The following is a 57,671-nucleotide window of genomic DNA, read 5'->3' on the forward strand; positions in this document are numbered from 1 at the left end:
GCCGATGGTAGTGTGGGGTTTCCCCATGTGAGAGTAGGTCATCGCCAAGCATTTATTTAGAGAAACCCCGGTTACTACGTAGCCGGGGTTTTTTGCGTCTGGGGCTTAGGGTTTAGGCCTTTGGACGTACCGCTACCTTTTAGCGGTTGCGTTATTGACGGCTAAGAGGAGTGTTATCTTGGTTTCTGTTATTCTTGTTGTACGCGAGTTTATTTATAATGTGACTAATAAATAATGGTGCTTAAGCATTCTGGTTTTTGTTTAAGTCTGGTCATTGTATTTGCCTATCCTAAGTGGTTTCTGTTTTATGTCTGAAGAATATATCTATCTTTTAATAATTTTATTATCAGTTATCTGCTTGTTTTTAATTGTGTTTATTAGACATAAATATCAGCAGATTAAGGCAGCTCAATCTGCGGTAAAAGAACAGGAGGAAAAGGTTGCCGAGCGATATGAGGAGCAGCGTGCTTATCTTATTGAGAGCATAAAGATACTTGCTAGGGCGTATGGGAATGATGAGCGGTTAACCTGCACAGAGGCATGTATGCGGCTATGTGCTCTGTTATCTTCATTATCACCTCCACTTTTAGAGAAACCTGAGTTAGTAGTGATTAGGGAGGTTCACCGTAAAACGGAACATATACCGATTAAAGACAAATGGAAAGCACTGTCAAAACAAGAGCGTTGGGGTTTTAGTAAAGAGATGGCTAAGGTGGAAGCGGAGCATGAGAGTGATCTCTTACTGGCTGTTGAGTATCTTGTTAATTATGACTTTAATTTAATCGTTAACTGATCGTGATAGAGTTTATTCTTGTTTTTTTTATTAGTTTGTTGGTTTTATTAGGTGTAGCACTGGCGCTTGCATTTGGTAAAGCGCCGACATACAGACCGAGTCGGCAAGAAATTTTAAGCCTGCTTGTGGATGTAATGGAGAAAAGTGCTTCTACTGAGCGTTGGGAAATGTTTCTCTCTTTACCTATTAATCATGACCCTGAGCTAGAAAACGTAAGGAAAGAGTGTTCGTTGCTTGTTTTTAGTAGAGAGGGTGAACTAACAGAAGGCATCAATGGAGCATTATTGAATAAAGCCACGATGGCTGAGCTTAGGGCTATCGCCGTCCGTTTGAACCGTATTGTAAAAGCTGAGCCTATATCTAAACTGTTTTAATGACTTGGCTCCTCATGTTTAATAATGCGCTTAATTTGCCATAAAGCTTTCCATATATCTCTATAATTATTCTTATGTAAAGCATCATGTAATCTATGGCCTGCTGCTTCCAATTCTGGTATTTCATATAGTCCTGCAAGGCCTAACAGTTGATGGCAGTGGCTCTTCATTAATTTCAAATTATTGCTTTGGAATCCAGACATTAGTCTTTCTATTTGTTTGTTTAGTTCCTCTGTTAGAAGCGCATTATCTATATTGTATTTTTCTAATTCTAAGGACTCTTTCGCAGGTGTTGTAGATTGGGGTGGTAAGCTCTTAGAGGCAAGGAATTTTTCGATGGTGTGACAGAGTTCATGATCATTAATAGGTTTGAGTAATACATGGTTAACACCCGCATTCATTAATTTCTGGTGTTCGCTAGTAATGACGTTTGCTGTCAGCGCGACAATAGGGACGGTGTTATTGACTAAACGTATCTGTCTTGTTGCTTCTATGCCATCCATGACCGGCATATGTACATCCATTAATATGAGGTCAGGATTGTATTTTGTTGTTTGCTGAATAGCTTGCTCACCGGTTATGGCTTCAATTACATTGACCTTTGATTGCTCTAATATTTTACGTACAAGCAAACGGTTAAAGTCATTATCTTCAGCAACCAATATAGTGCACTCATCTTGGACGCATAGTTCTTGGTTTTTCTCTTGCTCTAGTAATTTATGTGGTTCAGGGAAGAGCGCATTCAGTAGTAACTGGGTTCTCGGGGGCTTTCTAAGTTGTATCACTTTATGTGAGAGTGCCAGCGGGAGTGGATGACCACAGAGCAGTATTAACCTGCCATTAAAAGACTGTAGCAATGTTTGGATATTATCTAGACTCGCTTTTGAGACTTCTTTTGTATTTAGCCCCCAAATAATAGTGTCTTTATCCGATAGGTTGCGCAGTTTCAGCAGCTCTTCCTCACAAGTCACTTCTGTTATATCGGCATTTAATTGAGCGAGTTGTTGTTGAACTCCGCGTCTTACTAATGGCATTCTGTCGAAAAGTATAACTCTGCCTAGTTGATATGCGGGCGCATCTTGTTGATGAGGGCTGATCGTGAATGGGATAGTTAACCGGATGCTGGTACCTTTGCCCTCTTGGCTAGATAGCGTGATGTTACCTTTCATTAATTCCGTGAGTCGTTTTGAGATGACTAAGCCAAGACCAGACCCACCAAAACGTCTTGTAATAGATGTATCTGCCTGGCTAAAAGCTTGAAATAAACCATCAATACAATCGTTAGGTATGCCTACCCCGGTATCTTCAACTGTTATTTTAAGCTCTGTTTTAATGGTGTTGTTTTTGTTTTGCTCGACATGAATACATATATAGCCGCTGTCCGTGAATTTGACCGCGTTACTGACAAGGTTCGATATGATTTGTTTTAGTCTTACTGGATCGCCGATAAGGAGTTTGGGTGTTTCTGGAGCTATATCAATGACGAACTCAAGCCCTTTTTCATGGGCTGCTGCTGTTTGCATCTCTAAGACGTCAAGTATGCACGCTTCGAAATCAAAGGCTATTTGCTCTAGCTCTACGGCATTGGATTCTAGTTTGGAGTAATCCAGTATATCGTCAATTATTGATAGTAATAAACTGGATGTTAAGTTGATAATTCGAGTGTATTCTTGTTGCTCTAGGCTCAATTCGGTTTGATCTAGTAGACGCGCAAAGCCTGATACGGAAGTGAGCGGGGTTCGTAGCTCGTGACTCATACGGGCTAAAAATTCATCTTTAGCAATGTTTGCGCTGTCTGCATTTTTTCGTGCTTTATCTAGAGCTTGGTTTTGTTTTTCAAGGTGCACTAAGGTGGAACGTAGTCTTTTTGTTGCTTTATCAACCCTACTTTCTAAGGTTTGATTGGATTCCTGTACTCTTTGTGCAAGCCTGTTTATACCTTGTGCTAGGGAGCGCAGTTCCCCTGTGCTGGATAAGCTTGCTCGTGTTTCAAGGTGGCCGTGTTGTAACATTTCTATAACATGGGTAAGGCCGAGAATTGGGTTGGTTATACGCTGCCCAAATCGAGAAGCTATAAATACAGTGACTAATAAACCGATAAACGCCAGAATAATTCCTTTAATTAAAATTTCTAGCTGCCTTGCTTGTGTCGGTTTTTCGGACAGAATAATCACAACCCAGCCGATAAATTCGGGTTCTTGCTCTTCAATAAGAAAATCGGGTGTGTCAATTATATCAACCCCTGTCGCCACAACAGGGTGTAGGAAGTAGACTTGATTGTCTTTACGTAAGGGGTAACCGGCATTTTTATTTAACTGTGCGCCTTGTTTATTGCCTCTAACTAATGTTTCAAATGTAGGGGTAAGAAACACTATATCATCAACTTCATTGGTTTTAGTCGCAGATCTAATTAAGCCCTGTAATATTTCAGTGTTACCAACTAATAACCCAAATTCTGCAGATGTTGCCATCATCTGAGCCATTGTTTGGCCTTTATCAATCAAAGCACTTTGTGCGTCATCTAAGCGGGTATTGATAAAGTATCCCCCTAGTAAAAGGGTGATCATAGTTAACGGCAGAAGTGTGATAATTAAAACACGCTGCCTTATACCGAATGAATACCTTCTCATTTCTCAAGCTCTATCAATTGCTTGGTGAGTTCTTCTTCTGATGGGATCGTTAAGTGTAATGATTTCGCTGCTGTTGGATTGGTGGATACATGGAAATAGTGAGGATATGCGGGCTTTGGCAAGATACTTTTGTTGGCATTGTTATTAACTAACTCAGCGGTTTGTTTGCCTAAGTCTGCAGGTGATGAATACACAGCGGCTAAGGCCCCAGCTTCGACATATTTTTTGGAAAAGCCAATTAGAGGTACGTGTTGCTTAAAAGATATATATAAAATCCATTTCGCGGTTGTTCTATTAAAAACTGATTTATCAGGGAGCGATAAAAAAATATCAGCGCTTTTTATTAGTGGTTGTAATTTGTGTATGGGGTTATCTGTTTCTTGCAACGTTTCATATTTTAGTTCTAGCTGGTGCAAGTTGGTGGCTGCTTTTAGTAGGTCCAAGTCATTAGCTGAGTGAGGACCTAAAGCGGTTGCAATAGATTTAGCATCAGGGGTAATCAGTTTGGCTAAGGCTAATTGTCGAGAGTAGGGTTGGTCTAAGTATACGGCTGTAACCGTCCCCTTTTTTATCCGTGGGTGGTTTTTGTATTTGAGTAGTAGTGAATTGTAGGTTTGTCTTGGGATAAAGCTAATAATGAGATTCTTGTTGTCAGGAACCAGCTGAAATAGCTTATCACCGGCGTTTGCGCCTAATGCGATTACTTGTTGATAATTTTTATGGTCATAATTATTCAGTGAGAGCTCGCGTGCTGTAATCACTTTAGATGGGCTTTTTAGTTCAGATACTAGAGTATCAGCCACATCTTGATAGCTGGGAAGTTGCCGGCTTAGAACGATTAAATTATCGGCATTTGAGCAAGGGATAAAAAAAACACAAGACAAAACAAAGCCTATCAGTGGCGTGAACCATTGATGAAAGATGGGCTTTTGAGTATATCTATGGTTCATCTACAGTCCGTTGTAGTAAATAAAAAGTTATTAAAAGTCTAATTGAAGCTGGATATAGGCTCTGCGGTCAAAAATATTATATTCGTAAAAATCCTCATAAGGATCATCGAAAAGGTTCTGAACAATGAGACGTGTGTTTAACACGGTGTTTTTTAATCTAAATGAATCACTAAGTATTAAATCAGTTCGGCGATATTGCTCTCTGTGACTACCTTCAAGCCAATTTACTTTAGACATGTAGTATTGGGCCGCACTAATGGATAAGGTGTTAGTCGCTTTCCACTCCGTAAGTAGGGCTGCGGTATGCATCGGGGTTCTATCATCTAAAGAGTCTATATCTCTGCCGTAACCGCGGTCACGTTCTCCTTTTGTATTAATATAGCTATAGTTTGTTAGCACTGAGAAGTTGGGGTGAGGCTGGAGTTTGAATTGAAACTCTGCACCTATGTTTTTCCACTTTGCTGAGTTAGTTAACATTCGATAGCCATCATCAACGTCATCCACTCCTAATGCATTTATATAGTAGCTGTTAAATGCGTTATCGATCTTTTCAGTGAATACACGTATGTCTAAGAAGCTGCCGGTTTCTTTCCATTGATGAAAGTAGCCTAGTTCATAGGAAGTTAATTCTTCTGGCTCTAAATCAGGGTTGGGAATAGCAACTAGATCATAATACCCCCCACTATTATTAAGTAAGGCCGACAGGCCATTTTTTTCCAGTAAGGAGGGGGTTCTATAGGCTTTGGTGGCAGAGACACGTATGGTCGAACTGGGTGTTAGAGAATAATTTGCGGCAAGTCTGGGTGAAAAATGCGCAGCCGCAATGCTTGTTGATTCAAACATGCCTCCAGCGTTAAAGGCGAGTTGTTGAAGTGGTTTCCATTGTACATTGCCAAACAGACGCCATTTATCTTCGGTAACCGTTCCTTGATTCACGAGGAGTGTGTCACTTTTTGCTGATTCGCTTCTGTAGCCTAAGCCCCAAATAGTGGAAATATTAGAATTTGGATTGTAACGGTGCTCGAGCTCTAAGTCATAAAGGTGCATTGTTCCATGTTCACTACCTAGTGGTTGCTGTGTCCCTGCAATACTTCCCAAATTATTAATGTTTAAATTAATTAATTGTTGCGCACTTTGGATATCAATTTTTTCTATATGGGAAATAGCAGATGCTGCGCTGGTAAATTCTTCTTCTAAGTCTAGATAGTTATGAGTAAAGCGGATTCCTAACTCATTTTCAGCGTCTAGAATATGATTCCAGCGTATATGTTGGAAGTTAGACTCATGTTCACGTGGTGAAAAGTTATTATCTATATTGTCGGCTTGGCCTAAATAAATAAACCCGCTACTAACACCCATATTGAAATCTATAGTATCTGCAAAAGAGGGGGTGTATGTGCCTGATAAATTAACGACACGATTGAGGAAACCATCGTCATAAATATTGTAGCCATCGTTTTCTTCAAAATGAGTCGATAGCCTATATGCGATGGAATCAGAGGTTTCACTGTGCGAAAAACCGTATTGTTGACTGTTTAGTGCACCTTGGGTCGTGCTTAGCTTGTTGTTTTGATCTGATATTGGGCTCTTAGTTACTATATTAATCGCACCTAAAAAAGCATTAGAGCCATAAGCTGGGGCATTAGAGCCACGAACGACTTCAATATAATCTATATCTTGCACGGTTATACCGATGGTTTCCCAAGCAACAGTAGATAGCAGTGGTAGATAGACAGAATGCCCATTGATCATCACTTCCATGCGGCCTGGATGGTCATCAGACATGCCGTGATAGGTTGCAGCAGAGCGGTTAGCGGTTACATTGTAACTTTGCATACCTGGGACCATGCGCAGCACATCAGTAATCTTCAGTGCACCCATCGCACGTATATCTTTTTGCGACAATATAGTAATGGAGGCGGGAGCTTCAGTTAGTTTTTGAGTTTGTCTTGTTGCAGAAAAAACTTGCGGGATATCAATGAAGATATCCTCTTCTGTAAATTCAGGAAGTGGAGTGTTTTCTTTGGCCTCAGCTCCAGCTACTAAAATGAAAACAGGTAGTATAATGCTGAGTAGGTTTTTTACTGTCCACGTTTGAGTCATTGTTATTTTCTTTTGTCCCATAGAAGCCGTTATCAGGCACTCGATGTTTCATGGTGCCTAAATGCCTGTTTTGTTTTTATATTTTTCGGCCGACATAAATAATAATTATACCCATGATGATCGCTTCAAAGATAAAACCGTTGTTTTCTAGTATCCAAGCCATATATCTAATGTCTTTGCGAAGCCTGTAGTCAGGACATATTACCGTATAATCTATCTGAGAGTAACTTCTTGAAAGTATAAGATAGATAGGGGGTGTTTTCACTGTATTGAGTGTTATTGATGTGTTGGAAGCCTGAGAAATCTAGAACTCTCTGTTTTGAACATTCCCCGTCAATGACGACTAGATAGCAGTCTATATCGTCGTTAAATCGATATAAGGTTAGCGCACATTAGGCAATAATGAGCCTTTGTTTGCCTGTAAAGTATACAGACGTTGCTGTTTAGCTCACAGGTAATGCAAAGGCAAAAGAAGGCTAATCTAAGGATAATAAAGTTTGCAGCTTATCAGCAGTTGATCTCATATTGTCGATGTTTTTACGCATGGCGGCGAGACTCGTACGGGCATCAGGTGCATGTACTGCTAAACCGGCAATAACATTGTTACGTTGATCGAAAATTGGCACCGCTAATGCTACTAATCCGACAATATCTTCACCAATGTTCTCTGCATATCCCTGCTTTTTTATCTTATGACATTCGGCAAGTAGTAATTCGGGGTCGGTAATAGTTTTGGGTGTATAGGCCTCTAATGTCATATTCTGTAGAGTTGCGTTGAGTATCGATTCAGGAAGGTAAGCCAAGAGTAATTTACCAATAGCTGTGCAGTGAGACTTGACGCGACTCCCAGGATTGAGCTGTACCCGCAGAGGCCAGTCACATTCGACACGATCAATATAAATCACTTCATTTTGTTCGAGAATGCCAATGTTAACGGTTTCTTGGAAAGTGTCGCCCAGTTCTTTGAGCATCGCATGGGTTGAAAGTGATTGATTTAACGATACGATGGTCGAGATACCTAGTTGTCGCATACGGTGGCCTAAACGAAACTTTTCGGGGTGAACATCTCGCTCTAATAAACCTAAACCTTCTAGTTGTTTGATAATACGGTGAACAGATTGTTTTGGTAGGTTTACATCGCTCACGACGTCAGCTAAACGAAGGGGTTTTCTATGTTGCCCAAAACACTCTAATACAGTAAACGCACGGTCAATAGCAGAGCTCAAGTGAATACCCTCTTTATAGACATAACTTATAACAGATGAATAATAAATTGAATTAGCTGACCTGTTGCCAGTAACCCAGATATTAACATTAAAACTAAAGTGCAAAAACGGAATTGTGTTGCATTTAAACGGTTGAATAATTTCTGCCCAATATACATTCCACTAAACATGGCAATACAAAGCACGGCCAATGTTTTGATATTAAGCAAGAGTGCGGGCACTTGAGTTAACATGGGAATGAGGGCCAAGGTGCCAGCAAAAAGAAAAAATACAGACATAATTTGTCTTTTTTGACGTTTTTCTAAGGTTGTATCGGCATGGAGTACCGCTAATATAGGGGGGCCAGAAACGCCTGCTAAGCCATGCATAAAGCCGGAAATAAAACCAACGGTTACCCATTGTTTAACTGATAAAGTGGCATTAAAGGACACGCCTTTTGCGATTAAAAATAAAGCGCAAAAGATACACAGTGTCACTATAAGCTGAACCGCAATCGGGGGCGTGATGATTAAAAAAGCGACCCCTGGTAATAAACCAGTTAATGAAAAGAGTAAAAGTTTCATAGCATAATCCCACTCTTTCTTCGTCAGGTTAGAAAATGCAATGGGTATAGCGCTAGCTGTTTGAAACAACATAGTTATAGCAACTGCGCTAACGGGTTCTAAAAAAAACGACAGAATAGGTATTGCAATAAGTGCAAAGCCAAACCCTGTTGCCGTTCTGACGATAGAGGCAAGAAAGATAGTCGCAGCTAATAGAATGATCAAACTGTCAAACATGTTGACCTTTCGTTTCTGCTTGCGTCGCAGTTATGCACGGAAGGAGCTGTGCAGCGGCGGCTAACAAATGCTGATCTTGGCCTCTTTTGGCAATGAGCTGTACGTTTGTTGGGAAGCCTTGCTCAAAACCAATAGGTAAGTTAATTGCTGGCATACCAAGTAGCGTCCAAAGCCGTTGGGTATCACGGGAACCTGTACCATCGCCTAACTTGGGAGGTAGGCCGGTTACCGACGGGAACACAATAATGTCATGATCGTTTAGCCACGTATCAACTAGCGTTTCCATCTGTGTCCGTGCCTTTAAACTTTGTTGATAGGCTTGTTTTGTAATGCCTTTTCCTTTTGTTAAAAAGCTTTGCAGGTATTCGCTAGTATCCTTGTTATTGAGCAGCGTATCTCCCCAATGCTGATACATTTCGTAGCATAAAATAGAGTGGGTCACTTGTTCCTCTTGTGAAGTAATGGATTGGTCAAGGGAGACTTCGCAGTACTCTATAGCTTGGCTTTTTAGTTGTTTTTTGATGTGTGTTATACGTGCTTGCCAGGCATATTCATCGTCCATAGCAAACCAAGGTTTTAAAAGTAGCACTTTAAAGGGTAGTGCTTTTTTGTCGGTGAATGTGTTGGGATAAAGCTGATTCAGAGTGGTAGTTAAACGATCTAGTGAGTCGGCAAAATAACCGAGATGATCAAGGGTCGTACTAAGGTTGAGAACGCCAGTTAATGAACCAATACTCTTGCTGGGCTTAAAGCCAACGGCACCACAGTAAGCCGCTGGGCGGATAATAGAACCAATGGTTTGCGTACCTAAAGCGAAGGGGAGTAGTCCCGCGCCTACGGCTGCTGCTGAGCCACTGGATGAGCCGCCGGGTGTATGGCCACTGTGCCATGGGTTAACGGTACTGGTTTCTTTGGCGATGGCCATTTCAGTTGAACGGGTAATACCAACTAATTGTGCACCGAGTTGCTGTAGTTGTTGCACAATGTCAGCATCGTGCATGGGGATGCGTCCGGTAAATGCCTGACAACCTAAGTTACACACATAGCCTTGCGCGTCGATAACTTCTTTTACCGCAAAGCACATGCCTTTTAAGGGTAATGTGGAGAGCGCATTATGAGTGGGTGCTTCACTTAATGCGACAGGTTGGGTTTCGATGGTTGAAAATGCATCGATAGAAGATGACTGGATTCGGTTAATAACCGCTTGAGTGTACTGTTTAATCCCTATTTCTGAATCATTGTTTACTTCTAATGGTTGGCAAGTCGCAGATGACGCATCATTCGGATTAAATAAATGATTATTAGTATGTGACATAGTGAATTAATCCGCCGTAAGTGATTTTGGTTTAGCACCGTAATTTTTAGCTATTTCGTCGGTGAGTTGACTTAAAATTTGAGCTTCTAACTCTCTAAACTCTAATGACTTTTTATCTCGCGGATACGGCAGCTTAATCTCAATATCTAATTTTATTTTTCCCGGACGGTTAGTGATAACTACAATACGGTTAGCTAGAACTAAGGCTTCTTGGACTGAGTGGGTAATTAAGACGACGGTTTTTTCGTATTCTTTCCATATAGCTAATAGCTCGTCTTGCAGCATGCTTCGTGTTAATGCATCTAGCGCGCCAAAGGGCTCATCCATTAAAATAATAGAGGGGTTAGTGCAAAATACGCGAGCTAAAGCGACGCGCTGCTTCATGCCGCCCGATAACGCCATAATGCTGGCATTGGCAAATTCCTGTAGACCGACTAATTCTAAAAAAGAGTGAACAATTTTTTTGCGCTCTTCGGCAGGAACTTGCATTTGTTTTAAGCCGAACTCAACATTTTCACTCACGCTCAACCAAGGGAAAAGCGCATATTGCTGGAAGACCATGCCGCGATCGATACTGGGTTGGGTGATTTTCTCGCCGTCAACCCAAACACTTCCAGCGGTTGCGCTTTCAAAGCCTGCAATAATATTGAGTAGGGTGCTTTTACCGCAGCCTGATGGGCCGATAACCGCAACAAACTCGCCTGCTTTAATATCTAAGTTAACGGGTTTTAGTGCCTCTATACCTTCACCTTCGGCGTTATAAAACATTTTGCTAACATTCTGAATTAAAATGCCTTTACTGCTGCTTTTTTGTGCGATTTGATTGTTACTCATGACTGCCCCCAGTTTACTTTTTTACCAATGAGTCGAAAGATTGAATCGATAAGTACACCTAAGACACCAATCACGACCATGCCTGCAAGGACTAAATCTGAGCGCAAAATTTCCATACCATCCGAAATCAAAAAGCCTAAGCCGTTTTGTGCGGCAACCAGTTCAGCGGCAATAATAGCGGCCCAACCTGTGCCAAATGCGATACGCATACCTACTAAAATGGTTGGCATCGCTGCGGGTAAAATAACCTTGATAAATAACTTAAACGAACTATCGCAGCCTAATATTTTCCCTGCTCGGATCATGACCGGGTCGACTGCTTTTACGCCTGATACGGTGTTCAGTAACATAGGGAAAAAGGTCGCAACAAAAATGATAAATATTTTTCCTGATTCGCCAATACCAAACCATAAAATGGCTAATGGTATCCAAGCTAACGGAGATATAGGTCGAAAGAGCTCGACGACTGGGTCAAATACTTTTTCAAAGCGTGCGTTGGTACCTTGTATAAGGCCAAGAGGAATAGCGATGAGTGCAGCTAAACACCAAGCGGATACCACACGCGATAAACTAGCGCTGATATGAATAAACAGTTCACCCGACTGAATCAGCTCCCATAAGGTATTAGCTGTTTTAAAAGGGCTGGGTAAAATCGCCGGGCTAGGTTGTAGCAGGAAAACGACTATTTGCCATACAGTAATAATAGCTAAGCCCGCGATGAAGTAGGGTAAAGCACCCTGTAATGGTTTAATGCGTTTGAGCATGGATCTTCTCCGTAAATGAATGTGCTGGCGAGAGGTCTCTAGTTACACCGTGGCGTAACCGGAGACCTAGATTGGCCATTACTTCATCGCATTCTTTGCAAAGGTTTCATTGAATTTTGGAGTATCATTTGCTTCTAAAATACCGGCGTTTTGTAAGAACGTAGTAAATTTTTCAACGGTTGATGCATCAGGGCTGATGTCTGTGCTGTAAACTGATATCTGCTGATTAATAGAAAACGAGATGACGTCTTTCGGGAAACCAATCTCTTTTTGCCAGTAGTCTATAGCGGTTTCGGGCTCGCTTTTGATCAACTCAATGGCTTGGACTATAGAGCTCATCAAGTCTTGTACTAACTCGGGGTTATTGTCGATAAAGTCTGTGCGGCCGTAAAAACCATTACCAATGTAATGATCTGATTTTAAAGGTAATATTTCTTCTGCTTTAATTAGTACTTTAGCTTCACCTGAAGCCAGAGCTTTTGATACATGCGGATCCCAAGTGATACCTGCATCTACATCCTTTTGTGTCACTAGTTGACCGACATTAGACCCTTTGGTTTTGAATAGCTCTATATCGTTAATGTCTAAGCCAGCATCGCTGAGTGCCTTGATCAAAAGAGGGAACTGCTGTGAACCCTTACCAGGGTAAGCTACTTTTTTACCTTTTAGGTCGGCAACGCTAGTAATGGTAGAATCTGAAGGAACAAGGATGGCTGTTTGCTCAAGAATGGTAATTGCCAACAATTGTGCAGGCAATCTCGCTGAGGCAATAATCGCTGGCCCCATACCGGCAGAAGCTAAGTCAATTGCGCCAGTCGCAAGTGCTTGGTTTTCAGGCGCACCATACGAAAAGCTATGAAACACAAAATTCACGTCATACTTTTCTTCGATAGGTTGTAAGTAGCCTGCAGCTTTAGCAATATAAATTGGTTGGGTAGCAGGTTGAACGCCAATGTTTACGTCGGTAGTGGCTTGAGCCATTGTTGAAGCGAGCAAGCTGGCTGCAACAAATAACCCTCGTTTGTGTCTGATAATGCTTAATAACTTCATAGTGACCTCATTTTTTGGGACGTGGTGTCACTTTTTATGAATGCATGCTTTGGGCCAGTTTGTTCAAAAAACAAACAATCCTTTTTATATCAATGGGTTATAATTTTATTTTATTTTTGGGTGTTTTTCATTTGGAGCGTTTTTGTTTGTTGATCGAGCAGTCGCGGTCAAGGGAGCACTTTAAAAGAGCACGCGCGCACCGTTTTGAGTTGAGGTGCCATAGGTAATGACAGAAAAAGGTAAACCGACTGAGTGGCTAGCCTGTGTAGTCTCAATGGCTACAAATATGCGTTTTTGAAAAGAGAAAAGTCATGTTAGGGAAGTTGCAAATAATTTGAACCACCCGCTTTAAATATCTGAAAAGCAGAATTTAGATACAAAAAAGCCTCGTCATAACGAGGCTTCTAAGTAATGGTACCAGCGGCCGGACTCGAACCGGCACGTCCTTGCGGGCAAGGGATTTTGAATCAATCTTAACCTTCTGTATGTGAAGGGATTCTGTTGGATTTTCTGTGATTTATTTTCCCCTATAAATGCTCTTTCTAGGATTTAAATTGAGCTTCTTGTAGATACTTGAGACCAAGATCCGCACAGGCTTAATTCGACCAAGAGTCATCAGTTAGGATTAAAGATTCTAGTTCTGTCATTACAGTCTTAGTTATCAGCTGATCCTGCTCAGAAAGATTTGGTCCTGATGAGAGTCGCTGTAGCGCGTTTAGCCATTCGCCGGTTTCAATTATTGAATCCCCATATGCTGGGAAGTAATAGTCATCATATTCGTCACAATCGACGATCATGTACTCTTTTTCATCGGAGAAATATGTCTTCGGATTTTCTACAGACAGTAAAACCGATTTCACCTCATCAAAGTTTGATTCAGTAACATCAGCTTGGGTAGCTGCTTTAAGGGCTAGATAGCGCCAGAACTTCTCTGAGAGATTATTCGCACTTATACCCAATGGGCTTAGGGATAAGTCTTTAGGAGCCTCTATTTTGGATTGGGGAGCTATAAGTAATGATTGTTGGCTTATTGCTAAGCAATCATCGAATTGATTCCTGCAGTATGCGTGGTCGTAAGACTTGCGAAGAAGGTTCAGTTTGATCAATGAGTAACGTTCATCGTTCTCTTTTTTGACCTTATCTTCCAGGCTATCCAATCTTTGTTGCAGTGAATGAGAACCATCGCTAGATAGATGAGTTACGAAAGCTGAGAACAAATAGTAGTTGTGCTGAATTTGTAATATATCGGAGCTTCTTGCGTATTCTAAGTTTTTTAAAAACTGTTCTTTAGATTCTTGGTATCCATCTAGATTCAATGCATATCTAATATGGAGAAGCTTGAGCTTCAAGTGAAGGCCGTCAACACCACTATGGCGTGAGTATTTGTCGGTATCAATATCTTCACAGATTAGCTTTGCTGCCTGGACCTCGATGTCAGTCAGACCGTGAGCTGGGTATGCTGAAAGGTCTGTGCGTAGGTGGCTGCTAGATTGACTCTCTTTATATTCGAATTCTGGGCTCAGTCCATTAATTTCGTGGAGCTTTGCATGATCTACCTGGAAACAGTAGTTGTTATACGGTGTGAGAAGAGTGAAGAGCCAATCAATACATCCGTTTCTAATTTGCTTTCTCGCTTCTGGCTGTTTGTATTTGTCGATCCTTGAATCATGATCTTCAGGCCAATATAGAAATGCAGGAAAAATTAAGCTCCTTTCATTCGTTTTCGCCTTATGGAATTTGTCGAATGCATCTTCTTGCATCTCTTCAGCCCAGCGTTCGTGAGATGAGAGTGGTTCAGCATTTTCTCGTTCTAGTGAGTATTGAAGTTGCTCACGACTAGCTTCCGACTGAAGACGATGCATATCTAGTACTTGCAGCATCCAAGCTTCTGAACTTGTTGGATCACTTGATGTAATTTCTTTGGCTAATTTATTAGCTTGATCATGAAGCCCTAAGTTATATAGAGCCCAAGCTTTTTCCGTCAGTTGTTTAGAGTCGAGTTTTGAATTACGGCCATCTTCTTCAATGCGTTCGAGTAGTTTTACAGCCCTTAAAGCATAAGGTGATGAGGAGGGGTAATAGCTGTTTGATATAGAGGGTGATAATTCATCCTCTAACGCGGCTGACTGTAAATCAAAGCCTGACTCCAATAGATCCTGCAGAGAATCTATACGATTGAGCCAGTACCCATATGCTTTGAATTTAGCATCTAACTTTGATTTTTCTTGAATTAACCTTTCATTGACGAATCGTTTTGAAATTTCACCTTTGACTATCTTTTCGACTTCTTCCTGGCTTCCAAGAACCACGTCAAGTGCAAGAACGTTTTTGATTAGATTGTCACACTCTGATGAGCGTTTAAAAGTGATTCCTTTCGATGGCTCTAGATGATCTTTGAATATGCCTGTTTTAGCATATTTCGTTAGTAAACTTCTTTGTTCATCATGTCCAAACAAGCGTTGAAGTGTATCTAATACACCGTTGGTTTTACGTTTGTTAGCCATTACTTAATCCTTTTTAATAAGGGCCCAGAGAGTTGCTGGGCCCTTGCTGTGCTAAGAGTCCTTTCGGCTTGATTTGTATGTTGGGTGCTCTGGGTTAAGCTGTCTAGAACGATCATCAACGCGGTGTTTATACGCCGGGCTTTTTGGATTAAAGGCGTTTGAACGTTGATCATTCGCAGTCTGCTTACTTGATTTCTTACTCATGCTTAATCCTCCTTTATTTGATAAGCATGAGGAGTATGTAAGTGCACTCAGTGCATAAAAGTGTTTTTGTAAAATTATTTTATCGGTTCAGGGTTTAGTCGATTTACAGCTAAATAATCGGTTAGCAGTTTCTCTTCCAATGCAGATTTGTTGTTCACTATGTTGGTCCATGGGTCACATGGTTTACGACGGAATTTGCTTAGTTCGGCAAAGCAAATGTTGCCGCTTTCAAATGAACGAATATGCTTAACGTGAGCATAGGCTCCACGTAGTTGGAAATCGCGTTCATCAGCGAGTTGTAAGATAGCTCTTAGATGAGTTCTAGCTTTTTGATAATCCCAGCACAGTACCTCAGTAAAGTGGTACGTGTCGAAATCTATACCATCACGTTCATGTGAGACTCTGAAGGCTAAAGCGATTGGGAAATAGGTGGTGTGGGCTTCAAATACTGTCAGGTCAACGTTAACAGGGAGTATTAGGTGAAGGAATCTGAAGCGAGTATCAGATTCTATTAGCTGAATCGCGTTAAGTTGTTCCTGAATGTCTTCAATGGGAGAACCATAAGATCCAATATCATTGGAGATTGAAGTCTTATCACCTTCCAACCATTTTCTGTTTACATTGAAGGTTTGTGATACTCCGTCGATGAAATTAGCGGTTATTAAAGACTTTGCATTTGAAATGGATGAGAAGCTAGTAGGGGTGAGATCGTAGTGAGGGAATATTCTGCAGATCTGAGTTCGACTAATATCATGAGCTTCACCGAGCCTGATGATACGTCGGACAAGACGGCTCTCTGGCTGAATAAAATCTAACCCCAGTTGAAGTAATGAAGATATTCCTCGAATAAGCCCACTAGAAGGCATCCATTCCATGTCTTTCTGTTCCTTGATTGTTAGCTATTCATCACGATACTAAACCAAGCGTGTATTTATGATAAGAGGGGGGGCTCGACAGCGAATGAAGTCCAGCTCACCGCCCCTCCAACCGGTAACAGCAAGTAAGGCGATTATTCCGTCGATTTGCTTATTCGGATAGTAGCGATAACAGCTTTTAGCTCTTTAGTATCCAGAAAGCACATTCTGACGTTATTTTCACGTAACTGCTTAACTTTCCCTGCTCAGCCTTCTGGTTTGTACCTTCTACCAGCATAGTTCTGTAGCTTTACGAGCTGTGGCGACGTTAATATCAGGAAAGCGCCCTAAGGAGATACTACGTTTTCGTGACTGGAAAACATACCTTAGTAAAAAGCGTTTACTACCAGCTTTCTTGCTTGATAGGCACTTTAGACCGGTGATCTCAGTATCTGAGAACTCAAGTTTAGTGCTTTTGGCGGTTGATGGGTTGGTTGGTAGAGCCCGGATACGGGCATCAGTGAATTTGAATTTCGTATTCATGAAACCTCCGGAATTAGATATCCGGAGATCTTATATATATTAATACGTTGCATTATTACGGATAGTATCTACTTAGAATATTCCTATATGTGGTGGACATTAATTTAACTTGAATGATCTACCATTGCAGTTGGAGACATTGAATTCTGATACCTTCCATCATAATCGTTAATTTCTTCATCGGCTTGGAGAAAGAAAAGAGACGCAATTGCCATTCCCGGGATAAGTTTATAATAAAAGTCGCTGGTGTTTAGTAGTTCAAGGGTTATTTTCCCTGTATAGCCCGGGTCGATTTGTCCATCACATATATGAGCAAATAAAAAACCTCTTGCAATAGATCCTTTGGTTTGAACAAAACCCATTAAATCATGAGGCATTTGAACCTCTTCTTGCGAGCAGGCTAACACCTTTCCTCCCGGAGGTAAGATGATATGATCGTCTAAACTAATTGATCTTGTCGTGGTCGGCATTGTTTTCGGGGGAACAAAAGGCTCACCATCATACGGCTCGTAATAGGTGAATTGATTATCCAAGTGTAAACATATTGATGTAGTATCAATTTTTACTTTTTGACTCTTGTTTTTTATGGCGTTTTCTTGGACCAGCTGAGTTAAGCGATTACGAGTAATAACCATAGTTTTTATACCCCTCCGCCGCTAGTAATAATTGCAGCGATGACCGCCCCCACTACTGACAGTATTCCTGTGATGAAGTGTGGAATATTATTGGAAAAAAAGTCGGCAATCGCGTTACTGTCTTTCGTCTGCATTTTAATAGCATGAATGGTTTTTATCCCTGTCACAGGGTGCTCTGTAGGCCAAAATGCTATAGAGCAGTATTTTGAATCTTTCTTCATTCTCAATTTCTTACTGCTTACATTAAAAACAGGAATGTTTAAATGACCTTCAAACAGAGGATCAATCTTAGTGTTTGCAACGATAATCCCCTTAGCGGCTAAGCTTCCTTTACTAGACAAAAGGCCAAATACATTATTAGGCATGTTAAAAGTTTCTTTTGTTCGTATGAGGAGACTGCTCCCTGGGCTTATAACTATTTCGCTTTCTAGGCTCCGCCATTCTTTTTCACCGCTAACTTGATAGTGATCTCCGACGGTTAAATCTACAGAAACTTGTTCTTTAGGATCGAGGTCTAGCGGTTCAATTTCAACACCCCGGTTTTTTAAATTCCTTGCTAAAATCATTTGTTATGTCTTCCTGATCGCCGGTGAAAGGGCATTCTAAGAGGTAAAAAAATAAGAGTCTAAGTTTTTCTGTTGTTTTACCGGAGCGAAGTTTGGGTTTTAGGTGTTGTATTAGATAGTAATGATAGTCATTGAGTTTTATTGAGTACGGAATTCGCACAGGGAATTTACTAGATATAGACCGGAAGCGAATTGCAGACATAAAAAAAGCGGTCACCTTTTGGTTCCGCTTTCTTCTAGGGCCCTTATAGGATGGGCTTTTTCTCTTGCTCTTCAAAAGGTTGAAGAGATGGTACCAGCGGCCGGACTCGAACCGGCACGTCCTTGCGGACAAGGGATTTTGAATCCCTCATGTCTACCAATTTCATCACGCTGGCACAAAAGAGAGGCGTATTATAGAAATCTGAGCGCTTTCGTCAATCAATACTGATGAAAAACTGAAAAAAAGTCTTCTTTCCGTTACAATCCGCGCCCTCTGACTACATTTTCAACTCTAATGTGAAGAATTCTCCGCATGCAGGTAAAAGATTTTTATTTTGAGCTTCCTGAAGAGCTTATTGCAAGCTTTCCGCTAAAGGAACGCAGTGCTAGCCGGTTATTATCTTTAAATGGTGATAGTGGCGAGCTGAAGCACGGTGAGTTTCGAGACGTGCTGCAATTTATACAACCTGGGGATCTGATGGTCTTTAATGATACTCGTGTTATCCCCGCGCGCTTATTTGGCCAGAAAGCTTCAGGTGGACGTGTTGAGGTGCTTGTTGAACGGGTTTTAGATAGTAAGCGTGCACTTACTCATATTCGATCTAGCCGTTCGCCTAAGCCCGGCTCTCATTTGATGCTTGATGGTGGTATTGAAGCCGAGATGGTTGCTCGACATGAAAACCTGTTTGAACTTCGGTTTTTGGTTGATGGCAACATCATTGATCTGTTGGAAAAGCATGGACATATGCCTTTGCCTCCCTATATGAAACGGGAAGATCAACTATCAGATAGGGAGCGTTACCAAACGGTTTATAACCGGAAGCCCGGAGCGGTTGCTGCACCTACCGCCGGTTTGCATTTTGATGATCAGCTATTGGCTGATTTGGAGGCTAAAGGTGTTAAGCAGGCTTTCGTGACGTTGCACGTTGGTGCGGGAACTTTTCAGCCGGTCAAAGTAGATAACATTGATGAGCATGTTATGCACTCTGAATATATTGAAGTGAGTGCAGAGGTTTGTGAATTAGTGCGAGAAACAAGGGCCAATGGTGGGCGTGTTATCGCAGTGGGTACAACCAGTGTACGTAGTTTAGAAAGTGCTAGCCAAAAAGGTGAGATTGAACCTTTCTTTGGAGACAGTGATATTTTTATCTTTCCGGGGTACGAGTTCAAATCAGTTGATGCAATGATCACTAACTTCCATCTTTCTGAATCGACCTTATTGATGTTAGTGAGTGCTTTCTCTGGTTATGAACATATTAAAAAGGCTTACCAAGAGGCGGTTGAGCAGCGCTACCGTTTCTTTAGTTATGGGGACGCTATGTATTTAACACGACAATCAGATTCGCAATCAGAACTGCAAAGTTAAGAGGTAATGATGACTAGACAATGTTTTATGCAGTTTGAAAAGATTGCTGAAGATGGAAAAGCGCGACGCGCCCGTTTACAGTTTCCCCGCGGAACTATTGAAACTCCTGCATTTATGCCAGTGGGTACTTATGGCACGGTAAAAGGTATGGCACCGAGGGATATTGAGGCAACAGGTGCCCAGATCATTCTAGGTAATACTTTCCATCTTATGCTTCGTCCTGGAACCGAGATTATTAAACAGCATGGCGATCTGCATGACTTTATGCAGTGGAAAGGGCCAATTTTGACTGACTCTGGCGGTTTTCAGGTCTTTAGTTTAGGTAAAATGCGAAAAATTACTGAAGAGGGTGTTACTTTTCAGTCTCCTGTCAATGGCTCAAAAGTTTTTATGGGGCCGGAAGAATCCATGCAGGTACAGCGTGATTTGGGTTCCGATATTGTTATGATATTTGACGAATGTACGCCTTATCCTGCTACTGAATTGGAAGCCGCAGAATCAATGCGTCTCTCTATGCGTTGGGCTAAACGTTCAAAAGATGCCCATGGTGATAGCCCTTCCGCGTTGTTTGGTATTGTGCAAGGCGGTATGTATCCCAATTTACGTGACGAGTCCCTGAAGGGGTTGGAAGAGATCGATTTTGATGGTTACGCTATTGGTGGTCTTTCTGTAGGTGAACCTAAAGGCGAGATGGTTAAAGTACTTGATCATCTTGCGCATAAAATGCCGGCTAACAAGCCCCGTTATTTGATGGGGGTAGGCAAGCCTGAAGATATAGTTGAAGCAGTACGTCGCGGTGTCGATATGTTTGATTGCGTGATGCCTACGCGTAATGCGCGTAATGGCTTTCTATTCACTGATACCGGCGTAGTTAAAATAAGAAACTCAGTTCACAAAACAGATACAGGCCCCTTAGATCCTACTTGTGATTGCTATACTTGCCAAAATTTTAGTCGAGCTTATCTGCACCATTTAGATAAGTGTAAAGAAATATTAGGTGCTCAACTCAATACTATCCACAACCTGCATTATTATCAGGTACTTATGGCTGGATTGCGTCAGGCCATTGAACAAGGTAAATTGAGCGACTTTGTGGATGAATTTTATAGCAAGCGAGGCCTTGAAACTCCTCAGCTTGACTCCATATAGATTTAATAGTTTATAACGATAATATTTATATTTTACTTTTTAGGAGTAACGAATGAGCTTCTTTATCTCTCCAGCTTTTGCTGAAGGTGCTGCCGGTGCCCCAATGGAATCTGGTATGTTCAATATTTTGTTTTTAGTGGGCTTTGGTCTTATTTTTTACTTCTTTATGTGGCGCCCACAGGCTAAGCGTGCAAAAGAGCATAAAGAGCTATTGAACGGCATTAGCAAAGGTGACGAAGTGATCACTGCAGGTGGCGTCTTGGGCAAAGTAGTTAATTTGAATGATGACTATGTTGTTCTTGAAGTATGTGAAGGCACGGAATTAACGTTCCAGAAATCACATGTATCAGCGGCTCTGCCAAAAGGCACTCTTAAGAGCATTTAAGCTAATTCACAGGCACCGCTACCTAAATAGGTCGCGGTGTTTCTGTTTCTAATTGGGAAAGGGCACCCATGCTCAATCGATACCCCCTCTGGAAAAATCTTCTTATTCTATTTGTTTTGGTTTTTGGCGGTTTATATGCAGCGCCTAACCTATACCCGGATGACTATGCAGTACAGTTGACCGGTAGTAGAGATGTTTTCCAAGTTGATCAGGTTTTATTAGATAAAGTTACAGCTTCGCTTGAAAGTGAAGGTGTTGCTTTTAAATCTTCAGAACTTAGCAAAAATGCTGGTTTGATTCGTTTTGCAACGGGTGATGATCAGTTAAAGGCTAAGGACATTATCAGCAAGACAGTTGGTGATGATTATATTGTCGCTTTGAATTTGGCACCTACAACCCCCGATTGGCTAACATCTATGGGCGCAGGCCCAATGAAGTTGGGCTTGGATCTTCGTGGCGGTGTGCACTTTTTACTTGAAGTCGATTTACCTAAAGCTGTCGCTCAAAAGCTTGAGAATTATGCGTCTGAGATTAAAGGCCGTTTGCGTGAAGAGAAGCTTCGTTATCGCAAGATGGATAGCTTAGATGATGGTGGATTAGCTGTTAAATTTACGTCTGCTGAGTATCGCGATAACTCAATCGATTTATTGCGCAAGGAATATCCTGAATTTGTTGTTTCAGGTGAAGACCGTGATGGTGATTTTTACACGGTCATTAATCTGACAGAACAAGCTGTACGTGATATTGAAACTTATGCGATTAAGCAGAACTTAACAACACTTCGTAATCGTGTGAATGAGCTGGGCGTAGCGGAACCATTAGTTCAGCGTCAAGGCCGAAACCGTATTGTTGTTCAGCTTCCAGGTATTCAAGATACCGCAGCGGCGAAACGAATTATTGGTAAAACAGCGACGTTGGAATTTCGTCTAGAGGCGAAAGGCGGGGCAAGTTCTGCGCGTACAGAAGTGTATGAGTTTAGAAGTGACCTTGGCCGTAAAGCAACACTTGAAAAAGATATCATCATTAAAGGTGATAATGTTGCTAATGCGCAGTCGTCATTTGATGAAAATGGTCAGCCTCAAGTTAATATTACGTTGGATTCTAAAGGTGGTGAGCTTATGGCTCGTACCACTAAAAACGCAGTTCAACGGCGTATGGCTGTTTTATTCGTTGAGGATAAAGAGCGTACGGTTTATAAAAGTATTGAGGGTGAGCAGGTTGCTGAAACTGTTCGCTATCAAGAGAAAGGGATTATCTCTTTAGCGACGATTCAATCTGTACTGGGTAATCAGTTCAGAATCACGGGGCTTGATGGCGCTGGTGAGTCTTCTGAATTGGCGTTACTACTTCGAGCGGGTGCGCTTGCTGCGCCTATCTACTTTGTAGAGGAGCGTACAGTCGGACCTAGTTTGGGTGCGCAGAATATTGAAATGGGTGTGATGTCGGTGCAGATCGGTTTAGCGCTTGTGCTTATCTTTATGCTTATCTACTACCGAGTGTTTGGTTTACTGGCTAATATCGCTTTGGCGTTTAACTTGGTCTTATTGATTGCCATTATGTCGATGTTATCGGCAACACTGACGCTACCAGGTATTGCCGGTATTGTGCTTACAGTCGGTATGGCGGTGGATGCCAACGTGTTGATTTTTGCACGTATCAAAGAGGAGCTCGCAAACGGTTTACCACCTCAATCTGCAATTAGTTCTGGGTTTGGTCGAGCGTTTACGACTATCTTGGATGCCAATATCACCACACTACTTGCTGCGGTTATCTTATTTGCGATGGGTACAGGGCCAGTTAAAGGTTTTGCGATCACTCTGTCTGTGGGTATTTTAACCTCTATGTTTACAGCCATTTTTGTTACCCGTGCTTTGGTTAACCTTACTTATGGCAATCGTCAGCTCACTAAGCTGTCTATTTGAGGGTCTGATGATGTCTACATATAAAATATATAACTTCATGGGGCTGCGTAAAGTAGCCGTGTTTTTCTCCATTGCCATGCTGGTTGTGTCTATTGGCGCTTTAGCCGTAAATGGTCTTAAGTTTGGCTTGGACTTTACCGGCGGTAGTTTGGTTGAAATTGGTTATGAGCAGCCAGCGGATCTGAACAAAATACGTGATCAGTTAAAAGTAGTTGGTTACAACGATGCGGTTGTACAAACCTTTGGTTCACCTACCGATATACTGATTCGTTTGGGGCAGGATCATGATCCTAAACTGGGCGATAAAGTACTTGCGGCACTGCAAGATGGCGAAACGCAAACGCTAACATTACGTCGTAATGAATTTGTTGGCGCTCAGGTAGGTGAAGAGCTGCGTGAACAAGGTGGTTTAGGCATGTTGCTTGCCTTGTTTATGATCATGGTTTATGTGGCTTTTCGTTTCCAGCTTAAGTTTTCTATCGGTGCTGTTGCTGCATTAGCGCATGACGTATTGATTGTTCTGGGTTTCTTTGCCCTGTTTAAACTTGATTTTGACTTAACCGTACTGGCTGCGATTCTAGCGGTTATCGGTTATTCGCTTAACGATACTATTGTTGTCTCTGACCGCATTCGTGAAAACTTCCGCAAGATGCGTAAGGAAAGTGCAGTTGAGATAATGAATGCATCGTTGAGTCAGACGCTTGGACGTACAGTGGTGACCTCATTGACCACCTTGCTGGTGCTTGTTGCATTGGCTGTGTTTGGTGGTGAGATGATACATGGGTTTGCTGTTGCTCTACTGGTTGGTGTATTTGTGGGTACTTATTCATCTATTTATGTCGCAGCCAATGTGCTGATGGCTATGAATGTATGTAAAGAGGATCTCATGCCGCCGGAGGAGAAAGAGCAGGAGATTGATGATCGTCCTTAATCCTTTCAAAAAGCCGGCAAAAACGCCGGCTTTTTTATTTCTTCTGCTATCTTATATCCATGTTTTTGGCTTTTTATAAGGCATGGTATGCTTTCACTGATTAAGGCCTTTTTGATTATATTTGCTTTGAGAACTCTATGAGTAACGATTGGACTAAGAATGACCCCCAGGCCGCATTAGAAGCGGAAAAATATAGTAACCCCGTACCTAGTCGGGATTTTATGTTGCAGTTTATGCAAGAGAGAGGTGCGCCCGTAGGTCACGCTCAGTTGTGTGATGAGATGGGGGTTAAGGACGAGGAAAGTCGTGACGCAGTATTCTTTCGTTTAAAGGCGATGTGTCGAGATGGACAGTTGATGACCAATCGGCGCAATGAATTTGCCTTGATGGATAAAATGTCTTTTATCAAAGGGCGCGTGATTGGTCATAGAGATGGCTTTGGCTTTGTGAAACCTGAAGATGGCAGTGATGATCTGAAGTTGAGTCCTCGACAGATGCGTCAAGTCTTCGATGGGGATCAGGTCCTAGTTCAAGAAACCAATGTGGACTTCAAAGGGCGGCGCGAAGGCAAAATTATTGAGGTTATAGCGCGTAATACTCGAAAATTAGTTGGACGTTTCAGTGGGCAAGAGGGATTTGGTTATCTGCGTCCAGAGAATCAGCGTATTACTCAAGAGATAATGATTGTACCTGATCCTGAAAATCCAGCTGTTTATAAAGATGGACAGTTGGTTGTGGCTGAGCTGATCAGTCAGCCGGGGAAAAGAGATCTCCCTAAAGCTCGTGTAGTGGAGGTGTTAGGTGATCATCTTGCTCCGGGTATGGAGATTACGGTTGCCATTCATAATTATGAGATCCCAAATGAGTGGACAGATCTTGTTCGCCAAGAAATTGGTGAGCTCTCTGCTGAAGTTGAAGAAAGTGCAAAATTAAATAGAGTTGATTTGCGTGACCTACCTTTAGTCACCATTGATGGTGAAGACGCTAAAGATTTTGATGATGCGGTTTATGCAGAGAAGAAAGCATCCGGTGGTTGGCGTTTATGGGTCGCAATCGCAGATGTTTCTTGGTATGTGAAGCCAGGGACAGAGTTAGATAAGGAAGCATTCCAGCGAGCAAATTCAACGTATTTTCCTGAATTTGTTGTGCCTATGTTACCTGAACTACTTTCCAACGGTCTATGCTCGCTTAATCCTGCGGTAGACCGTTTGGCTATGGTTTGTGAGATGACCATAAGTGAGAAAGGTGTTCTGTCGGGTTATAAATTTTATGAAGCGGTTATCTGTTCTCATGCGCGTTTGACCTACACGAAAGTTGGCAAAATGCTTATGGAACCCGATGATGGTGAATCTAAGCAGTTACGAGCAGAGTACGCCAATGTAGTACCACATCTTGAAGATCTCTATAGTCTTTATTTTGCTTTGCGTAGAGCGCGTGATATTCGAGGGGCGATTGATTTCGAGACCACTGAAACTCGAATGATCTTTGGTGAGAACCGTAAGATAGAGGAGATTATCCCTGTTCATCGTAATGATGCCCATAAGCTCATTGAAGAGTGTATGTTATGCGCAAATGTGGCTACGGCACGCTTCTTAAGTAAATTGGATATCCCGGCTATATATCGTGTGCATGAAGGCCCTAAAGAGAAAAAACTAGAGAACCTTAGGGCATATTTAGGCGAGTTAGGGCTTAATTTGGCAGGCGGAGATAAGCCAGAGCCTAAACATTACCAAGAGCTAGCAGAATGGATTGAAGAGCGGCCAGATCGACATTTAATCCAAACAATGATGCTGCGCTCAATGAGGCAAGCTGTTTATAGTCCAGATAATCAAGGACACTTCGGTTTAGCTTATCCAGCTTACACACACTTTACCTCGCCTATTCGTCGTTATCCTGACCTGCTTGTACATCGTTTGATTCGATCGGCTATTCATTCAAATAAAGAAGATAGCTCTATTCGAAGACCTGAAGGTTTTACTCCTAACCCTGAATTTGTTTGTTCTTATAGCATGGAGCAATTATTGGAGTTAGGTGAACACTGCTCTATGACTGAGCGTCGTTCAGATGATGCGACACGTGATGTAGTGGCATGGTTGAAATGTGAGTACATGCAGGAGCATGTTGGTGATGAGTATGAAGGCGTTATCGCCGCCGTTACGGGTTTCGGTGTATTTGTAGAGTTAGATGATTTATTTGTTGAAGGGCTTGTGCATATTACTGCCCTTCCGGGTGATTATTATGTGTTTGACCAAGCTAAACAGCGTTTAGTGGGTGAGCGAACACGTAAAACCTTTAAGCTGGGGGACCGCTTGAGAGTGAAAGTAGTTCGTGTTGATCTTGATGAACGCAAGATCGATTTTGAGCTTGCTCAGCAGCAGAGAGAAAAGAAAAAGACAACGAGAGAGTTGTTGGCAGAAGGCAAAATTGGCGAACCTAATAGTAAAGCCAAACTACCAGGTAATCGGCAAGAATGGGGTAACCGTCCCATGAAAAGTGGTGATGATAAATCGCACCCTCGAAAAGGTTCACAACGTGAAGCGTTGGCAAAGTCGCGTAGACAAAGTGCCTCAACCTCGACCGATGAAAATAAGCCTAAGCGGCGTATCACTGCGAATAAAGGTAAGCCTTCAGCTAAGAATGCTTTATCGCCAGCAGAGCAAGAATTAATGGCGTTTAATGCTGGTGGCAAAGGGCAGAGTAAGAAAGCTAAAAAGAGAAAAGAGACTGCAAAGCCTAAGTTGAAAGGTAAGCAAAAAGGGTTAAAGGTGAAAAATAAACAGCCTTTATGATATATATGTATTGTAGATTAATTTTTGAGCAATTATTGTATAGGTCTGAGGTGTTAATATAGACTAACTGATGAGTCTACAGGTTAATAATGCTATAAAAACCATTTTTTTTGTCATAAATTAGACATTATACTGTACTATTTTAAATTGTAGTTCATGCTAAGAGTGCGCCTGTGCTCAGTCGCTAAAATAATAATGATCTTAAGGCTTAATCTTAATCTGCTGTGAATGAGGCGTTTGGTTCGCTTTTTTGGCGGATGTGGCTTCGCTGAAACTAAATAAAAGGTATTTCTTATGCGTAAGGATGTAAAAGGAGTTATTGCGGGGGCCTTTCTGCTGGGAAATGCTGTCAGCGGAGTAGCCGTAGCGGAAAACTTATTGCAAGTTTATGAGATGGCTTTAGAGCATGACCCTACGTTCCAGTCGGGATTCCACGAGCACGAAGCGTCAAAAGAGATCTATAGTCAAGCCAAAGCTCTGCTGTTACCTACTATTAAGTTTGATTACAGTACGACCGATACCTCAGTCACCATTAACCAATCAGACAACCCTGCGTTTGACCGTACAGCAGATAGTTATACGGCAGATAATATGACGCTGTCACTGACCCAGTCTGTATATAGTTTTAGTAACTGGGCTTACTTTAAACAGGCAAAAGAAGATGTAAAAAGAGTTGCTTCCGAATTAGAGGATGTGAAGCAGGATCTCTTTATGCGCGTCTCGGAAGGTTATTTTTCGGCTTTACGCGAATATGATAATTATCGATCAGTTAAATCAGAAGTTACTTCGCTCCAGAAACATTATGAGCTTGTTCAGCAGCAACGTGAAGATGGTCTTGCGCGTATAACGGATGAGCTAGATGCGCAGGCTCGTTTTATGCAAGCGAAAGCGCGAGAAGTCGAAATTCGTAACGCCTTAAAAGATGCTTTGCAGGGCTTGAAGGAGATGACTGGGCAAGTGCCTACTTCTCTGGTCGGATTGGGGTTGGACATGAATTTGGTGGAGCCAACGCCGGCTTACCCTGAAGAGTGGGTAGAGAAAAGCCGTGAACATAATCCATTAGTTATTGCTAAGCGTTACGCCTCGGCAGTTGCTTGGCAGGAGGTTCGGCGTCAAAAAGGTGGGCATTACCCTACGCTAGACCTTGTCTATACAACTAATCAACGAGTTACTACAGGATCGGTATTTGATGGGGCTAATGATATTGATACCGAAGATTTATTGCTGAAGTTGACTGTTCCTATTTATGCCGGAGGTGCTGTTTCATCAAAAGTGCGTGAGGCGGTTGAACTTCATAATAAAGCGCAAGACGAATTACGCATCGAGTGGTTAGCAACCGAGCGTGAAACTTACGCAGCCTTTGATGGTGTTGTCGGCTCTATTGCAAAAGTGGAAGCGTTGCAGAATTCGGTAGATGCGTATGAGTTAGGTGTTGAGGCTAAGCGAACCGCATACGAGTCTGGTTTAACCTCTAGTTTAAGTGTGCTTGATGCTGAGAGAGATCTGTTCTTTGCGAGAACGGATTTCTCTAGTGCACGCTATGACTATCTAATTAACACACTGCGTCTAAAAAGGGCTGTTGGCCTATTAACACTGGCTGACCTTAAGCAAGTTAATAATATGTTATCTGGTAATGAACAGGCGTTTGAGATAACGGCTAATGTTATGGATAGTCGTACCTATAGAGCGAGAAATCAGGCCGCTAGGTGAAAATTGATATTTAGTGTTTGAATGCTTTGTTTTTGATGGTGTTGAATGAAATTCAAGGCAGCATATTGGATTGAGTTATATGCTGTAAATATGGCGATACATACTAAATAAGTGGTATGTTCGAAAAAGGCAAAAAATTATAGTACCTCGGTACAATGGTTAATCAGTTGTTAAGCTGTATCTTTAATATATTGGCTTTACGCTTGGAAAATAACAAACAAAGAAGGATATAAATACTGTGTCGACTCAGTTACTGATTTATGGAGATGTTCAGCCTGTTAATAAGCAGCGTCATGCGGGCTGGTCAGTTAAAGCGGGAAATCAGTTTGGTTTTGCGCAAGGGGTTAACTCTGTTCCTTTAATGGCGGTGGAATTTCCGAATGCCGCTGAAGAGTACAGTATTGTTTTTGCAGGAGAAGGGGACAATTTGCTGCCCGTAGTGTTAATGGGTGTGCGAGAAGATGAAAACTTATATGTCGATAGTGAAGGTGGTTGGTCAGCTAAGTACATTCCAGCCTTTGTTCGCCGTTACCCCTTTGTTTTCTCAAGTGCAGACGAGGGTGCAACTTTAACTCTTTGTATTGATGAGGGGTTTGAGGGGTGTAATGAAGAGGGCCGTGGAGAACGCTTGTTTGATGCTGAAGGCGAGCAGACTCAGTACTTGAACTCTGTGCTGGACTTTCTAAAAGAGTACCAGGCGCATTATCAGCGCACAAAAAGTTTTGCTAAAAAACTTGTTGAGCTTGATCTGCTGGAGCCTATGGGTGCTCAGTTCACGACACCTGCGGGTGAGAAGCGAACGGTTACCGGTTTTCAGGCTATTAATAGAGATAAACTGAAGGCGCTTTCACCTGATAAATTCTCGGATTTAGCGAAGACTGATGAGTTAGAGCTAATTTATCTTCATCTACAGTCAATGAGAAATTTTTCTAAAATGTTAGATAAAGTTTCAACAACTAAAGCTGAAGAAGCAGAAGAAGTACATTAGTAAAATAAAAAAGGGTGGTTTTTCTACCCTTTTGTTTTTGAAGGACTTTTTGAAACCGGGGATGTGTGGCAGCGCTGATCCGGTTTTCGTCATTTATTATGGCTCGCCGGCAGAGCTAAATTAGGGGTAAGGATTATGGGTTCTCAGCTGAAAGGGATTGCTAAAAGCCAGGTATGGACTGCGATTAAAGAGACGATCAATCTCAGTCAACTAAATGAGCGAATTAAGCAAAAAACCGCCCGTAAACGATTGCGAAATGATCGCTTTAGACTTGAGAACTTAGAGCCTCGATTGCTATTGTCTGCCGACCCTATTTTTACTGCGACTGCTGCTGCCGATTTGTCAGTTCGCTTTAACGATGCCGGAACTATTGTTGAAATCGTTGATAATACGATTGATCCTACCGCTGCAGGGAACCCTAATCCTGTCGTTGCCTCTTATGTGCTTGATGATATTAATTCTGTCACTATTCAAGGCCAAGATGGTTCAGCTGAATCATTAACCATTGCTGATGAAATATTAAATAATACAGATGGTTTAGTCGTTAACTTTTTCGGCGGTTATGGTGCCGATGACTCCATTATCGCGGGTGATGGCTCCACCAATTGGGAAATTGTTTCTAGTGGTAAGGGGAATGTCGGAAGTGTCTATTTTAGCGGTGTTGAGGAATTAGATGCTGCGGTTGGTGATACGCTTGATTATTCCGCTTATGACAGTGGTGTTACTGTTGATTTAAGTGCTGAGCAGGCTTCAGGTTTTTCTCAGGTTACAGGTTTTAGGCATGTAACTGGCTCCAATTATGATGATAGTTTGAGTGGTGATGCATCTACCAATACCTTGTCGGGTGGGCAAGGGAACGATACCGTCACTATTACTGCGGGCGGTGATACCCTGAGTGGTGGTGAAGGGGTGGATACGCTATTAGGTACATTGCAAGGCGCTTCGGTCTCCTCTTTTGATGATGTTTATGTGGCAAGTGCTGGTGCTGACCTGACTGTTCGTATCGATCCATCTGATGCGGGTAATATTCAGATTATAGATAATAGTATTACGCCAGATCCTGCCGCGAGTCCGGCGGTTACGGATGTGGTTGCTGAATTTGATTTGGCAAGAATAGATGGCCTGCTGATTAAAGGCGCAGATGGATCGGATGAAACGCTGGTTATTGATACAAGCATTTTAAATCATGCGTCAGGTTTGGTTGTTAGTTTTGTTGCTGGGGCAGGTCAGAATAAACTGAAAGCGGGGAATGGCTCTACTACGTGGTCAATGAAATCTAATGGATCAGGTCAAGTGGGTAATGTCGTTTTTGACGGCGTCGAAAATTTAGAAGCGTCTGCGGGTGATACGTTGGATTACTCTGCTTACGGGCGGGGAGTTGATGTTGATTTGCTTGCCGGCACGGCAACAGGTCTTACGAGCTTTTCTGGTTTTAGCAATGTTACGGGTTCCCAGTATGGTGATCAGCTAACGGGTGATGCGTCTCAAAATATCATTATTGCTGGTGACGGTGATGATGTTATTACAGCAACGGCTGGTACCGATTCTATCGATGGTGGGGCTGGCTTTGATTCGATAGATAGTAACCTTCAGGGGTCATTACTAACATCGGTCGAAACGATCCGCTTTACTGGGCTTGATAGTAGCTCAGGGTCGAGTATACCTTCATTCATTGTCGTTTCTAATGGTGGTATTGCGACAGTCTATTCTAGTCTTGAAAATGACCAGTTTGTTGTAGATTACGATAGTGGTAATACGCAAACACTGAAAATTACCAATGGCTTTAATGGTTACAGCCAAACGGTTGATTTGAATGCTGTTACATCGTTAGCGTTTCAGACCGGTGCTGGTAGCGATAGCATTACGTTTACGGCGCAAAATATAGCTTTAGCGTCTTTAAGTGTTGCTTTTCAGGATACGCTGACGGTCGATTCAAATATTACGACAACAGGTCATCTGCAGTTAAGTTCAGCTAAGTCTATTGTGATATCTGACGGCGTTACGTTAGACGTTGATGGTGATATCACTCTGCATGTCGAATCTGAAATCAGTGAAAGTTTGATATCGATATTGGAGGATGCTCTTAATCCTTTCACTGATGATGTCCAGGCTGATGCCTCTATTTTTATCGGGGCTGCCACCTTTAATGCGCGCAATATCAATGTGACAAGCTCGGCTAATAGCAGTAAATATATCGACTTTGAAATCGACAATGTGCTACTAGATGCCGCGGTAAATGGTTTTGCGCTCGCTACATTAGATATTGGTTCCACGCTTCCTCCTGCTTCGTATGACCCAGAAAATACCGGTATTGAATTTGCTGCGGGTGCTACCCATTCAGCGGTAAGTAGTGCCGATGGTCTTGTGGATTTTGAATTTGTAGAAGTTGCTGGCTCGGATGATGAAATACATATAACTACAGCGGGTGAAACTTGGAGCAACGTCATTGCGGGTGATTATATTCGTTTCAGCGAAAACTCGCTTAATGGTGGACCTTACAAAGTTAAGAGCGTTTCTGCTGACGGTAAGACTCTTTATATCGATAAGGAGCAAGGGTTAGCGGATCAGGTGGTAACTGCGGCTGAAGCTGTGCGCTTGGAAGGTGCAACAATTACGCGAAGCATCACGCAAAGTGATTGGGATAAAGATGGCTTTGAAGTCGGCCATATCATTAAAGTTGTCGGCGCAGATTCAGCAAATGATGGGGCTGAGTTTACCATTGTGGCTGTAACGGATGAGGTGATCACTCTTTTGCCGACCGATGCGGTTGCTGATGAAAGCACAACGGCTGATGATGTTGTTATTAAGCAAATGTATGCAACATATACGGAAGCTGCAATGCCGCTACTTGCACGTGGGCCTGATGGCGCTCTCATTGATATGTCTGCACAAGCAGCGAGTGTGGGTGGTGATCTTGTTTCGAGTGATCTAGAAGGCTTGCTGGCAGGTTCTATTGATAAAAGTGGTGTTCTTGATATTGCAATGCCGGTTGAATTCTTAAGCTCTAAAGCGACGAGTCAAATCGACATTGAGGGGGCTACGTTTAACGCGTCAGGTGATATCGACGTTAAATCTTCAGCGCTTTCTTATGCCGTTTTGAACAGCCCTGGCATGATTCTTGGTGCAGTTTTTGTCGATTCTGATTCTAAATCTTATATCAATGTGAAGGCAGATTCGGCCCTGAATGCAGATGGGGCGATTACCATTGAGTCCGATTCATTTAATACTATGAATGCTACATCGGCGGTTGGGAAGTTGGGGCTTGTTGGTAATGCTGTTGCTAATAAGTTTTTAAAAATCCCAGGGCCAAGCCTTGCTGTAGCGTATGGCGAAGCCGCATCTGAAAGTAAAATTGATCTCGCTGAAACCAGTAGTTTGGCCGCAGGTACGTTCGTTACTGTGGATTCTGGTGTGGAAAATAACTTTACTGTTAGTGCGGGCGCTGCTGCAGGTAAAGGGGGGGGGGCAGCTGGTCTCGCTATCAGTGACTATACATCCAATAGTATTTTAAATGTGGCAGGTAGTATCACCGGTAGTGATATTACCTTGAACTCTCAATCCGTGAATGCAGTTCATGATTTGGGGGTTGATGCGATTGCTAAAGGAATGACGGCTCTTCAGAAAAAGATATTGAAAGGGGTTATGAGCAAGCTGCCGACAATGCCTGATGCTGTTACTAAAGCGATGGGGCCAGCTAAGCTAGAAATAGGGGCAGGTGTTTTAATTGGGCACAGTAGCAATGACGCCTTATTAGACCTATCAGGTTCAGTTAATGCTACGGGTGACTTGTCGGTTACTGCGATGGCAGAAGATAACTACCGATTGATCTTGTTGGCGGGAGCCAAGTCAGGTGCGATGACAGCCATTAGTGGTGCTGTCGCCTATAATCAGTTTGTGAATAATGCTGATGTCATTTTGCGTACCGGGTCTCAAGTAAGAGCTCAGGGTTCTATCACTATTTTATCGGAAGCGCATATTCCTGATCAGGTCGATTTACTTGACGATATAGAAAAATTCAAAAGCTTCCAGATGCCGCCATCACCAGATGAAACGATCCGTACGAGTGACCCTGTGGCCTTTATTGATAGTGTGGACACTTACCAAATACAGGTAATGGAACAGCTTGATAACTTGACTGCGTTATTACCTTATTTGAATAAAACGGGTGGCGTGCCAGATAATATTTCTTCATCTTACGTGGCTGCGCAGGCTAAAGCCGATGGGGATAAGGGTAAGAGCATCTCTGCGAGCGTTAACATTATTGATGTGACAAATACCGCTGAAACGGTATTGGAAGATGGTGCATTGGTTGTTGCCGGAACGGATGTTTCCATTGGTAGTGATGCATTAATCGATACTATAAATATTACCGGTATTCCTGATATAAAATCGGCGGTTAAAGGTGCAAATAGTGGGAAGCTGGGTATCGGCGGTTCGGTGCAGTGGATCACTGTTGATAATGATGCGTTAACTGAGGTGGGAGGTAATGTTGTTGTTCAAGCCGGTGATGTTGCCGCATTAACGAGTACCGCATTACAGCGAATTTTACAGATAGGGCAATCGAGCGGTAAATCGTCTAAGGCAGGTCTTTCCGCCAATATTTTGTACAACGAATATGATGGTAGCGCGATTGTTAATATTGATGATAGCGCTACGGTTAATGCTGAAAGTATCAGTTTGGATGCTCAGCAAGACAGTACTGCGATTTTGGTGGGTATGGCCATCCAGCGTGGTGGTTCATTCGGTGCTGGCGCTAGTGTTGTTATCAATGATATTGCAACGATTACAAAGGCTCAAGTCGATGCGTCTGTGTCTGCGACTGAAGCAGCGTCGGTTTCGGGTTCGCCAACGATCACTGTAACACCAAGTGCGGGCGTTAATGCTACTGCGTCTCGTGGCGGTGATGGCAGTTGGTTAGATGACGGTTTTAAAGAGGGGCAGCTGGTTAAAATTACGCTCGCTGATGGCGCTGAAGAATTTCTGCGTATAGCGTCAGTAAGTGATGATTTACTGACTTTTGAAACTGATACGGTATTAGATACAACATTTACTGCTCAGAATTTCACTGCGGTTGGTTCGTTAAGTGCTGATAAGAACTACACAGAGGGGACTGCGCCAGACGATGTTGCTAAAAATAGCATTAATATTAGTGCTGTTAATGAGGTCGATTTGTATTCGATTTCTGCAGCGGTTGCTACTGCCAGTGGTGGTTCAAGTGGAGGTTCTGCTGATACTGGTGGTTCTGATGATGCTGCAACAGGCGGAGAATCAGCGCCAACGTCCGAGAGCGCAAGAAGTGGCTCAGGTATTAGTATCGCAGGAAACGTTGCGATTAATACCTTAAGTGATGAGGTTGTTGCGGCTGTAAATGATACGCGCTTGGAATCTGCAGAAGATGTAGACCTATCAGCTAAAAACGATACAAGCTCTGTTGCTATTGCAGGGGTATTGTCCAAGGCAAAAGGCGGTGCAGCCGTTGCAGGTGCATTTGCTCACAATGATTTAACACAGAACGTGCATGTCCTCGCTTCAAACTCAGTGATTCAAGCCAATGGTCTGACGCTTAATGCTGTCAGTGAAGGCCGTTTAATCAATGTCACCGCTGGTGGCTCGGTTACGACGGGAGAAGAGTCTAAAGTTGCCCTCTTCGGTGCTGTTAATATTAATGATATTAACAGTACGGTAGACGCCATTGTTACTGGCTCAACGTTGAATTTGACCGGTGCGTTGGTCATCAATACTGATGTCACTAATAGTATTTTTAGTTTTGCCGGCGGTATTGTCTTTGGTGGGAAAGTCGCGGTTGGTGCTGCGGTTGACGTACTGAATATTACAAATAATGCTGAAGCATCCTTGAAGGGCGGTAGTAAAGCGGATGTGGTTGGCAATGTCGATATTACAGCTGACACGCAGCAAAATATTATAGAAGGTACAGCAAGTCTTGCCGCCAGCACGAAAACAGGTGCAGCTTCTGGTGCGGTGACAATTTTTAACTCTACTTCCAATACCGATGCGCTTATTGAAAACGCAGATTTGACAACCTATGGGTTGGTCGGTGCAGGGGTTACAAAAGGCCATGTGACTTTAGGTGCCAAAGAGGTGATTGATCTTTTGGCGTTTGCTGGCGGTATTGCTGCGGTTAAGAGCACGAATGCTGCAGCTTCCTTTGGTGCAGCGTATTCGGCTAATACGATTACAAGCAATGTAAGATCTCGCATCACCGGCAGTACTGTAAAAGTGAATAAAGGCGGTCTATCTGTTGATGGTGAAACTAAGCTTGAAATGCATTCGCTGGCATTTAGTGGTGCGCTGTCTGCGAGTACTGGCAGTGGGATTGGCGGAGCGTTGTCTGGTTCAGTTATTAATAATACGATTGATAGCTTAATAAAAGCGGATATCCATGAGAGTGATGTCGAGACTGTTGGAACGCTATCTCTAACGGCTAAAGATACATCTGAAATTATTGCAGATGGCGGTGGATTTGCGATTGGTTTATCTAAAGGTGGGGCTTCAGGCACCGTTGGCGTCAGTGTCTCTCTCAACGATATTACCAGCAATATTAAAGCAGGTATCTCTAATTCACAGATTAAGAGTTTAGGTGATTTAGATATTAATGCGAAGTCGGAAGCTAAGGTTAAAGTCGTTGCGTTAAGTGGTTCGGTTGCACTAGGTGGTAAAACCGGTGCTTTAGCGATTGCTGCTACGGTTGCAGAGAATGATATTGATGGTTCTATTGAAGCATACTTGAAAGACGATCGTGCTTTGGCTATTCCAGAAACCGTCAAGGCTGCGAATGTAACGGTGAAAGCGGAAGATCACTCGGTCTTGAGGAATGATGCTTACGGTGTTGCTCTTGCAGGGACTGGAGGCAGCGTCAGTATCTCAATCGGCGCGACCGTTGCCTCGAATAGCATCGTTCGTGATACCAAGGCTTATGTCGATGGTATTTCGCTTAGCTTGGATCCGCAAGAGACAGATGTTGAAGCAAATTACGGTGATCTTGATGTTCGAACATATCAAGGGGCTGATCTAGGTTCGACTGCGGTAGCGGCGTCTTTATCTGCAACGTTTAGCAAAGATTCGGGACTTTCTATTGGTGGTGCGGGTGCCTTTGCATTCAACACTATTGATGGTGATTCAGAGGCTTATATCAAAGACAGCAGCGTTACGAAGCTGACCAATCTTGATGTCGATGTGACTAATAAAGCAACCTTAGATGCGGCTATTGTAGCGGCGTCACTCTCTGTTAGTACTGGTGGCGCGGGTGTGGCTATCGGCGCAGCGGTTGCGGAGAACAAGATTGGCGAGTCTGGTAACCTTCAACTTTCACGAGCATACATCAAAGATAGTTCTGTTCTTGATACTAAAGGTTATTTGAAAGTTAACTCATTATCCGAGCAGGAAATTGATGCGACGGTCGTAGCGGCAAGCGTAGCTGTTGCTGTCAAAAAGGATGGTGCTGGTATCGCTGGAGCAGGTTCTGGTGTATCGACAACAAACACTATTTATAGCGACACAACGGCTTATATTGATAATTCGAACGCTACCAATAAAAACGTTTCAGCTAACTCAATAACCATAACGGCTGATAATAAATCGGATATTACTGCTGATGCAGCTGCGGCTGCGCTCAGTGCTACCTTTAGTCAGGGCACGGGTGGATCTCTCACCATTGGTGTTTCACTCGCTGAAAATGAGATCGATAGTTCGGTTAATGCTTACGTCAAAGGTGTCGATAAATTAAAAACCACGTCAGGTGATGTCAAAGTTGAAGCATTGTCTCGCGGAGAGATCGAAGCGCTTTCGGTTGCGGCTTCTGTTGCGTTTACAGCCAGTGGTAGTGGCTTAGGTGTTGCACTGAGTGGTGCGGGTGCTGATGCAGAAAATACTATTTTAGGCGGTACCTCAGCATCTATTGAGAATAGTGCCGTAGAGTCGGCTGCTAATGTTGTGCTTAATGCGAAAAATGATACAGCGATTGAAGCTAAGATCTTAGCCTTTTCAGGGGCGGTAGGTGTTGGCTCTAATGCAGGTGCGGCGTCTGTTGGGGCGGCCATTGCAACCAACAAAATTGGTTCATCTTCCAACGCTTTTGATGTAACGAGCTACATTAAACAGAGTTCCGTTAAGGCAACAGGCGCTATTGATATTGATGCGCTGTCTGAGATGGATATTGATGCACTAACGGTTGCCGGTAGTGTAGCGGTAGCAGGAAGTAGCGGCATTAGCTTGTCAGGCTCAGGTTCAGGTGTTTCTACAACCAATACGATTGTTAGTAATACAGGGGCTTACATTGAAAATCTCCAGAACGACGGTTTAGTCGTAGAAGCGGCTTCGCTGGATATTAAAGCGGACAATAAATCAGATATTCATGCCGATGCTGCAGCCGCGAGTCTAAGTGCTGCGCTAGGTAGTAATGCTGTAACGCTGAGCATTGGTGTATCACTAGCGGAAAATGATATCACCAGTGATGTTAGTGCTTATGTGAAGAATGTTGATGATCTGGATATTGAGAACGGTGGAATCAATATCGAAGCCTTTTCTCGAGGCAAAATTGATGCACTGTCAGCAGCAGCTTCACTCGCGATTGCTGGCGGTACAGGCAGCTTAGGCGTTGGTTTAAGTGGCGCGGGTGCTCAAGCAGATAATAATATCGCTGGCGATACTTCTGCTTATATCGAAGGAAGTAAGGTTGAATCCGAAGGCAACGTTACGCTCAATGCTAAAAATATTACAAATGTTGAAGCTCAAATAATCGCTGTTTCAGGGGCTGTTGGTGCTGGTTCGAGCGTAGGGGGGGCCGCATCTATCGGTGTATCTATAGCAAATAACCGTATTGGAACGGCGAGTAAAGCCTTATCTGTAGCAAGCTTTATAAAGCAGAGTAAAGTTGATACAGAAGGCCTGCTAGATGTCGATGCTTATTCCAAAATGGACATCGATGCTTTGAATGTCGCAGGTAGTGTTGCAGTCGCCGTCGGTGGTACTGGAGGCGTATCGGCATCGGGTGCAGGTGTTGGTTTAACCAATGATATTTATAGTGATGTAACCGCTTATATCGATAATACTGGTACAACGTCTGAATTTATCGACGCGACTGCTATTAATATCGATGCGAAAAATGAATCCACAGTAGATGCAACGGCGGTTGCCGTTTCTGTTGCCGCAGCTGTTGGGGGAACGCTGGGCGGAGCAATCTCTATTGGTGGTTCGGTCGCGACCAATACAATCGATAGCAATACTGATGCATATATTAAAGGCCTAAAACAAGCTGAAGCAATTGATGGTGCTATCACTGTTAATGCATTGTCGGATATGACAATTAAGGCAACGGCTGCTGCGGCATCGGTTGCTGCTGGTTTTGGTGGCACCGCCGGTTTTGGGGTGAGTGCAGCCGGAACTGACGCAGTAAACACGATAACTGGTTCGACATCATCAAGTATCAGAGATAGTTCGTTTAATAGTGCGGGTACCTTGGTACTTGATGCCGAGAATAAATCTGATATTGATGCCGAAATTGTCTCTGCAAGTGTTGGTGCCGGTGCGAGTGGTACGGTTGGCGTCGGAGCATCAGTTGGTGTGTCTTTAGCTAAAAACGTTATTGGTACATCTGCGGATAGGCTTGTTGTTAAGTCATATATTGATAATAGTGAAATCGTTAGCATCGGTGCTTTGTCTGTATCGGCTGATGGCAATATGCAGATTGATTCTAATGTGACTGCTGTTAGTTTGGCGCTTGGTTTTGGTCAGGTTGGTGTTGCAGCGGGAGCCGCGGGCAGTGATAGCCGCAATGAAATTAATACGGATATAGCCGCTTATATTGATAGTAGTGACCCTCAGTCATTGGCGGATGCACTGGCTCGTGCTCAAGCAGAGGCCGATGAGGAAAAAGCGGCTATAGATGCTCACGCTGCAGCTGCAAAAGTTGATCTGGCGCAAGAATCAATTGATCTTAAAGCCGCAATTGATGCGGATACATCTACATCATCTCAATACAAAATTAATGCAAAGGCACAGATTGATGCTGACGAGCTATTCATTATTGATTTAATAGATAGCGATGTTGCTGAGGCTAAAGCCCAGTTAGATCTCTTTGTAAGTCAGGCAAAACCAGGGGTTACTGCAGAATCTATTGCTATTGCGGCAGTTGATAACTCTGTTATTAAAACAAAATCAATTGGCGCGGCAGCTGCTGTGTCTGCTGGTTGGGCTGGTGGTAGTGTCTCTATCGGTGTCGCTATTGCCAAAAATACGGTTAACAATCATGTTGCTGCCTATGTTAAAGGCAGTGAGCTTGTTGCTGAAACTGGTGATATTACTATTGCGGCCAAAGAGATCAGTGATATCAATGCGCACGCAATTGCCGCGTCTTTTTCAGCGTCTATCAGTATTGGTGTTAGTTTGGCAGGTTCCGGTGCGGAAGCAACTAACATCATAGAGTCGGTCGTCGAAGCGTATGCTGATAATGGTACGTTGTTCGCGCGTGAAGGTGATATTAACCTGCTTGCGATGAACGAAGCAGAGATTACGAGCTTAGTTGGTGCCGCAGCAGCATCGGCGGGCGCTGCTGCTGGCGCAATGGGTGCCAGTGTTGCGAGCAACCTCATCGGGGTGAATAGTGAAAACGACACTAGTTTGTTTGGTAACCGTACACTCGCTTTTGTAAAAGATTCGACAGTAACGACTCCTGAAGGCAATGTTAGTATTAATGCTCATGCAAATGAGTGGATTGATGCGGTCGCTTTTGCGGGTGCTGCAGCATTAGGTGCAGGCGGTGCAGCTGCCGTCGCCGGTGTTGATCTGGTCAATATTATTAGTTCAGATGTTCAGGCTTACGCTGACAACAGTAAAGTCACATCAGTTGGTAATGTTACTATTAAAGCGCTGTCCGAGAGTGATATTAAGAAAGCTGAAGCTTATGGTGCTGCTGCTGCGGTCTCCGCCTCAATAGGTCTTGCTGCCTCGGCTTCGAAAGTTACTAATAAAATTAATAACCGTGTTAAAGCGTATATTGATAATGGTAGTGCTGGGCGTGTTGTACTGCAGGGCTCTCTTCTGGTTAAAGCTCATGCAGACACGGATATTTCAGACGCTAAGGCCTATAACGCAGCATTAAGTTTAGCGCCAATTAGCGGCGCGATTACTGGTGTTGATATAAATAATACTGTAGCCAATGAAGTTGAGAGCTATATTAAAAATGGCGGGGTTCTAGTTGGCGCTGATGTTGATGTTATAGCATTAGAAGAGGCGACAATTGATTCTGAGGTAGCTGCCCTTGCGGTTGCGTTAGGCGGCGGTTTTGGGGCGGCACTCGTTGATAATACGATTAGTAGTAGTGTATCCGCTCTGACCGAGAATACGGTAATTAGTGCATCTAATATTAATATTGATGCGCAGGCTATTGATAAAGTAAATAAAACCAAAGTTATTGGTGTTGCCGCTGGTTTAGTGGGCGCTACGGGTAACAAGTCCACAGTATTAATGACAACCACGGTTAATGCTGAAAGTAATGCGTCTACATTAGAGGCAACTGGAACGGTTACAATTTATGCGCTAGGTAATAACTATGCGCGCGCGGATGCCGGAGGTGGTGCCGCGGGTGCTGTTGCTATCGGGGCGATGATTGCCGATATCACATTGGGGCGTAGTGGCGTTGTGGAAGTGGTTGCCCAGCTAGGTGATGACAGTGTTGTTTCTGCGGGGACATTGAATGTTAATGCTGAAGGTAAAGACGATCTTCTTTCAACCAGTATTGCTGCTGGTGGTGGTCTTGTTGCAGGCCTAGGTTCTCAGAGTGATGTAACTAGCCGACAGGCAGTAGAAGCTAATGTTGGTCGAGGAATTGATGTAAAAGTTGATGCGTTTGTTTTGGGTAGCCTACATGACCAGATTGTTGATGCGAGTGCTGATGCCTACGCGTTAGCTTTGGCTGCTGGAACAGGTGCTGGTTTGAAAATTGATATGGCCAGTACCGCTAATGTAAATGTTGGACTTGCAACAGCGGGCTCAGTTGCTAACGGTTCTATTGAAGCAAATACTATTACCATTACAGCACTTAACTCTGTTGAAAAAGTTAAGTTTGCTAACTCTAGTAACCTTCGTACAGGTTCAGCATCAGTAGCAGGGATTACAGCGCTTAACAGTATCACTACTTTTAATAATCAGGCGATTATTAATGTGGGTGGTGGTACACACTTGCTCGCATGGGGTAGCTACGAAGATCCTGGCGCTATAAGCATCGAAGCTGAGAATGAAATCGAGGCAATTGATAGTGCAAGGCTAGAAACGATTAGTTTAGTTGGGGGGATTAATTTTGCCCGTTCATCAATTGATGCGACGTCAACATCAACTGTAAACATTGATGATGCTGATATTACTAACGTGACTGGCGAACTTCATATTACGGCTAAGGCTGATTCAGAAAACCGTGCAAGTGCGAATGTGCTTGCAGCTGCCGGGCTTAGTACAGCAGCACGGGGTGAAGCGTATACGAATACCATCGTTAACAATGCTGTTAACTTGAGCAATACCAATATTAAGAGCTCTGATATTTATCTCTTCGCGGGTAAGAATGCATCAGGTGTTCTAGATATTTTAGAAAGTAGCTCGAATGTTGAGATGACAACAGTGTCGGCGGGTGCAAGTATCGCTTCCCCAGCACCTGATGCAAATATCATAGAAACGAATAATATACTCCTTGGTGATCAGGCGATCCTAAAGGCACTGCAAGATGTGACTATTGAAGCCCGGGAAGGTATTGGAGGTAATGATCGAGCGGTAGAGACAGGACTAACCTTGTCACTCTCTGGCGTACCTTATGGGTCAGATATAGACCGCGATGGCTCAGTTATTAATAACAATAGCTTGTTAATAGCTGATACTGCTGAGGCGAGTGCAGGCATCAATAATCAGACCTTCTTACAAGTACGGCCTATTGCTGAGATTCCGGCATCGCTTCAAGGGTATCTAAACGACCCCGATCACGTTTTGGATCTATCTACATTAGACCAAGCAACGAAAGAAGCTCTTTTTGGTATCTCGGATGAAAACGGGGTGATGCAAATCCCTAGTTTACCAGCAGACATCGAGTATCAATTGGTTGAAATTGATATCGACAATATCACCTTCCGTCTGACACAAGATGTCATTATCCAAGATGGTAGTAACTTCTACCGTTATACTCCTCAAGAAAGTACGGAAGCCAATTTGGCGACAGTCAATTTTGGTAATTCGAGTATGTGGGAGAAAATGGCATCGGGATTTGATCAGTCGCTTTATACCATTTATGACAAAAATGTCACTGCGAATTTAGCCGCAGCATTAAGTGGTGAATTCTATGTGATTAAACCGAAAGAACTTGAAACACCGAATCTGACTTACACCAATTTAAGTACGATTCTGTTTGATCAAAAGGCACAGGTTCAATCATGGATTGAAAGCCATAGTTCAAATCCTGAGGCGATTGCGCGTTACCAAGAACAATTGGCGCAGATTAACAGCAGTATTGATAAACTTGGCCTGTCTGATTATCTACATGTTGTTAATAATGGGCAGGTCATTAAATCAGGCACTGATTTTTATCAGAGTAAAGTTAATCAAGGTCAGATTATTCTTAAGGATGCTGATTTTAGTGATACCGCGTTGTGGCAAAGTGTTGGGGCAGCAGGTAGTTACTGGGATGTAAATGACACCGTAAATGCTGATGGTAAGGTTTACAATGAATCTTTAGATATGCTGATTGTGAACTTACCGAATATCTATGCATCTCCAGGGTCTGTGTATATTCAGATTGATGGTAAAGCCGCCGCGGTTCTTCAGAATTTGGATAATCTTGATAACTTGTCCGCAAAAGCTGGTGCTGGAATAGAGGTGGTTAGTTCAGTGCCATTTTCTCTAAGAGTCAATGACGTCATTATCAAAGATAACCAGCGAGTTGATATTGTCGGTGGTGCTCTTAAAACCTTTACGCCTGGTGCCGTTCAGCTTAACTATAAGAGTGTTGATGGTATTGCAATTCGTGACAATAGCGCGACAGATTATAGTACGAACAAAATTACTATCTTCCAAGACAACAAAAATGCGCCGGCATCATTAAATGGCTTTAAATTGCCTGATGGCCCGATGAACATGTACATCAGTGGCAGTGTCGTAAATGAAAATGGCGATGCGTATATCAATAACAAAGATGGTGCTATTGAGGTCTCTACTCAAATTCGTGCTGAAGCTATTCACCTCTTTGCGGCAGGGGACTTCACTCTTAACTCTGAATCTTGGTTCCATACGAATAAAGATCCTCGCCAGTATGTTAATTACGGGGGAGCGCGGAGCTTAGTTTGGAATTTAGACGGTAATGCCGCTACAGCTTTTGTCAGCTCAGGCACTGGTATTACTTGGACTGAAACGACCGTCCTGCCAGGAACAGCATGGTTCTTACCAAGTATCACAGTGGAAAGTGAGGTGACTGAAACTTTCGACCTTGACGGTGCTATTTTTGATGATGACTCGCAAATATTGTCAATGGGCACTATTAATATTAATGCTCAATACTTGAATGTGAACGGTCTTATTCAGAGTGGTGTGAATACCGTATTCTTAGAAATTTCAGAAGATTTCTATGCGTTTAATCAAAATATTGACCTTGCGAACAAACAAGGTCGGGCTATCTATGGTGTTAAATTCGCCGCGAATAGTGGTGATGTTCAAGTACCAGTTAATGGTTACTGGGATGCGTCACGTAAAGCAATTGTTATTGAAGACCTGATCCCCGCCGGTGGTGAAGTTAATATTACTGGTCAGATATTGAGTACAGGTAATGGCCGGATTATAGCGGCTAGTGGCTATGCAGCGGTTAATATTAACAATAAGAGTAGCTACCAGCTTATCATGAACGAGGTTGATACTAGTCAATACCGTGAAGGTAAAATCACGATTATTGATAGTTATAAACTGACTAAAAATGAGTATCTATTTAACGGAACTACGGTTTCTCATACTCAGTATGCAGGTACCTTTGTTCAAGCAAATGCTGCTACGGGAGAAGTTTCTCGGATCAACTATGTGCAACAAGGTGGAACTCAAACTAGCTCTAATCCTAATGCCTTCAAATACCAGATTGATGAGGGTACGCGCTATGTTTGGACCGAAGGGCAGGAAAAAACTAAGACCGAAATTCGTAAGTTTGAAAAAAATAGTTTTAACCTATTTGGTGATAATGCGTTTGCAGATTGGTTGGTAGCGGATAATAGCTATAAATGGCGCACTATTGAGTTCACAGATAAAAAACCTCTGCTTGAATCTGAGTCAGTTGTTCTTAACGGTACAACGGGTGCTTATGACTGGGTTTCAGCAACAGATGATTACTCAATTAAGTATGAAGAGAGGGGGGGGGATGCCAGTGTAAATGATGTTAAGTCTCGTACATGGACTACTGGTGGTGGCTGGTTACGTAAAAAGACAGTTCATACTAAGTTAACAATTATTGAAGGCCTGAAAGACTACTATACCCATTCCTTAAAGGCAGATTACGATATTGATATCGGTTTCTTAGATGGTAATTCAGTACCGAATATTAAGATCCATAGTGTTGGTAATATTACCTTAAGCGGTAAAATCGATATGCCAGATGTTGGTTTATTGGATATTAAATCCAGTGGCGGTTCGGTACTTATGTCTGATGGCGTTTATGCGTTAACGAAAGAAGCAACGATCTGGGCGAAACACGATATTCGAGTGATTTTAGAAGGCAATAGCGCTTCTCGTGGCCATACGCTTTATTCTGCATACGGTAACATTAGCCTTGGGGTTGTTGCCGATGATAACCCAGGTTTGAACCGAGACGGTTCTCCAGCAACAACTTCTAACGAACTTCATATTGATAGCATAGCCGCGGGTGGCAATGTCTTTATCAATGCTGCAGGTGGTGTGTTTAAAGCCACAGGTAATGCAGATGGTAACGTAGCATCAGTTTCTATCGAAGGTGATCGAATTGAATTGCTTGCTTTGGGTGGTGATATAGGGTCGTTACAGATTGATTCGGACCGTCATGGTGACGGTGGCGGTCTTTATGCGTTAGCACAAGGTAATATCACGTTAACGGAAAGTGCTGGCCATCTTAACTTGATAACCGAGTCAGGTAAGAGTTCTGAACTCTTTTCTGTGAAGTCGACAGAAGGGAATATTGAGCTGGCTGCGACTCATGGTTCTATCCTTGATGCCAATAATGAAGAAGTTAAAGCCTCTGCGTTAGATACCTCTACAGCACAGCAATTATATGCTGAATCTTTAATTACGCATGAGGCTCAAGATATTACTGAGCTTTACCACCAGTACTGGACAGTTATTCGTGCTGATGGAGAAGCATATAATAGTGATATTACGACCTACACTAATTACAATAATATATTCTCTCATCTGACCGGTAGTGAGTTAGCTGAGCAGCAAGATAAACTAAGACAGTTGAATGAAAGCCTTGATGCACTGTCTATATATGATATTAGCTATAACCAATTGACACAGTGGAAAGTAGAAGATCCTGCTATTTCTGATAAGTCAATCAACAGCATTTTCAAAACAAAAGTGTTGGCGAAGGTTGCGGAGAATAAACCGTTGTTCGACAGCATTTTGTCTCCAGGTTTAGTGGCTAAATTATATCCTGATACGCCAATCGTTGGCGGCGCGGGTTCGCCTTCGACAGAAAGTCCAAATGTGGTTACGCTTGCCGATAACGCAACGGTTAAGTTATTTGCTTATCAAGGAGGTATTGGCAAATTAGGCGATCGCGTAACGATCGATATGTCTAATGGCGTTAATAACCTGTCAGCTTCAGATAAAATTCTTATATCTCAGGCAACAGGTAATGATGTTGTTTCGACCACATATAGCTTCTACAAATATCTAGGTGATGACGGTAAAGTATCTCAGTTTGATGTTAATTATTCTGATCACTCAACGTGGGAATTGGCAACGGCTGATTATGTTGTTGAAAATCAAACGGTACCGGTTAATGTCGTAACGGGTGATGTTGTACAAATTCACTTAGATGGTATTCCTGCACTCTTTGAATACAGCGGTCCATCAGGTTTGATTGATTTGCGGTCTGTTGAATTTGAAGCTATAGGAACGCTGTGGACAAAAGTTGGCACCAAAACTATGGCGCCAGCACTTACGTTAGATCTAAATCAGAACGATTTGGTAATGCAGCTGCAAGATGTAACGATTCAGCTTTGGGATGATCTCGATCTTTCTGGCCCTGGAGCGGTAACTGTTCATGCGAAAGAGGGGATTACTTTAGCGCATGATGGAACGTTAAATATTGAACGTATCCAAAGTAATTCTTGGATTCGTTTACAAGCTGCAGGCGCAATAGTCGATACATTAAAGCATGCTACTGCCGCTGTTTCTGCTGCGGATGATCTAGTTATGATCTCACGTGGTAATCAATACGCGGCCGCTGCAGATGGTAGTACCAGTGCCTTGCGCTTCCAGCTGGCAAATGGGGCAGAGCTTAGTATTGATTCGGCGGGCGGCGCTGACCTTTGGCAAGTAGAAGGTAGCACGAATATAAATGGCACCTTATATCAGATTAATGATCTATTACTTGCTGACGTAACAGCTGTAGGTGACATATCAATCACAGCGGGTAAGGTCGAAAATCTTGCAGGTACGAGTAATGCTTCGGAGCGAGGTAGTGCAAGTATTGGCGTTAAGAAGGTTAATACGTCTGGTAATGTATACCTTGCCGCAGCGGGAAGTATCACCGATAGATATACGGATACGGCCGCAGCCATCGTTAATATAACGTCGCAAAATCTTTCATTGTTTGCGGGTAATGATGTTGGGGCTTTTGGAGCGTCATCACATAATTATTTAGATGTGAAATTATCTGGAGCGGTAACGGCTAAGGCCGGATCAAATCTCTTTATTAATGCTGTAGATAGTCATTTGCGTGTTGACTACATTGAATCAATTACGGGTGATGTTTACCTAAAAGCTGGAAACTCCATTCTTGATGCATTAGCGGGCAGTATTTCTGATAACGCCAATGATAAATCTGCGGATGGAACGATCGATATTAAAGCAGATGATATTGAGTTAATTGCACTAACTGGGGCGATAGGCCAGTTTGGTAACATGCTAGAGCTTGATACATCGGCAACGGGTACGTTAAGCAGTTATAGCTACCTAGACACTCGAATTGCAGAACGCAATGGTAGCCTGAGGCTGAAGCAGGTTGAGGCAAGAGCTGATAGTGATGTGTACCTTGTTGTTGATGATAGTTTGCTCAATGGTAACGTCGCGGGTCAGGCAAATATTATTGCCGACAGTGCGCGACTGCTGGTTGGTAGTAGTATTGGTGGGGCGCTTGCGCTGCAGACTCGAATTAACAACCTCGAAGCAAACGCAACTAGAGGAAGTGTGCTGCTTACAAATACCGGGCATTTAACTATTGGTGGTATTACTGAGTTGCAGGGCGTTGTTGCAGAGCAAGGCATTACTATTACTGCAATGAGTCCGATGACGGTTGATAAAGATATTGTTTCTCATACGGGAAGTGTGGTATTGCACACCAATGACGATGCGATTGATGGATCAAGTGTTACCGATGATGACCTGACTATTCAAAACAGTGCAACAGTGGAAGCAACGCTTGGCAGTGTCACCTTGAATGTAGGTGACGATTTACTACTTGATGTTGATGCTTCGCTGGTCGCAGGCCAAGATATTACAGTGAATGCTGACTGGTTGAGCGCTGATGCTGATGGGTCAAACGTTATTCTTCAGGGTAAAATCGATGCTCAAAGTATCTATGTTAATGGCGGTATACAAGACGATACTATCCTGTTCGATGTGCAACGTATTGATGGTGATACATTTGTTAATGGCGGGTTGGGCGAAGACTTAATCACAATTAATAAATTACATACACGTGATATTGATCCATCAACAGGAACCTATGAGAGGTTTGTGCTGGATGGTGGTGCTAATACCGACCGCTATGTTATTAATCGTACAGGTGCTGATGCAGGGTATATCATCGATGTCGAAGACAGCGGTTTACGTAATGATGGTGCTGATACGTTAACCATCAATGGTACTGCTCAAGATGATACCTTCCTTCTACGTGCTAAATTTGTTGCGGCCCTTCATGGAGAGTCAGTAACAACAGTTGAACGTATAAACTATAACGAAAATATCAATGCTCGTTTAACCATTAACGGTCATGCTGGTGCAGACCAGTTCTATAGTGATGATAACAGCAGTATTACAACGCTGGATGGTGGTGCTGGTGCAGATATCTTCCAAATTGGACAGCTCTACGGTGCTGATCGCCTAAGCCCATTTGTCGCTTTAGGTGATGAAATTGAAACAACTGAAACAACACTCGGCTTCCTGAGCGTAGGTAATAGTTTGCCTATGATTGTCTATGGTGGTGACGGAGAAGACCAGATCACGGTATATAGTAATAAGGCGTTAACTAAACTTTATGGTGAAAATGGCGATGACAGCTTTGTTGTCCGCGCATTCCTGAAGAAAGGAACGACGGAAACTGCGGGTGGTGGTGATACTGAGTTATTCGGTGGCGATGGTGCTGACGAGATTCAATACAGTATTAATGCACCGTTGAAGATTGATGGTGGTGCAGGTAACGATACTTTAATCGTTCTAGGTACCGAGGGCGATGATAGCTTTATGCTTACCGAAAATGGAATTTTTGGTGCCGGTCTAAATATTGGTTTTGAAGGCATTGAGTTTGCTGAAGTGGACGGTTTAGAGGGTGATGATACTTTCTATATTCTGAGCACAAGCGAAGATGTTGTAACAACCATTATTGGGGGTAAAGGAAGTGATACTTTCAATGTCGCTGGCGATGTAACTACGGATATCGTTTCGTACTCTGTTGAAGGACGTAGTGGTTTTATTAACCACAGTGCTTGGAGTAACGATCCGCGCTTTAATGGCATTTTTGTCGATGGAATAGGATTGAACGTTGCGGATGAGGATACTGGAAAAGTTCAGGTAGATACGGTTGATGGTAGCCTTATCGTCGATGAGAGTGGTTTACTTACTAATGACTTCTATGAAGTATCTCTTTCTGCTGCTAAGCCTTCTGTGGCAACCCTTGCTTATGTCACGGTATCGGCCGCACGAGCATCTCTTAGCGATAAAGAGTTAGCGACTATTGGTGGGGGGGATCCTGCTGACAGTATTTTGGTTTCTACTGATGGCGTGAACTTCTTTGAAGCGGTTGTCCTAACGTTTGACTCAGCTGCTGCGGACGGTTCTGTAGATGACTGGATGCGTAATCAGAAAATCTATGTTAAAGCCGTCGATGATAATGCAGCCGAAGGTGAGCGTACGGTTGTAATTAACCACAGTGTGTTGAGTGACAACCCTGATTTCAATTTGCTGGATATCAATAATGTAGAAGTCACCGTTTATGATAATGACAAAGCGGATCTTATTGTTACCCCATCCGACCTAAATACACGAGTGGTTGAGGGGAATACGATAGGTGATTCCTTCACTGTAGCTCTGACTCAGAAACCCGCTGATGGTGAAACGGTTACAGTTATACTTTCAGAGAAAATTAAATTACCAAGTACAACATCACCGAATCAAATTAGCTTTGATAAAACAGTACTAACCTTTGATGACAGCAATTGGAATACGGCTCAAACCGTTACTGTGACGGCAAACGAGGATTCTGATATTGAAAACTTGTTCCGTACGGGCGTTACATTTACGACGTCAACGACTGAATCAGGTTCGGCGTATAATGCTGTTGTTACCGATGACTTAAAAGTGCAGGTTATTGATAATGACAACGGTAACGTAATTGTTACGCCGACTGCAGGCTCAACAATCGTGAGTGATGGTGTAACTGATAGTTACAGCATCGTGTTGAGCGATAAGCCGACGAACCCGGAAGACCCAACGGCGCCGGATAATGAGCACACTGTGCAAATTAACCTGTTAACTGATGGTCAAACATTGGTGAGCAGCTTGGATCCTAGATTTAATGCAGTTGATGGGACGGTGACATTCAATGCAGCTAATTGGGATCAGCCGATTGATATTATCGTATCGGTGAACCCTGCGTTTGAAGTAGATTCCACTAAGCAGCCTGTTCAGAATCCTCCTTTACAGCCTCATACTCTTGATCTGATTCAAGGCAAGCTGATTATTGAAGGGTCTGTTCCTCCGGGTAAAGAACGTTCATTGACTGAAGCCGTGATGCTGCCGACTGAAACGGATGTGCCTTTACCAACGGTTGATATCGATACAGATGAATCAGAGCAAACAGATACTTTATATCTATTTAATGACGGTAGCCGACAAGCTGATACCGGTATTCTAACCAGCTCGACAGTAACGGGTTTAGGTATGGGTATTGATGGCATTCATTACAATGGTGTAGAGGTAATTGAAACGCTTCTTGGTGAGAAAGATGATCAGTTTACTGTTGAAAGCACACAAGACGGTGTGATCACTGTTGTTCATGGTGGAGGCGGTTCCGATACGTTAAGAGTAACGGGCGGTGGCGGTGCTGATGCGCCTTTAATTATATTGGGTGATTCAGTTCAAGATGGTTCAGCGTATACCGCAACATCTGATGAGAAAACAAGCAGAGGGCGTGAATTCACTAACCCAGGAAACGATGTAATTGATGCATCAGGGGCTACAGGTTCTGTCGTAATTTATGGTGGCCGTGGCAACGATGTCTTAACAGGTAGTAACTACGGTGATCATATTGCTGGTGGTTCAGGTCAGGATACAATTAATGGCTTAGGAGGGAATGACCATCTCTATGGTGATTCTGGATTTAATCTCGACTTGAGCAAACGTTTAAGTACATCAACCCAAATATTATTAGTAGTGAATACGGCTGATGCCGCTCATGATAATTTAGAAACATCTGATGACTTACTCGTAGGTATAGATAATATCGATGGCGGCGCTGGAAACGATGTCATCTTTGGTGACAAAGGCGTAATCAATCAAGTGATTGATACCAATAGAATCTTAACTACGGGTCAAATTGTTAACATTACGACAACAAACCGTAACGAGATCGCTGACGACCTGCTTAAAGGTGGTGCTGATGATGACATCATCATGGGGGGCCATGGACAAGATAGTATTGAAGGTGGAATGGGTCAGGATATTTTGATTGGTGATCATGCCATTGTTAATTATAACGATGGTGATACTGATATTCTGACGTTAGATTCAGTGATAACCGTTGAGCTTGTTCACGGGGACTCTGATACGATTAAAGGTAATGCTGGTGATGACCTTATTATGGGGGGCGTCGGGGCTGACCATCTATATGGTGGTAACGGTGATGGTGCTGCTATAACGGTTAGTGATAATGACATTATTTTTGGTGATCATGCCATTGCGCTATTAACGGATAATCGTTTTGTTCGCTTATTAACAAAAGATCAAACGGAAGGAAGCGCAGACCTTATTAAAGGCAATGAAGGCTCCGACCGTATCTTCGGTGGGGCTGGTGCCGACAATATAGAAGGCAATGCCGGCGGTGACTGGATCATGGGTGACTTCGGTGAAATGCAGCTATATGGTAATGGACATGTACGTACATTCTTTAGTGTTGATGAACCAGGTGATGTAACCGGTGCAGATATTATTGATGGTGGTGAAGGCAATAATAAGGTTATAGGTGGATTAGGCGAAGATCGTATTACTACCGGATCCGGTGATGATTATATTATTGGTGATAACGGTGTGTTTAATTATGGTAGCGACGAAGTTATTCTTGAAGCGTATACCGTAGAACATGAGCTTGGCGACGTTGATACAATAGAGTCAGGAGCCGGTAATGATGTTGTTCTTGGTGGTGCTGGTGGAGATATGATTAGTGTAAGTGCCGGTGATGATAGTGTTATCGGTGATAACGGGCATGTTACGTTTAGTTTAGGCTTACGTAATAGGCTAGAAAGTACTGATCTAGTTAATAGTACCGGTGGCGATGATCAAATCTCACTCGGTAGTGGTGCAGATGAAGCCATTGCTGGTGTAGGTAATGATCATATAACGAATGGATCTGGCGAAACGATTATTATCGGTGATGACGGATTTATTGAAAATGATGAAGAAGGGCGTTACCTGTTTGCTTCTACTGATGATTTCACGCTTGGTGGTAATGATCTGGTTGTAGGTGGGAGTGGACGCGATATTATCTTTGGTGGTTTCGGTAAAGATGATCTAGCTGGTGAAGATGGTGACGATATGATCATGGGGGATGCGGGTAGCATTAAACGCAACCCTAACACGATTGTATTTGATGCATTCGACCTGTTCCAAGGTGATGATGATATCTTACGTGGTGGTGCAGGCCTTGACCGTATGATTGGCGGTGAAGGTAATGACTTCTTCTACGGTACGTTTAAAGATGATGTCATGGTCGGTGAGTATGCACGTTATATCTTCAGCACTGATTTAGAGAATGAGAAAGCGACCTCTGTCATCTCTATTGCTCAAGGTACGGTCGACCTGTTGAGAGGGGACCAGAATGGTGTTTACCGTAATTTAGCGGAGAAAGTGTTTGCCGAGTCAAACTTGGGTGAAGTAGCGCGTAGTAGAATTGCAGTAGGGACTGCATTAACGGATGACGCGGTTTCGGCACTTGGGCGTTTAGCGGATATTCAGAACTTTAGTGGTTCTCAAGCAACGGGTGTGGATGTTGTGATTCAATTTGATCCTACTGCGGCGGGTGATGAGACTGAAGAGGTTCCAGGCGAAGAGCAAATAACAGAACCTACACAGGACGAAGAGAACGAAGAGATTACATGTGAAACTGCAGAGGATCAGCCTGAAGGGGAAGAAGCAGTTGAGTGTATTAATCCTGAGTTGCCTGTTGAGCCTGAGGTTGAAGGTGATGAGGAATCCTTACAAGGTAGTGAGGAAGAAACGCTAGATGCTGAAGATACGCAAGGCGCTACAGAGAAAGTAGAGCCTTTGGGTAATGAAATTAGTCTAGAAGCTGCTGTGGCCGGTTTTGCTGGATGGGCAGTGATGAGCGTGAATAAATCTAAAGCCAAAAAACATGTGATATCTAGTGAGTCTGACTTTAGGTCGCTTTCTAGCAAAGAATCTCGTTATGTTCGTTGGGAGGATATTCAGCACTAATTGCATTAGATATTCCCAAATGTAGGGGTTGCGTTGCAACCCCTTTTATCTGTTGTATTGCCGCGGACTTAGTTTTTTATGGAAGAACAGACAAATACTTCTTCGTCGTTGGAGCACACCGATGCTGCATCTGATACGTATTCTGCAACAAAAAATAGTGACACCGCTTCAATCCTACCTTCATCTCAAAGTACTAATTTTTATCAACAATACTTAGATCAGCAATGTGAAGTGATCCCTGGGGCTCAATCGGGGTTACTTTTGATGCCGATAGGGGATGAGGGTGTCTATCAGCCTGTAGCTGGCTGGCCTTCTTCGCCTACATTTATTACAGAGTTGATTGAATTGGTTGAACAGGTAATTGTAGGTAAAACTGCCCTAGTAACTGCTTTAGAAGGTCAATCCAGTGACAGTGAGTTGTTTGCGGTTGCGCTCCCTATTTTTTCAGGTGAGCGTTTAATCGCTGTAGTTGCCATTAGCGCCCAGGTTAAATATCAAGAACAACTGACAAAAATGATGAAGTTAATGCAGTTAGCATCTGTGGGTGTCGAACTGTTAGACGTGAAAGCCAGCTTGATCGACACGGATAGTAATCGTGAACGTTTAGAGGGTGGAGTGGATCTGCTTGCGAGTGTTATGTCTGAGCCAGATTATGCCAGTGCGGCTATGCGGTTAGTGACTGAGCTAGCGGTATCATTCAATTGTGATCGTGTTTGCTTAGGGTCATATAGAAAGAAAAGGTCTCGCTTAGAGCACCTTTCTCACAGTACCCAATTTGGTAAGCGAATGAACTTGGTTCGTAGCATTGAAGAGGTAATGGATGAGGCTATTGATCAGAAAAGTGCGATTGCTTTTCCTGAGGTTAACTTAGTCCCAGGTACTATTACTCAAGCGCACCAAAAGCTTTCTCAGTTGCAAGGAGACTCATGTGTTTTGAGTATTCCTTTATTTGTGAACTCGGACATTAAGGGAGCATTGTGTCTAGAGCGCAACCCTGACCGGCCTTTCTCTTCCGATGAGATAGCATTATGTGAAAGTATGGCTGCTTTAGTTGTACCCGCTTTAGAAGATAAACGGCTTAATGATCGCCCTCTTATAAAGAAAATTATTGATGCCGGAAAACAACAACTAAGTCGTTTATTAGGTGTTGGTTATTTGGGCCGTAAGCTGTTTGTTATTATTGTTGCTATCGTGGTTGTTTTTTTTAGTCTCGCAGAAGGCCAATATCGTTTATCTGCTGATGCGCGTTTAGATAGTTACATTCAGCGTGTTGTTGCTGCTCCTTATGATAGTTATATCTATTCGGCAGTACATAGGGCGGGTGATGTGGTGAGTAAAGATCAGCTGTTAGTACAGTTGGATGATCGAGACCTGCATTTAGAAAAATTAAAATGGTTGAGTGAAAAAGCAAAACTGAAACGTCAATATCAAGAAGCACTTGCTATCCATGATCGAGCCAAAATAAATATCATTAATGCACAGCAAGATCAGGTAGATGCACAATTAAAATTAGTCGATAGTCAGCTACAGCGAGCAGAGCTTTTAGCGCCCTTTGATGGTTTGATTGTAGGGGGGGACCTTAGTCAGCGTTTAGGGGGTGCGGTTGAAAAAGGCGAAGTACTGTTTGAGGTTTCACCTTTGCACTTTTACCGTATTAATTTGTTGGTGAAAGAAAGCCGAATAGCCGATCTTAAAATTGGGCAAAATGGTACGTTGCACTTATCTGCCTTACCAGAGAAACCGTTCCCTTTTGTTGTTACAAAAATTACACCTTTGACTGAATCAAAAGACGGAGCAACTTACTTTACAGTAGAAGCATCATTACAAGGAAAATCAGATCAATTGCAGCCAGGGATGGAAGGTATCGGAAAAATCCATATTGATAATCGAAAGTTAATCTCAATATGGACACGCGAATTGAATGAATGGTTTAGATTAAAAGTCTGGTCATGGTGGGCCTAAAAGGAGAGATTTATGTCAGCATCTCTTTTTAGTCCATCTTGGTATCGCGTATCCGACTTAACTGTGCGTTTACGTAAGCACGCAGCTATACACCGTCATATATATAGGGGCAAAGTATGGTACGTGCTACAAGATCATGTGACAGGACAGTTCCAGCGCTTTACACCTGAAGCCTATCAAATAATTGGCTTAATGGATGGCCGGTTAACACTGCAAGAAATTTGGGATATTGCATGTGCTCGTCTTGGGGATGGGATGCCAACACAAGACGAAATAATACAGCTCGTTGCTCAGCTGAATAAAGCCAATGTCATTCAGTCGGATATATTGCCCGATATTGAAGAGCTACAAATACGGCGGCGAGATGATCAAAACAAAAAACTGCTCCAGCAGTTGAAGTCACCGTTGAGTATCCGAATTCCCCTACTTGATCCTGAACCGTTTTTAGCCAGAACAATGAAATATCTACGGCCCGTTTATTCTTGGTTTGGCCTTGTATTGTGGCTCGTTGTTATTGCTATAGCGTTAACGCTTGCGGTTATTAATTGGGATGGGTTAACCGATAATGTTAGCGACCGGATTTTAGCCTTAGAGAATATTTTACTAATTGCGCTGGTCTACCCGTTTGTCAAAATTACGCATGAGCTCGGGCATGCATATGCAGTAAAACATTGGGGAGGAGAAGTACATGAGGTCGGGATCATGCTACTGGTCATGTTTCCTGTTCCTTATGTTGATGCGTCAGCTGCCTCGTCGTTTAGAAACAAATACCAACGTATGCTGGTCGGTGCCGCAGGCATATTGATGGAGCTTTTTTTGGCAGGGTTAGCCATGATTGTATGGAGTTTGGCTGAGCCGGGTGTCGTACGTGCGGTGGCTTTTAATACGATGCTGATTGGCGGGATTTCTACTGTCTTATTTAATGGTAATCCTCTTCTCCGGTTTGATGCATATTATGTATTAGCTGATTTTATTGAGATTCCAAATCTTGGGGCAAGGGGTAATGCTCAGGTCGCTTATTTGGTAAAACACTATTTATTTTCTGTGCCTAACTTAACGCCGACGGCCAACAGTCGCGGAGAAGCTGCATGGCTTGCTGGGTATGCTATAGCTGCGTATATCTATCGCCTCATTGTGATGGTGGCTATCGCGTTATTTGTTGCATCTCAGTATTTTATTATTGGTAGTTTGCTTGCTATTTGGTCTATATGGTTGACTTTGATTATGCCTATTATGAAAACAGTATCTAAACCGATCACCGATCCACAGTTGCGTAATCGGCGTCTCCGCATTTTCTGGGTCAGTGCTGTTATCGCCTCTGCGGTAGTAGCCGGTTTGTTTTTGTTACCGGTACCTTATAAAACACAAGTAGAAGGCGTGCTATGGGTGCCTCAAGATGCTTATGTGCGCACTGATATCGCGGGCTTTGTTAAGAGTGTTGAAGTTCAGTCGGGGAGCTATGTTGAAAAGGGAACACTGCTAATAACGTTAGATTCTCCTGATCTAGTTGCGAAAGCAAGTGTACTTGAAGCGCAAGTGAAGGAAGCTAGAATTCGTTTAGTATCTAGCCTAAGGGATCGGTCTGCTTCTGATATTTTACGAGAAGAGTTGCGGTTTATTGAAAGAGAGTTCGAACGGGCTAAAGAGCGCTTGAAAGGGGTCAATTTGTATAGCACCTCTTCAGGAGAGGTAATCATTCCCGGCGCTAGTCGTTTGCTAGGAAAGTACCTTAACCGTGGCGAAATGGTTGGGTCTGTTATCAATTATCAAAACCTCCCTGTGACTGTTTTGGTCTCTGAGGATAATATCGATTTAGTGCGGAATCAAACACGTTCAATTGAGCTACGTTTTGTTACATCACCAGAGCAAAGCTACGCAGGGGAAATTATTCGTTTAATGCCGGCGTCTACCCAAGAGATGCCCAGTTCTATTTTAAGTGTTGATGGTGGAGGGAAAATTGCCGTTGATCCTCAGGGTGGAGACCGTTTAAA

Annotated in this window: 28 protein-coding genes and 1 tRNA gene (1 of these 29 running past the window's edge); 13 read left to right on the forward strand and 16 right to left on the reverse strand. The window is 42.9% G+C overall.

The window, feature by feature from the left end; translation table 11 throughout:
• Nucleotides 1-307 precede the first annotated feature (307 nt).
• Nucleotides 308-793 (forward strand): DUF2489 domain-containing protein, encoded by a 486-nt coding sequence (locus Q4486_RS09940; RefSeq protein ID WP_303418788.1) that lies wholly within the window; start codon nucleotides 308-310, stop codon nucleotides 791-793.
• 2 nt (nucleotides 794-795) lie between these two features.
• Nucleotides 796-1,167, forward strand: coding sequence for a hypothetical protein (locus Q4486_RS09945; protein WP_303519282.1), 372 nt, complete (start codon nucleotides 796-798; stop codon nucleotides 1,165-1,167).
• On the opposite strand, the gene Q4486_RS09950 is transcribed toward Q4486_RS09945, so the two are convergent.
• The 16 genes from Q4486_RS09950 to Q4486_RS10025 all read right to left on the reverse strand — a co-directional run bounded on the left by Q4486_RS09950 (nucleotide 1,164) and on the right by Q4486_RS10025 (nucleotide 18,501).
• The gene (locus Q4486_RS09950; protein WP_303519284.1) at nucleotides 1,164-3,797 is read right to left on the reverse strand and encodes an ATP-binding protein; all 2,634 of its coding nucleotides are present in this window, start codon (nucleotides 3,795-3,797) and stop codon (nucleotides 1,164-1,166) included. The two genes, Q4486_RS09945 and Q4486_RS09950, sit on opposite strands and share 4 nt — an antisense overlap.
• Nucleotides 3,794-4,747, reverse strand: a complete 954-nt coding sequence (locus Q4486_RS09955; RefSeq protein ID WP_303418780.1) for an ABC transporter substrate-binding protein — start codon at nucleotides 4,745-4,747, stop codon at nucleotides 3,794-3,796. Before Q4486_RS09955 ends, Q4486_RS09950 begins: the two co-directional genes overlap by 4 nt.
• A 30-nt stretch (nucleotides 4,748-4,777) precedes the next feature.
• Nucleotides 4,778-6,850 carry a TonB-dependent siderophore receptor gene (locus Q4486_RS09960; RefSeq protein WP_303519285.1) on the reverse strand — a complete coding sequence of 691 codons (2,073 nt, stop codon included), beginning with the start codon at nucleotides 6,848-6,850 and terminating at the stop codon, nucleotides 4,778-4,780.
• Between the two features lie 476 nt (nucleotides 6,851-7,326).
• Entirely contained in the window at nucleotides 7,327-8,076 is a 750-nt protein-coding gene (locus Q4486_RS09965) for an IclR family transcriptional regulator (RefSeq protein WP_303519286.1), read from the reverse strand.
• Between the two features lie 26 nt (nucleotides 8,077-8,102).
• A complete protein-coding gene (locus Q4486_RS09970; protein WP_303519287.1) occupies nucleotides 8,103-8,855 on the reverse strand; it encodes a sulfite exporter TauE/SafE family protein in 753 nt (250 codons plus the stop codon).
• Nucleotides 8,848-10,170: an amidase gene (locus Q4486_RS09975; protein WP_303519288.1), complete on the reverse strand. Its 1,323-nt coding sequence runs from the start codon at nucleotides 10,168-10,170 to the stop codon at nucleotides 8,848-8,850. Before Q4486_RS09975 ends, Q4486_RS09970 begins: the two co-directional genes overlap by 8 nt.
• Before the next feature lie 6 nt (nucleotides 10,171-10,176).
• Nucleotides 10,177-11,004 (reverse strand): ABC transporter ATP-binding protein, encoded by an 828-nt coding sequence (locus tag Q4486_RS09980; protein ID WP_303418768.1) that lies wholly within the window; start codon nucleotides 11,002-11,004, stop codon nucleotides 10,177-10,179.
• On the reverse strand, nucleotides 11,001-11,768 hold the full coding sequence (locus Q4486_RS09985; protein WP_303418766.1) for an ABC transporter permease: 768 nt from the start codon (nucleotides 11,766-11,768) through the stop codon (nucleotides 11,001-11,003). The genes Q4486_RS09980 and Q4486_RS09985 overlap by 4 nt, the downstream gene beginning before the upstream one ends.
• Before the next feature lie 78 nt (nucleotides 11,769-11,846).
• Nucleotides 11,847-12,818: an ABC transporter substrate-binding protein gene (locus Q4486_RS09990; RefSeq protein WP_303519289.1), complete on the reverse strand. Its 972-nt coding sequence runs from the start codon at nucleotides 12,816-12,818 to the stop codon at nucleotides 11,847-11,849.
• A gap of 596 nt (nucleotides 12,819-13,414) precedes the next feature.
• Nucleotides 13,415-15,322 carry a hypothetical protein gene (locus Q4486_RS09995; RefSeq protein WP_303519290.1) on the reverse strand — a complete coding sequence of 636 codons (1,908 nt, stop codon included), beginning with the start codon at nucleotides 15,320-15,322 and terminating at the stop codon, nucleotides 13,415-13,417.
• A 51-nt stretch (nucleotides 15,323-15,373) separates the two neighbouring features.
• Nucleotides 15,374-15,526, reverse strand: a complete 153-nt coding sequence (locus Q4486_RS10000) for a hypothetical protein (RefSeq protein ID WP_303519292.1) — start codon at nucleotides 15,524-15,526, stop codon at nucleotides 15,374-15,376.
• Nucleotides 15,527-15,600: 74 nt separating this feature from the next.
• Nucleotides 15,601-16,401, reverse strand: coding sequence for a hypothetical protein (locus tag Q4486_RS10005; RefSeq protein WP_303519293.1), 801 nt, complete (start codon nucleotides 16,399-16,401; stop codon nucleotides 15,601-15,603).
• 267 nt (nucleotides 16,402-16,668) lie between these two features.
• Nucleotides 16,669-16,923 carry an Arm DNA-binding domain-containing protein gene (locus Q4486_RS10010; protein WP_303519294.1) on the reverse strand — a complete coding sequence of 85 codons (255 nt, stop codon included), beginning with the start codon at nucleotides 16,921-16,923 and terminating at the stop codon, nucleotides 16,669-16,671.
• Nucleotides 16,924-17,027: 104 nt separating this feature from the next.
• Complete coding sequence (gene dcd, locus Q4486_RS10015; protein WP_303519295.1) at nucleotides 17,028-17,558, reverse strand: dCTP deaminase; 531 nt, start codon at nucleotides 17,556-17,558, stop codon at nucleotides 17,028-17,030.
• Between the two features lie 5 nt (nucleotides 17,559-17,563).
• A complete protein-coding gene (locus Q4486_RS10020) occupies nucleotides 17,564-18,124 on the reverse strand; it encodes a hypothetical protein (RefSeq protein WP_303519296.1) in 561 nt (186 codons plus the stop codon).
• A gap of 290 nt (nucleotides 18,125-18,414) precedes the next feature.
• Nucleotides 18,415-18,501 (reverse strand) — tRNA-Leu (locus Q4486_RS10025).
• Nucleotides 18,502-18,638: 137 nt separating this feature from the next.
• Here Q4486_RS10025 and queA point away from each other — a divergent pair.
• From queA to Q4486_RS10080, 11 genes are all read left to right on the forward strand, one after another.
• Entirely contained in the window at nucleotides 18,639-19,691 is a 1,053-nt protein-coding gene (queA, locus tag Q4486_RS10030; protein WP_303519297.1) for a tRNA preQ1(34) S-adenosylmethionine ribosyltransferase-isomerase QueA, read from the forward strand.
• Between the two features lie 9 nt (nucleotides 19,692-19,700).
• Complete coding sequence (gene tgt / locus Q4486_RS10035) at nucleotides 19,701-20,840, forward strand: tRNA guanosine(34) transglycosylase Tgt (protein ID WP_303418756.1); 1,140 nt, start codon at nucleotides 19,701-19,703, stop codon at nucleotides 20,838-20,840.
• A 52-nt stretch (nucleotides 20,841-20,892) separates the two neighbouring features.
• Nucleotides 20,893-21,225, forward strand: a complete 333-nt coding sequence (gene yajC, locus Q4486_RS10040; RefSeq protein ID WP_067866595.1) for a preprotein translocase subunit YajC — start codon at nucleotides 20,893-20,895, stop codon at nucleotides 21,223-21,225.
• Between the two features lie 68 nt (nucleotides 21,226-21,293).
• Nucleotides 21,294-23,147 (forward strand): protein translocase subunit SecD, encoded by a 1,854-nt coding sequence (gene secD / locus Q4486_RS10045; RefSeq protein ID WP_303418752.1) that lies wholly within the window; start codon nucleotides 21,294-21,296, stop codon nucleotides 23,145-23,147.
• Between the two features lie 10 nt (nucleotides 23,148-23,157).
• A complete protein-coding gene (gene secF, locus Q4486_RS10050) occupies nucleotides 23,158-24,078 on the forward strand; it encodes a protein translocase subunit SecF (protein ID WP_303418749.1) in 921 nt (306 codons plus the stop codon).
• Nucleotides 24,079-24,215: 137 nt separating this feature from the next.
• Nucleotides 24,216-26,867 (forward strand): ribonuclease R, encoded by a 2,652-nt coding sequence (rnr, locus tag Q4486_RS10055; protein ID WP_303519298.1) that lies wholly within the window; start codon nucleotides 24,216-24,218, stop codon nucleotides 26,865-26,867.
• A gap of 294 nt (nucleotides 26,868-27,161) precedes the next feature.
• Nucleotides 27,162-28,577 (forward strand): TolC family outer membrane protein, encoded by a 1,416-nt coding sequence (locus Q4486_RS10060; protein ID WP_303519300.1) that lies wholly within the window; start codon nucleotides 27,162-27,164, stop codon nucleotides 28,575-28,577.
• A gap of 238 nt (nucleotides 28,578-28,815) precedes the next feature.
• Nucleotides 28,816-29,565, forward strand: a complete 750-nt coding sequence (locus tag Q4486_RS10065) for a SapC family protein (RefSeq protein ID WP_303519301.1) — start codon at nucleotides 28,816-28,818, stop codon at nucleotides 29,563-29,565.
• A 135-nt stretch (nucleotides 29,566-29,700) separates the two neighbouring features.
• Nucleotides 29,701-53,718: an LEPR-XLL domain-containing protein gene (locus Q4486_RS10070; RefSeq protein ID WP_303519303.1), complete on the forward strand. Its 24,018-nt coding sequence runs from the start codon at nucleotides 29,701-29,703 to the stop codon at nucleotides 53,716-53,718.
• A gap of 78 nt (nucleotides 53,719-53,796) precedes the next feature.
• Nucleotides 53,797-55,680 carry an HlyD family efflux transporter periplasmic adaptor subunit gene (locus Q4486_RS10075; protein WP_303519304.1) on the forward strand — a complete coding sequence of 628 codons (1,884 nt, stop codon included), beginning with the start codon at nucleotides 53,797-53,799 and terminating at the stop codon, nucleotides 55,678-55,680.
• 12 nt (nucleotides 55,681-55,692) lie between these two features.
• Nucleotides 55,693-57,671, forward strand: partial view of an efflux RND transporter periplasmic adaptor subunit gene (locus Q4486_RS10080; RefSeq protein WP_303519305.1) — the 5' portion only. The gene runs 163 nt beyond the window's last position; only the first 1,979 of its 2,142 coding nucleotides appear in the window; the start codon lies at nucleotides 55,693-55,695; its stop codon lies beyond the right edge, outside the window.

Origin of the sequence: Neptuniibacter sp. 2_MG-2023 (assembly GCF_030547495.1) — a bacterium.
Taxonomy (GTDB): domain Bacteria; phylum Pseudomonadota; class Gammaproteobacteria; order Pseudomonadales; family Balneatricaceae; genus Neptuniibacter.

Excerpts from the sequence above, each read along its gene's own strand:
- Q4486_RS09940 (WP_303418788.1), top strand. The coding sequence starts at position 308 with ATGTCTGAAGAATATATCTATCTTTTAATAATTTTATTATCAGTTATC.
- Q4486_RS09950 (WP_303519284.1), bottom strand. The coding sequence starts at position 3,797 with ATGAGAAGGTATTCATTCGGTATAAGGCAGCGTGTTTTAATTATCACA.
- Q4486_RS09955 (WP_303418780.1), bottom strand. The coding sequence starts at position 4,747 with ATGAACCATAGATATACTCAAAAGCCCATCTTTCATCAATGGTTCACG.
- Q4486_RS09960 (WP_303519285.1), bottom strand. The coding sequence starts at position 6,850 with ATGACTCAAACGTGGACAGTAAAAAACCTACTCAGCATTATACTACCT.
- Q4486_RS09970 (WP_303519287.1), bottom strand. The coding sequence starts at position 8,855 with ATGTTTGACAGTTTGATCATTCTATTAGCTGCGACTATCTTTCTTGCC.
- Q4486_RS09975 (WP_303519288.1), bottom strand. The coding sequence starts at position 10,170 with ATGTCACATACTAATAATCATTTATTTAATCCGAATGATGCGTCATCT.
- Q4486_RS09980 (WP_303418768.1), bottom strand. The coding sequence starts at position 11,004 with ATGAGTAACAATCAAATCGCACAAAAAAGCAGCAGTAAAGGCATTTTA.
- Q4486_RS09985 (WP_303418766.1), bottom strand. The coding sequence starts at position 11,768 with ATGCTCAAACGCATTAAACCATTACAGGGTGCTTTACCCTACTTCATC.
- Q4486_RS09990 (WP_303519289.1), bottom strand. The coding sequence starts at position 12,818 with ATGAAGTTATTAAGCATTATCAGACACAAACGAGGGTTATTTGTTGCA.
- Q4486_RS09995 (WP_303519290.1), bottom strand. The coding sequence starts at position 15,322 with ATGGCTAACAAACGTAAAACCAACGGTGTATTAGATACACTTCAACGC.
- Q4486_RS10000 (WP_303519292.1), bottom strand. The coding sequence starts at position 15,526 with ATGAGTAAGAAATCAAGTAAGCAGACTGCGAATGATCAACGTTCAAAC.
- Q4486_RS10005 (WP_303519293.1), bottom strand. The coding sequence starts at position 16,401 with ATGGAATGGATGCCTTCTAGTGGGCTTATTCGAGGAATATCTTCATTA.
- Q4486_RS10010 (WP_303519294.1), bottom strand. The coding sequence starts at position 16,923 with ATGAATACGAAATTCAAATTCACTGATGCCCGTATCCGGGCTCTACCA.
- dcd (WP_303519295.1), bottom strand. The coding sequence starts at position 17,558 with ATGGTTATTACTCGTAATCGCTTAACTCAGCTGGTCCAAGAAAACGCC.
- Q4486_RS10020 (WP_303519296.1), bottom strand. The coding sequence starts at position 18,124 with ATGATTTTAGCAAGGAATTTAAAAAACCGGGGTGTTGAAATTGAACCG.
- queA (WP_303519297.1), top strand. The coding sequence starts at position 18,639 with ATGCAGGTAAAAGATTTTTATTTTGAGCTTCCTGAAGAGCTTATTGCA.
- tgt (WP_303418756.1), top strand. The coding sequence starts at position 19,701 with ATGACTAGACAATGTTTTATGCAGTTTGAAAAGATTGCTGAAGATGGA.
- yajC (WP_067866595.1), top strand. The coding sequence starts at position 20,893 with ATGAGCTTCTTTATCTCTCCAGCTTTTGCTGAAGGTGCTGCCGGTGCC.
- secD (WP_303418752.1), top strand. The coding sequence starts at position 21,294 with ATGCTCAATCGATACCCCCTCTGGAAAAATCTTCTTATTCTATTTGTT.
- secF (WP_303418749.1), top strand. The coding sequence starts at position 23,158 with ATGTCTACATATAAAATATATAACTTCATGGGGCTGCGTAAAGTAGCC.
- rnr (WP_303519298.1), top strand. The coding sequence starts at position 24,216 with ATGAGTAACGATTGGACTAAGAATGACCCCCAGGCCGCATTAGAAGCG.
- Q4486_RS10060 (WP_303519300.1), top strand. The coding sequence starts at position 27,162 with ATGCGTAAGGATGTAAAAGGAGTTATTGCGGGGGCCTTTCTGCTGGGA.
- Q4486_RS10070 (WP_303519303.1), top strand. The coding sequence starts at position 29,701 with ATGGGTTCTCAGCTGAAAGGGATTGCTAAAAGCCAGGTATGGACTGCG.
- Q4486_RS10075 (WP_303519304.1), top strand. The coding sequence starts at position 53,797 with ATGGAAGAACAGACAAATACTTCTTCGTCGTTGGAGCACACCGATGCT.